Source organism: Actinomycetospora lutea (assembly GCF_028737205.1).
Lineage (GTDB): Bacteria > Actinomycetota > Actinomycetes > Mycobacteriales > Pseudonocardiaceae > Actinomycetospora > Actinomycetospora lutea.
Map to the genome: position 1 here is coordinate 112,391 of NZ_JAQZAL010000016.1, position 47,951 is coordinate 160,341.

42 protein-coding genes (1 of these 42 cut by a window edge) are annotated in these 47,951 nt (G+C 75.1%); 20 read left to right on the forward strand and 22 right to left on the reverse strand.

From position 1 onward, the window contains the following. Positions 1-4,786, reverse strand: partial view of a non-ribosomal peptide synthetase gene (locus PHK61_RS18560; RefSeq protein ID WP_274282498.1) — the 5' portion only. Its footprint begins 2,219 nt before the window's first position; 4,786 of the gene's 7,005 nt are visible here — the first part of the coding sequence; it begins with the start codon at positions 4,784-4,786; its stop codon lies beyond the left edge, outside the window. A 219-nt stretch (positions 4,787-5,005) separates the two neighbouring features. On the opposite strand from PHK61_RS18560, the gene PHK61_RS18565 reads away from it, so the two are divergent. Genes PHK61_RS18565 through PHK61_RS18595 form a run of 6 tightly spaced genes read left to right on the forward strand, consistent with a single transcriptional unit; the run spans position 5,006 to position 10,451 of the window. Continuing rightward, positions 5,006-6,019: an ABC transporter substrate-binding protein gene (locus PHK61_RS18565; protein WP_274282499.1), complete on the forward strand. Its 1,014-nt coding sequence runs from the start codon at positions 5,006-5,008 to the stop codon at positions 6,017-6,019. Positions 6,020-6,036: 17 nt separating this feature from the next. After that, positions 6,037-6,975: a methionyl-tRNA formyltransferase gene (locus tag PHK61_RS18570; protein WP_274282500.1), complete on the forward strand. Its 939-nt coding sequence runs from the start codon at positions 6,037-6,039 to the stop codon at positions 6,973-6,975. Further along, on the forward strand, positions 6,972-8,021 hold the full coding sequence (locus tag PHK61_RS18575) for a FecCD family ABC transporter permease (protein ID WP_274282501.1): 1,050 nt from the start codon (positions 6,972-6,974) through the stop codon (positions 8,019-8,021). Before PHK61_RS18570 ends, PHK61_RS18575 begins: the two co-directional genes overlap by 4 nt. Continuing rightward, positions 8,018-9,085, forward strand: coding sequence for a FecCD family ABC transporter permease (locus PHK61_RS18580; RefSeq protein ID WP_274282502.1), 1,068 nt, complete (start codon positions 8,018-8,020; stop codon positions 9,083-9,085). Before PHK61_RS18575 ends, PHK61_RS18580 begins: the two co-directional genes overlap by 4 nt. Positions 9,086-9,088: 3 nt before the next feature. Further along, positions 9,089-10,192: an ATP-binding cassette domain-containing protein gene (locus PHK61_RS18585; RefSeq protein WP_337993975.1), complete on the forward strand. Its 1,104-nt coding sequence runs from the start codon at positions 9,089-9,091 to the stop codon at positions 10,190-10,192. 4 nt (positions 10,193-10,196) lie between these two features. Beyond that, a complete protein-coding gene (locus tag PHK61_RS18595) occupies positions 10,197-10,451 on the forward strand; it encodes an MbtH family protein (RefSeq protein ID WP_274282503.1) in 255 nt (84 codons plus the stop codon). 405 nt (positions 10,452-10,856) lie between these two features. Here the strand turns inward: PHK61_RS18595 and PHK61_RS18600 are convergent, their stop codons facing one another. Genes PHK61_RS18600 through PHK61_RS18620 form a run of 5 tightly spaced genes read right to left on the reverse strand, consistent with a single transcriptional unit; the run spans position 10,857 to position 16,776 of the window. After that, positions 10,857-11,528, reverse strand: a complete 672-nt coding sequence (locus PHK61_RS18600) for an isochorismatase family protein (RefSeq protein WP_274282504.1) — start codon at positions 11,526-11,528, stop codon at positions 10,857-10,859. Beyond that, the gene (locus tag PHK61_RS18605) at positions 11,525-13,222 is read right to left on the reverse strand and encodes a (2,3-dihydroxybenzoyl)adenylate synthase (protein WP_274282505.1); all 1,698 of its coding nucleotides are present in this window, start codon (positions 13,220-13,222) and stop codon (positions 11,525-11,527) included. Before PHK61_RS18605 ends, PHK61_RS18600 begins: the two co-directional genes overlap by 4 nt. A gap of 53 nt (positions 13,223-13,275) precedes the next feature. Beyond that, positions 13,276-14,520, reverse strand: coding sequence for an isochorismate synthase (locus tag PHK61_RS18610; RefSeq protein WP_274282506.1), 1,245 nt, complete (start codon positions 14,518-14,520; stop codon positions 13,276-13,278). Positions 14,521-14,566: 46 nt separating this feature from the next. Then, positions 14,567-15,343, reverse strand: coding sequence for an SDR family oxidoreductase (locus PHK61_RS18615; protein WP_274282507.1), 777 nt, complete (start codon positions 15,341-15,343; stop codon positions 14,567-14,569). Continuing rightward, a complete protein-coding gene (locus PHK61_RS18620; protein WP_274282508.1) occupies positions 15,340-16,776 on the reverse strand; it encodes a lysine N(6)-hydroxylase/L-ornithine N(5)-oxygenase family protein in 1,437 nt (478 codons plus the stop codon). The genes PHK61_RS18615 and PHK61_RS18620 overlap by 4 nt, the downstream gene beginning before the upstream one ends. 280 nt (positions 16,777-17,056) lie before the next feature. On the opposite strand from PHK61_RS18620, the gene PHK61_RS18625 reads away from it, so the two are divergent. From PHK61_RS18625 to PHK61_RS18640, 4 genes are read left to right on the forward strand one after another with little or no spacing between them, the layout of a single operon-like run. After that, positions 17,057-18,619 (forward strand): ABC transporter ATP-binding protein, encoded by a 1,563-nt coding sequence (locus PHK61_RS18625; RefSeq protein WP_337993976.1) that lies wholly within the window; start codon positions 17,057-17,059, stop codon positions 18,617-18,619. Continuing rightward, the gene (locus PHK61_RS18630) at positions 18,616-19,821 is read left to right on the forward strand and encodes an ABC transporter transmembrane domain-containing protein (RefSeq protein ID WP_274282509.1); all 1,206 of its coding nucleotides are present in this window, start codon (positions 18,616-18,618) and stop codon (positions 19,819-19,821) included. The genes PHK61_RS18625 and PHK61_RS18630 overlap by 4 nt, the downstream gene beginning before the upstream one ends. A 17-nt stretch (positions 19,822-19,838) precedes the next feature. Continuing rightward, the gene (locus PHK61_RS18635) at positions 19,839-20,408 is read left to right on the forward strand and encodes a TetR/AcrR family transcriptional regulator (RefSeq protein ID WP_274282510.1); all 570 of its coding nucleotides are present in this window, start codon (positions 19,839-19,841) and stop codon (positions 20,406-20,408) included. Between the two features lie 40 nt (positions 20,409-20,448). Beyond that, a complete protein-coding gene (locus PHK61_RS18640; RefSeq protein ID WP_274282511.1) occupies positions 20,449-21,357 on the forward strand; it encodes a pyridoxamine 5'-phosphate oxidase family protein in 909 nt (302 codons plus the stop codon). 119 nt (positions 21,358-21,476) lie between these two features. On the opposite strand, the gene PHK61_RS18645 is transcribed toward PHK61_RS18640, so the two are convergent. The 3 genes from PHK61_RS18645 to PHK61_RS18655 all read right to left on the reverse strand — a co-directional run bounded on the left by PHK61_RS18645 (position 21,477) and on the right by PHK61_RS18655 (position 24,404). Continuing rightward, positions 21,477-22,259 carry a class I SAM-dependent methyltransferase gene (locus PHK61_RS18645; protein ID WP_274282512.1) on the reverse strand — a complete coding sequence of 261 codons (783 nt, stop codon included), beginning with the start codon at positions 22,257-22,259 and terminating at the stop codon, positions 21,477-21,479. Further along, a complete protein-coding gene (locus PHK61_RS18650) occupies positions 22,256-23,005 on the reverse strand; it encodes a winged helix-turn-helix transcriptional regulator (protein ID WP_274282513.1) in 750 nt (249 codons plus the stop codon). Before PHK61_RS18650 ends, PHK61_RS18645 begins: the two co-directional genes overlap by 4 nt. A 253-nt stretch (positions 23,006-23,258) precedes the next feature. Beyond that, positions 23,259-24,404, reverse strand: coding sequence for a hypothetical protein (locus PHK61_RS18655; protein ID WP_274282514.1), 1,146 nt, complete (start codon positions 24,402-24,404; stop codon positions 23,259-23,261). Between the two features lie 611 nt (positions 24,405-25,015). Between PHK61_RS18655 and PHK61_RS18660 the strand changes: the two genes are divergently transcribed. Next, the gene (locus tag PHK61_RS18660; RefSeq protein ID WP_274282515.1) at positions 25,016-26,164 is read left to right on the forward strand and encodes a DNA sulfur modification protein DndB; all 1,149 of its coding nucleotides are present in this window, start codon (positions 25,016-25,018) and stop codon (positions 26,162-26,164) included. Positions 26,165-26,297: 133 nt separating this feature from the next. Here the strand turns inward: PHK61_RS18660 and PHK61_RS18665 are convergent, their stop codons facing one another. From PHK61_RS18665 to PHK61_RS18685, 5 genes are all read right to left on the reverse strand, one after another. Next, a complete protein-coding gene (locus tag PHK61_RS18665) occupies positions 26,298-26,621 on the reverse strand; it encodes a hypothetical protein (RefSeq protein WP_274282516.1) in 324 nt (107 codons plus the stop codon). Continuing rightward, positions 26,618-26,971, reverse strand: coding sequence for a hypothetical protein (locus tag PHK61_RS18670; RefSeq protein ID WP_274282517.1), 354 nt, complete (start codon positions 26,969-26,971; stop codon positions 26,618-26,620). Before PHK61_RS18670 ends, PHK61_RS18665 begins: the two co-directional genes overlap by 4 nt. A gap of 161 nt (positions 26,972-27,132) precedes the next feature. Then, on the reverse strand, positions 27,133-27,564 hold the full coding sequence (locus tag PHK61_RS18675; protein ID WP_274282518.1) for a hypothetical protein: 432 nt from the start codon (positions 27,562-27,564) through the stop codon (positions 27,133-27,135). Between the two features lie 342 nt (positions 27,565-27,906). Then, entirely contained in the window at positions 27,907-28,818 is a 912-nt protein-coding gene (locus PHK61_RS18680; RefSeq protein WP_274282519.1) for a phage major capsid protein, read from the reverse strand. A 541-nt stretch (positions 28,819-29,359) separates the two neighbouring features. Continuing rightward, positions 29,360-30,874, reverse strand: a complete 1,515-nt coding sequence (locus PHK61_RS18685; protein WP_274282520.1) for an AAA family ATPase — start codon at positions 30,872-30,874, stop codon at positions 29,360-29,362. A gap of 443 nt (positions 30,875-31,317) precedes the next feature. Between PHK61_RS18685 and PHK61_RS18690 the strand changes: the two genes are divergently transcribed. Beyond that, positions 31,318-31,806, forward strand: a complete 489-nt coding sequence (locus tag PHK61_RS18690) for a hypothetical protein (protein ID WP_274282521.1) — start codon at positions 31,318-31,320, stop codon at positions 31,804-31,806. Positions 31,807-31,915: 109 nt separating this feature from the next. Here PHK61_RS18690 and PHK61_RS18695 read toward each other — a convergent pair whose 3' ends face one another. Then, on the reverse strand, positions 31,916-32,827 hold the full coding sequence (locus PHK61_RS18695; protein WP_274282522.1) for a tyrosine-type recombinase/integrase: 912 nt from the start codon (positions 32,825-32,827) through the stop codon (positions 31,916-31,918). A 62-nt stretch (positions 32,828-32,889) separates the two neighbouring features. Here PHK61_RS18695 and PHK61_RS18700 point away from each other — a divergent pair, with 62 nt between their 5' ends. Next, complete coding sequence (locus PHK61_RS18700; RefSeq protein ID WP_274282523.1) at positions 32,890-33,684, forward strand: class I SAM-dependent methyltransferase; 795 nt, start codon at positions 32,890-32,892, stop codon at positions 33,682-33,684. Here the strand turns inward: PHK61_RS18700 and PHK61_RS18705 are convergent. Further along, positions 33,662-33,847, reverse strand: coding sequence for a hypothetical protein (locus PHK61_RS18705; protein ID WP_274282524.1), 186 nt, complete (start codon positions 33,845-33,847; stop codon positions 33,662-33,664). The two genes, PHK61_RS18700 and PHK61_RS18705, sit on opposite strands and share 23 nt — an antisense overlap. A 186-nt stretch (positions 33,848-34,033) precedes the next feature. Between PHK61_RS18705 and PHK61_RS18710 the strand changes: the two genes are divergently transcribed. Together PHK61_RS18710 and PHK61_RS18715 are read left to right on the forward strand one after the other, a co-directional pair. Continuing rightward, positions 34,034-35,590 (forward strand): 1,4-alpha-glucan branching protein domain-containing protein, encoded by a 1,557-nt coding sequence (locus tag PHK61_RS18710; protein ID WP_274282525.1) that lies wholly within the window; start codon positions 34,034-34,036, stop codon positions 35,588-35,590. 22 nt (positions 35,591-35,612) lie between these two features. Further along, positions 35,613-36,842: a glycosyltransferase family 4 protein gene (locus PHK61_RS18715; RefSeq protein ID WP_274282526.1), complete on the forward strand. Its 1,230-nt coding sequence runs from the start codon at positions 35,613-35,615 to the stop codon at positions 36,840-36,842. Positions 36,843-36,887: 45 nt separating this feature from the next. On the opposite strand, the gene PHK61_RS18720 is transcribed toward PHK61_RS18715, so the two are convergent. After that, positions 36,888-37,634 carry an acyltransferase gene (locus PHK61_RS18720; protein ID WP_274282527.1) on the reverse strand — a complete coding sequence of 249 codons (747 nt, stop codon included), beginning with the start codon at positions 37,632-37,634 and terminating at the stop codon, positions 36,888-36,890. A gap of 23 nt (positions 37,635-37,657) precedes the next feature. Between PHK61_RS18720 and PHK61_RS18725 the strand changes: the two genes are divergently transcribed. The 3 genes from PHK61_RS18725 to PHK61_RS18735 are packed head-to-tail and all read left to right on the forward strand — an operon-like array spanning position 37,658 to position 40,070. Further along, a complete protein-coding gene (locus PHK61_RS18725) occupies positions 37,658-38,518 on the forward strand; it encodes a ribokinase (protein WP_274282528.1) in 861 nt (286 codons plus the stop codon). After that, positions 38,515-39,507 (forward strand): nucleoside hydrolase, encoded by a 993-nt coding sequence (locus tag PHK61_RS18730; RefSeq protein ID WP_274282529.1) that lies wholly within the window; start codon positions 38,515-38,517, stop codon positions 39,505-39,507. The genes PHK61_RS18725 and PHK61_RS18730 overlap by 4 nt, the downstream gene beginning before the upstream one ends. Before the next feature lie 8 nt (positions 39,508-39,515). Beyond that, complete coding sequence (locus tag PHK61_RS18735; RefSeq protein ID WP_274282530.1) at positions 39,516-40,070, forward strand: DUF5709 domain-containing protein; 555 nt, start codon at positions 39,516-39,518, stop codon at positions 40,068-40,070. A 45-nt stretch (positions 40,071-40,115) separates the two neighbouring features. Here the strand turns inward: PHK61_RS18735 and PHK61_RS18740 are convergent, their stop codons facing one another. From PHK61_RS18740 to PHK61_RS18760, 5 genes are read right to left on the reverse strand one after another with little or no spacing between them, the layout of a single operon-like run. Further along, positions 40,116-40,454, reverse strand: coding sequence for a TraR/DksA C4-type zinc finger protein (locus tag PHK61_RS18740; RefSeq protein ID WP_274282531.1), 339 nt, complete (start codon positions 40,452-40,454; stop codon positions 40,116-40,118). A 15-nt stretch (positions 40,455-40,469) separates the two neighbouring features. Beyond that, entirely contained in the window at positions 40,470-41,648 is a 1,179-nt protein-coding gene (locus PHK61_RS18745) for a THUMP-like domain-containing protein (protein WP_274282532.1), read from the reverse strand. Next, complete coding sequence (locus PHK61_RS18750) at positions 41,649-42,590, reverse strand: class I SAM-dependent methyltransferase (RefSeq protein WP_274282533.1); 942 nt, start codon at positions 42,588-42,590, stop codon at positions 41,649-41,651. Further along, positions 42,587-43,366 (reverse strand): enoyl-CoA hydratase/isomerase family protein, encoded by a 780-nt coding sequence (locus tag PHK61_RS18755; RefSeq protein ID WP_274282534.1) that lies wholly within the window; start codon positions 43,364-43,366, stop codon positions 42,587-42,589. The genes PHK61_RS18750 and PHK61_RS18755 overlap by 4 nt, the downstream gene beginning before the upstream one ends. Before the next feature lie 40 nt (positions 43,367-43,406). Beyond that, the gene (locus PHK61_RS18760; RefSeq protein ID WP_274282540.1) at positions 43,407-44,213 is read right to left on the reverse strand and encodes an ABC transporter ATP-binding protein; all 807 of its coding nucleotides are present in this window, start codon (positions 44,211-44,213) and stop codon (positions 43,407-43,409) included. A 133-nt stretch (positions 44,214-44,346) separates the two neighbouring features. On the opposite strand from PHK61_RS18760, the gene glgX reads away from it, so the two are divergent. Both glgX and PHK61_RS18770 read left to right on the forward strand, forming a co-directional pair. Next, complete coding sequence (glgX, locus tag PHK61_RS18765; protein WP_274282535.1) at positions 44,347-46,398, forward strand: glycogen debranching protein GlgX; 2,052 nt, start codon at positions 44,347-44,349, stop codon at positions 46,396-46,398. Between the two features lie 85 nt (positions 46,399-46,483). Continuing rightward, complete coding sequence (locus tag PHK61_RS18770) at positions 46,484-47,578, forward strand: IS110 family RNA-guided transposase (protein ID WP_274282536.1); 1,095 nt, start codon at positions 46,484-46,486, stop codon at positions 47,576-47,578. Positions 47,579-47,951: the final 373 nt, after the last annotated feature.

The window sequence follows — 47,951 nt, forward strand, 5'->3', positions numbered from 1 at the left end:
ACTCGAGGCGCTCGCGGGGGTGGTCGGGGTCCATCGGCACGTAGACCGCGCCGGCCTTGAAGATCCCGAACACGGCCACGACCATCTCCACGTCGCGGCGCAGCAGCACCGCGACGGGCTGCTCGGGCCGCACGCCGCGGGCGAGCAGGGCGTGCGCGAGACGGTCGGCGCGCCGGTCGAGCTCGGCGTAGGTCAGCACACGGTCGCGGCACTCCACCGCGGCCTGGTCGGGCCGGCGGCGGACCTGGGCGGCGAACTCCTCGAGGCAGCCGGCGCGCACGCGGTGGCGCGCGACGTGCTCGGTCCCGGCCGCCAGCACCGCGGCCTCCTGCTCCGGCTCGAGCAGGCGCAGCCGCGACACCGCCCGGTCGGGGTGGTCGACCATGTCGCGCAGCAGGGTGCGCAGCCGCTCGCCGATGTCGCGCACGGCGGCGTCGTCGAACGCCGAGGGCTGGTAGCCGAAGCGCAGGACGATGCGCTGCTCGGGCAGCACCACGATGTTCAGCGGGTAGTGGGTGCCGTCGTCGGTGTCCACGCCGTCCAGCTGCACGCCCGGCGCCAGCGTGACGCCGGTGCGCGCCGACATCGGCAGGTTCTCGGTGACGACCAGGGTGTCGAACAGGTCGCCCACCCCGACCGCCCGCTGCACCTCGGCGAGCCCGGCGTGGTGGTGGTCGGTCATGGCGACCGACTGCTCGTGCATGGCCGCGAGCACCTGCTCGGCGGTGTCGCGGTCGCGGTGGGTCAGGCGCACGACGACGGTGTTGCCGAGCTGGCCGATCATCGTCTCGATGCCGTCGACCTGCCCGGAGCGCCCCGAGACCGGGGTACCGAACAGCACGTCGTGGCGGCCGGTGAGCCGCGCGAGCAGCAGGCCCCAGGCGGTCTGCACGACCGTGGCCAGCGTGATCCCGCGCGCCCGGGCGAAGGCCCGCACGTCGTCGCTGAGCGCGCCGTCGAGCTCGAGCTGCCGGCGCGCGGGCCGCTCCAGGCCCGCGTTCCTCGCGGCGGGCGCGAGCCGTGTGCCCTCGTCGATGCCGGCCAGCTGCCGGCGCCACGCCGCGAGCGACGCGGCGCGGTCCTGGCGGGCGAGCCAGCGCAGGTAGTCGGTGACCGGGGCCGGGACGGGCGCCGGGGTGCCGCCACCGAGCTCGTCGTAGATCGCGAACAGCGTCCGGCACACCAGCGGCATCGACCAGCCGTCGAGCAGCGCGTGGTGGTTGGTGATCACGAGCCGGTGGTCCGCGGCGCCGAGCGTGAGCAGGACGAAGCGGATCAGCGGCGGGCGGGCCGGGTGCCAGGGGCGGTCCATCTCGGCGCGCGCCGCGGCGGCGACGGCCTGCTCGGCGTCGTCGCGGCCGGCCACGTCGACGTGTGCCCAGCCGAGCTCCACCTCCTCGGGCACGACCTGCACGACCTCGCCGGTGGCGGCGGTGGTCAGGGCGCTGCGCAGGGCGGGGCTGCGGCGCAGGAGCTCGGCGGCGGCGGCCTCGAGGCGCGCCGGGTCGATCTCACCGGTGAGGTGGTGCACGCCCTGCACGAGGTAGACCTCGGCGTCGGTGTCCTGCCGGGCGAGGCTGTGCACGGTGAGCCCGGCCTGCAGCGCCGTCGCCGGGAGGGCCTCGCGGATCGGGCCGTCGAAGTCGACGGCGGCCGGGTCGACGGTGACGTCCGGGAGCGCCTCGTGCTCCGTGCTGCGCCGCGCCAGCGTCGCCAGCGACGCCAGGTCCGGCGCCGCGAGCAGCTCGCGCGGGCGCAGCTCGAGCCCGTGCGCGCGCAGCCGCGAGCACACGGCGATCGCGGTGATGCTGTCGCCGCCGAGCCCCACGAAGTCGTCCTCCACCGCGACCCGCTCGAGGTCCAGGACGTCGGCGAGGACGCTGGCGAGCGCCTTCTCCGACGGGGTCTCCGCAGCGCGGCCGGAGCGGGCGCCGGCCGACGCCGGGAGCGCGCGGCGGTCGAGCTTCCCGCTGGTCGTGGTGGGCAGCTCGTCGAGCACCACCACCGCGGAGGGCACCATGTGCTCGGGCACCCGGGCGGCGAGGGCGCGCCGGACCCCGTCGGGCGTCACGGAGCCCACCTCGGGGCCGACCACGTAGCCGACCAGCTGCGGGCGGCCGGTGTCGGTGCGGACCAGGGCGGCCGCCGCGCGCACCCCGGGCAGGTCGGCGAGCTGCCCCTCGACCTCGCCGATCTCGATGCGATAGCCGCGGATCTTGACCTGGCCGTCGCCGCGGCCGAGGTAGTCGAGCCCGCGGCCCGGGACCCAGCGGGCGAGGTCGCCCGTGCGGTACATGCGCTCGCCGGGCGCGCCGTAGGGGTCGGCGAGGAACCGCTCGGCGGTCGTGCCCGGGTGGCCCAGGTAGCCCCGCGCCAGGTGCGGGCCGGCGAGGTAGAGCTCGCCGACCGCGCCGTGCGGCACGGGCTGGAGGGCGACGTCGAGCAGGTACACCCGCGTGCCGGGCAGCCCGGTCCCGATGGTCGGGACGCCGGGCGTGAGCGGGGCGGCGGTGGCGTCGACGGAGGCCTCGGTCGGCCCGTAGACGTTGCGCGCGGGCACGCCGGCGTCGACGACGCGCGCCCACAGCGCGGGCGGGGTGGCCTCGCCGCCGAGGATCAGCAGCGCCGGCGGGTGCGCGCCGGTGAGCAGGCCCGAGTCGATCAGCTGCGTCGCCATCGAGGGCGTCGTGTCCACGACGTCGATCCCGTCGGCGCCGAAGGTCGCGAGCAGCTCCTCGGCGTCCCTGGTGAGGTCGGCGTCGTAGAGGTGCAGCTCGTGGCCGTGGAGCAGCCAGAGCAGCTGGTCGATCGAGGCGTCGAAGGCGAACGAGTAGGTGTGCGCGACGCGCAGGACACCGCGGCCGGCCAGCTCGGGCGCCGTCGCCGGGTGGTGCGCCAGCAGCCCGGACAGGCCCCCGGCGCGCACGAGCACGCCCTTGGGCCGGCCGGTCGAGCCGGAGGTGTAGATGACGTAGGCGAGCCGCTCGGGGGCGAGCGAGCGGTCGGCGGGCGGCGTCGCGGGGTGGGCGTCCGCCTCGGCGCGCAGCGCGTCGACGTCGACGGCCGCCTCGAGGGCCGATCCCGTGGCGACGACCAGCGCGGGCCGCGCGTCGGCGATCAGCTCGCGCAACCGCGCGGTGGGGTGCGCGAGGTCCAGCGGCAGGTAGGCGGCGCCGGCGTCGAGCGCCGCGAGGAGGGTGACGACGAGGTCGACCGAGCGCGGCAGGGCGACGGCCACCACGTCGTCGGTGCCGATCCCGCGCGCCCGCAGGGCCCGCGCGGTGCGGTGCACCCGGGCCGCCAGCTCGGCGGCGGTGAGCCGCTCGGCGCCGCAGACCAGGGCGGTGCGGTCCCCCCGCTCGGCGAGGCGGTCGATCGCCGTCGTCACGTCGTCGGGCGCCCCCGCCGCCGGGCCGGTCCAGTCCGCCAGCAGCTGCGCGCGCTCGTCGGCGCTGGTCAGCGCGACCGCGCCGACCGCCGGCGCCGCGGGCGCGGTCAGCGCGTCGACCACCCGCAGCAGCGAGTGCGCGCGCCACTCGACGCCGCGCTGGTCGGTGAGGCGGTCGTCGACCTCGAAGCCGAGGCGCAGCCCGCCGTCGGCGGTGGGCGTCGCGGTGAGCTCGTAGTCCTGGGGCGGGCCGCCGGCGACGTTGCGCATGACGCCGGTGGAGCCCGCGAAGTCGATCGTGTAGTCGAAGGCCTTGAGGTTGATCCCGCCCAGCAGCATCCCGCCGAGCCCGGGAACGCCCAGCTCGCGGGGCAGGTCGGCGCCCCGGAAGCGCTGGTGGGAGCGCATCTCCTTCATCCGCTCGGCCACCCGCGCGCTCAGCGCGTCGAGCCCGTCGTCGCCGCGCACCTCCACGCGCAGCGGCAGCAGGTTGACCGCCATCGCCGGCGTGCGCAGGGCGGCCTTGCCGACGCGGCACATCAGGGGCATGCCGATCACCACGTCGGACTCGCCGTGCGCCCGGTGCAGGAAGGCGGCGAAGCAGGCGATGAGGACGTCCGCCCAGGTCGTCGCCGAGCGCTCGCCCGCCGCCTTGAGTCGCGCGACGGTCGCGGGCGGGACGACGACGGACGCCGCCACCGTGGCCTGCGGGGCACCGGACGCGGTGCGCGCGGCGCCGGTGGGCTCGGGCAGCGGGGTGAGGCGGTCGCGCCAGTAGGCCCGGTCGCGCTCGAAGCGCTCGCCCGCGCGGTACTCCTGGTCGGCCGTGACGAGGTCGGCGATCGCCCCGAACCCGGGCGCGGGCGGCTCGGTGCCGCGGACCAGCGCGGTGTAGTGGGCGGCGGCCCGCCGGGCCATCATCGCGGCGGAGTAGCCGTCGATGATCACGTGGTGGTAGAGCTGCACCCACCAGACCGCACGGTCGGAGAGACGCAGCAGCGTCTGGCTGTCCAGGCGGCGGTCGACCAGGCCCCGGCAGGCCTCGGCGGCCCGCGTGCGGATGGCGGCCACCGCGGCGTGCGCGGCCGCGACGGGGTCGGCCTCCGCGCGCAGGTCGACGACCTCGGGTGGCGCCGGCGGCTCGTCGGTCAGCGTCTGGCGCGGCCCGTCCGGGGTGTCGTGGAAGCGCAGGTGCAGGGTCTCGGCCTCGTCGGCGGTGCGCCGCACCGACTCGGCGAGCGCGCCCACGTCGAGCGTCCGCTCGCCGTCGATCTCGACCACGTCGCCGACGAGGTAGTGCGGCGAGTCCGGCTCCAGCCACTGCGCGTTCCAGATGCCGAGCTGCGCGCCGGTCAGCTCCAGCAGCTCGGTCCGTGGGGCCTGAACAGCGGTGCTCAACGCGTCCTCCCGGGATGGTTAGGCATGCCTAACTCACCATTCCGGGCACGCCCCACGCAAGCGCGTCCGTCCGTTGTCCGGGTCACTCCGGGTGTCGACCTCGCCACGCCGGGCGATCTCCCGGCTGGTGCGGTGATGCAAGCCTGTCCTAACCTCCGGGCCGACACGCCACGCACCCGACCCTCGTCGGGTGGACGAGAGGGAGGACCCGTGGGCCCTGTGGGCAGCGCTGTGGGCAGGGACGCCGCGGCCGTCCGACGACCGACGCTGCGGGCCCTGCTCGCCGGCCTGGCGGCGCTGCTGGTGCTGGCCGGCTGCGGCGGTGGCGGCGAGTCGGGCGGGGGCGGCGGGGGCGGCGCGACCCGCACCGTCGAGTCCGAGCGCGGCCCCGTGCAGGTCCCGGTGGCCCCGCAGCGGATCGCCGTGCTCTCGGGCGGGCTCGCGGGCGACCTGTTCACCCTCCAGGCCCCGGTCGTGGCGGCCGACCCCCGCGTGCTGGGCGTGAAGAACGACGCCTCCGGCTTCCCGCCCAGCTGGTCCGGCCAGGCCCAGCAGCAGGGCACGCAGCGGCTCGCGAGCGAGGGCGCCGGCCTGTCCATCGAGCAGGTCGCCGCCGCCCGGCCCGACCTCATCATCGGCGGCGGCCAGGGCTTCACCGCCGCGCAGGCCGCGAACGCCTACCCGCAGCTGCAGCAGATCGCCCCGACGGTGCTGCTGCCCGCCTTCACGCAGTGGCAGGACCAGCTGACGCGCATCGCCGACGTCGTCGGGCGCTCGGACCGCGTCCCCGGCCTGATGCAGGCCTACCAGGACCGGGCCGCCCAGGTCCGCGGCGCGCTGCGCGTGCCGCCGCAGCCGACGGTGTTCCTCTACAAGGCCCGCGACGGCAAGTCCTACGTGATCACGCCGACCGCCGCGCTGCCCGCGATCGCCCGCGATCTCGGCTTCACGCCCGACGACGTCCTCACCAAGGCGAACAACCCGCCGCTGTTCGGCACCGGCGACTCGTTCGAGGTCAGCCCGGAGCTGCTGCCGCGGGTGGCCGACGCCCCGACCGCCGTCTACGTCCCGATCGGTACGCAGCCGCTCGCGGAGATCCAGGCCGACCCGGTGTACGCCCGGCTTCCCGCCTTCAGCAGCGGGCAGGTCGACGAGGTGCCCTCCACGAGCTTCCGCCCGGACTACCAGGGCGCGATGAGCACGCTCGACACGTTCGCGACCCAGTTCCGCTGAGCCCGAGGAGCGCCCCCGTGCGGATCGTCCTGTTCGGCTACCAGAAGTGGGGCGCGCGGCTGCTCGCCGCGCTGCTCGAGTCCCGCCACGAGGTGGTGCTGACCGTCAGCCACCCCGAGGAGGGCGAGTGGGCGCCCGCGATCTTCGAGGAGTCGATGGGCGACCTGGCCCGCGAGCACGGCATCCCCGTCGTCTACCGCGAGAAGGCCGTCGACGACGAGCTCGTCAAGACGATCGAGGGCTCCGGCGCCGAGATCGGGCTGGCCTGCAACTGGCGGACGTGGATCAGCCCCGCGGTGTTCTCGGCGCCGGCCCGCGGCACCGTGAACACCCACGACTCGCTGCTGCCGAAGTACGCCGGCTTCTCCCCGCTGAACTGGGCCCTGATCAACGGGGAGAGCCAGGTCGGGATCACCGCGCACTGGATGGACGCCGACCTCGACCGCGGCGACATCATCACCCAGCGCACGGTGCCGGTGACGCCGACCGACACCACCGAGGACCTGTTCCACCGCACCGTCGAGCTGTTCGGGCCGCTCTCGCTCGACGCGTTCGACCGCATCGAGCACGGCCCGCACGACTGGCTGCGCCAGGACCCGGAGCACGCGTCGTTCTTCCACAAGCGCGCCGACCCCGACAACCGGATCCACTGGGACCGGTCGGCGCGGGACCTCGTCAACCTCGTCCGCGCCCAGACCGGGCCCTACCCGAACGCCTGGTGCCTGCACGAGGGCCGGCGGCTGCGGGTGCTCGAGGCGTCGGTGTCGGCGCAGAAGGCCGGCGGCACGCACGGGCGGGTGTTCGCGCGCGAGGGCCGCGGCGTGATCGTCGTCGCCGGCCCCGAGTCGTGGCGCGGCGGGCAGCACGGCCTGGTGCTGCAGCGGGTCCTCGACGCCGACGGCACCGAGCACGTCGCCGGCGACTATTTCCGGCGGATGGGCGACTACCTCGAATGACCGCCGCGACCGCCCCCTCCGAGGAGGACCGCAGGTCCCCACCCCTGTTCACCGGGCCCGCCCGCGTGGCGGGCCTGGTGGTGGCGGCGGTCCTGCTGGTCGTGGCGGTCCTGCTGTCGCTGGCGGTGGGGGCGCTGCCGGTGTCCCCGCTCCAGGTCGTGACGGCGTTCACCGACTATTCCGGCACCGACGCGCACGTCGCGGTCCGCGAGCTGCGGCTCCCCCGCACGCTGATCGGGATCGCGGTCGGCGCCGCGCTCGCCGCGGCGGGGACGGTGATCCAGGGCGTCACCCGCAACCCGCTCGCCGACCCCGGCATCCTCGGCATCGAGGCCGGGGCGGCGTTCGCGGTGGTGACGGCGATCTACGTCCTGGGCATCTCCACGGTGGGCGGCTACTCCTGGTTCGCGCTGGCCGGCGCGGCCGTCGCCGCCGTCGTCGTGTACGCGCTCGGGGCCTCGGGGCGGGCGGCCTCGAGCCCGGTGACGCTCGCGCTCGCGGGCGCCGCGGTGGCCGCGCTGCTCATCGCGCTGACCTCGGCCCTCGCGCTGCTGGACTCCGGCACCCTCGACGCGTTCCGGTTCTGGGTGGTCGGCTCGCTCGCCGGGCGCGACCTCGCGATGCTGGCCGGCGCGGCCCCGTTCCTCGGCGTGGGCCTGCTGTTCGCGCTCGCGTCCGGGCGCGCGCTCAACGCGCTGGCGCTCGGCGAGGACGTGGCCCGCTCGCTGGGCCAGCGGGTCGCGCTGAACCGGGTGCTCGCGGCGCTCGCGGTCGTCGGCTGCGCCGGCGGGGCCGTGGCCATCGCCGGCCCGATCGGCTTCGTCGGGCTGGTCGTCCCGCACGCCGCCCGGGCGCTCGTCGGCCCGGACTACCGGTGGCTGCTGCCCTCCGCGATGCTGCTCGGCCCGATCCTGCTGCTGGTCGCCGACGTGCTCGGCCGCGTCCTCGTGTCGCCGGGCGAGCTGCAGGTCGGGATCGTCATGGCCGTGATCGGCGCGCCGGTGTTCATCTGGCTCGTGCGCCGGGGACGGCTGGTGGCGCTGTGAGCGCTCCGCCCACCGGCGCGCCGACCCGCCCGCGCCGCGTCCCCGTCCGGACCTCGGGGTTCTCGCGGCTGCTCGACCTGCGCCTGCTCGCGGTGTGCGCCGGCGCGCTCGTCGTCGGGGTGGTCGCGGCCGCGCTGTCGGTGAGCCTCGGGGAGTTCCCGATCCCGCTGGGCGACGTCGCCGCCACCCTCGTCGGGCAGGGCACGCGCAGCGACGAGTTCATCATCGTGGGGCTCCGGCTGCCGCGGGCGCTGGTCGGGCTGGGCTGCGGGACGGCGCTCGGCATCTCGGGGCTGGTGTTCCAGACGCTGGTGCGCAACCCGCTGGCGGCGCCGGACATCATCGGCGTCACCGGCGGCGCGAGCCTCACGGGTGTCGCGATCCTCATCCTCGGCGCGCCGGCCGCGCTGCTGCCCGTCGGCGCGTTCGTCGGCGCCGTCGCGTCGGCGACGCTGGTGTACGCGCTGGCCTGGCGCGGCGGGCTCTCGCCGTACCGCCTGGTGCTGATCGGCATCGCGCTGGCCGCGGCGTTCTCGGCCGGCACGTCGTACCTGCTGGTCGTGGGCGAGCTGATCGACGTGCAGCGCGCCGCGGTGTGGCTCGTCGGCAGCCTCAACGGCGTGACGTGGGAGGAGTTCTGGCCGCTGCTGGTCGGGCTCGTGCTCCTGCTGCCCGCGACGGCCCTCCTCGCGCGGGGCCTGGACGCGCTGGCGCTGGGCGAGGAGTCCGCCGTGGCGCTCGGCATCCGCGTGCAGCGCGCCCGTCTCGGGCTCGTGGTCGTGGCCGCGGCGCTCGCGGCGTTCGCCGTGGCCGCGGCCGGGCCGATCGGGTTCGTCGCGTTCATCGCCCCGCACATCGCCCGGCGCCTGTCCGGGCTGACCGGAGCCGCCGCGCTCCCCGCGGCCGCGCTCGTCGGGGGCGTGCTGGTGATGGTCTGCGACCTCGTCGCCCGGCTCGTCCTGGCCCCGATCGAGCTGCCGGTCGGCACCGTGACCGCCGTCGTCGGCGCGCCCTTCTTCCTGTACCTGCTCCACCGCGCGAACCGTCCCGTGGGAGGGGGCTGACCCGTGAGCCTGCACGCCCGTGACCTGACCCTGGGCTACGGCGGGGACCCGGTCGTCGCCGACCTCTCCCTCGCGCTGCCCGCGGGCGAGATCACGGCGATCGTCGGCGCCAACGCCTGCGGCAAGTCGACGCTGCTGCGCGGGCTCGCCCGCCTGCTCGCTCCCCGGTCCGGGGCGGTGCTGCTCGACGGGACCGAGCTCGCGAAGCTCGGCACCCGCGAGGTCGCCCGGCGCCTCGGCCTGCTGCCGCAGTCGCCCGCGGCACCCGAGGGGCTGACCGTGGAGGACCTCGTCGCCCGCGGCCGCTACCCGCACCAGTCCTGGCTGCAGCAGTTCTCCCGCGACGACCAGGACCACATCGAGTGGGCCCTCGAGGTCACCGACACGGTCGGGCTGCGCCGCCGCGCGCTCGACCAGCTGTCCGGCGGTCAGCGCCAGCGGGCCTGGATTGCGATGGCCCTGGCCCAGGACACCGAGATCCTGCTGCTCGACGAGCCCACCACGTTCCTCGACATGGCCCACCAGGTCGAGGTGCTCGACCTGCTCGCCGACCTCAACCGCGAGCAGGGCCGCACCGTCGTCATGGTGCTGCACGACCTCAACCAGGCCTGCCGCTACGCCGACCACCTGGTCGCCATGCACCGGGGGCGCATCCACGTGCAGGGCCCGCCCGCCGAGGTCGTCGACGCGGAGATGGTCAAGGCCGTCTTCGGGCTCGACGTGCGGATCGTCGCCGACCCCGAGGAGCACACGCCCCTGTGCGTGCCCGCGCGGCGGCGCCGCCGGCGCTCGGAGGCGGCGGTCGGCGAGCACGATCCCTCGCCCCGGACCCGACCTGACCAGCCCCCTGCACCGACGGAAGGACCAGCCATGGCGGCAGTGATCCTCGATCGCGACCGGCTCCGGGCCGACATCGCGGCGGCCCTCGGCGAGGCGCCCGAGGACGTCGGCGACGACGACGACCTCATGGATCTCGGCCTCGACTCGATCCGGCTCATGAGCCTCGTCGAGCAGTGGCGCGCCGAGACCGGCTCCGAGATCGGCTTCGTCGACCTCGCCGAGGAACCCACTGTCGCGGCCTGGAGCCGCCTGTTCAACGGAGCGTGACCCGATGCCCAATCCGTTCGACGACAGCGACGGCCGCTTCCTCGTGCTCGTGAACGACGAGGGCCAGCACAGCCTCTGGCCCGTCTTCGCCGAGGTCCCGGCGGGGTGGACGGTGGTGCTGGGCGCCGAGGCCCCGGGCGGCGGGACGGACGGCGAGCCGGGCGTCGACCGTGCCGCCGCGCTCGCCTACGTGGAGCAGCACTGGACCGACATGCGTCCCCGCAGCCTCGTGGAGAGCATGGAGCGCGCGGGGCGCTGACCCCTGACGCGGCGGTTACCGGCTGGTATCGCTCGCCTGGCGAGGGATACCAGCCAGTAGCGCTCGGGGCGGGGGTCGTGGCCCTGGCGGCATTGCCGTGGCGTCGCGCCGGGGCTCGTGGAGATCACGAGCATCACGCGCCCCGTAGAGCGTCGCGACCCGGCGGGCGATCAGCGAGGAGCCGTACGCGTCCGTCACCACCTGCTGGTAGCGGTGGAACCAGACGTGGTGCCCTCGTCGAGGCGCAGCAGGGCGGGGGAGGACCGCGGGCCCTCGTGCAGTTCCGAGGGGGCCCTGGGCCTCCTCGATCCACGTGTGCGCCGCCGGTGGTGTGGATCGGGGTGGCGGGGTCGAGGTGGTGGGCGAACCAGATGCCCTCCTGCGCCCCGGTGAGGGGCAGGTCGGTCACGCCGGTGCGCGGCGGGCGACGCGGTCGAACGCTCCGAGCACGCCGGCGGTCGGGAGCACGACCCCGCAGCGCTGCGCGGTCCACGTCAGGGCCTGCTCGTGGTGGTCGCGGGAGAAGTCGGCGACCGCGTCGGCCACGAGGAACGGCTGCACGTCGCGCATGAACGCCTCGACGGCGGTGACCATGCACCCGATGTGCGCGTAGATCCCGGTGATCAGCAGCTGGTCACGGCCCGCGTCGGCGAGCAGGTCGTGCAGCGAGCTGCGCTGGAAGGCGCTGTAGCGCCACTTGGTCAGGACCTCGTCGCCGGCCGCGGGCGCGAGCTCGTCGACGATCGACACGACCCCGGGGTCCTCGAGGTAGGCGGCAGCCGGCCCACGTCCCCAGAAGTCGTCGAGCAGGCCGCGGTCGGCGGGCGGCTGCTCGCCGGGCTGCGCGGTGTAGACGACCGGGACGCCCAGCGACCGGGCCCGGGCGGTCAGCGTGGCGATGTTCGCGACGCAGACGCTCACCGGCTCCTCGTCCCGCGCGAACGGGGCGAGGAAGTAGCGCTGCATGTCGTGGACGAGCAGGACCGCGCGCTCGGGGTCGGGCGACCAGTCGGGGCGGCTGGCCGGCAGCTCGTCCGCGTGCGGCATCGGGTAGGGCGCGATCGACGGGATGCTCACGGGTGGGTCTCCTCTGCCTGCTCGGCCTGGCTCGACGTGGCGCGCGCGGCGAGCGCGGTCCGCAGCGCCCGGCGGCTGGTCTTGCCCACCCCGGTGACGGGGAAGGCGTCGACGACCTCCACGGTGTCCGGCACCTTGTAGGCGGCCACCCCGCGCTCGCGCACGAAGCGGCGCAGGGCGTTCGGGCGCGGCGCGTCCCGGTCGGGCACCGGGATGACGTAGGCGTGGGTGCACTCGCCCAGGAACTCGTCCGGGACGCCGACGATCGCCGCGTCGACGACGTCGGGGTGGGCGAGCAGGTGGTTCTCGACCTCCTCCGCGGCGATCTTCTCGCCGCCCCGGTTGATCTGTTCCTTGACCCGGCCGGTGACGACGATGTCGCCGCGCTCGGTGATCCGGACCAGGTCGCCGGTGCGGTAGAAGCCGTCGGCGGTGAACGCCTCGGCGTTTTGCTCCGCGGCGCGGTAGTAGCCGCGGATCGTGTAGGGCCCGCGGGTGAGCAGGGCCCCGACCTCGCCGCGGGGCACCTCGCGCTCGTCGGGGTCCGCGGGGTCGACCACCCGGATCTCGTCGTCCGGCGAGATCGGACTGCCCTGGGTCTCCTCGACGACGTCGTCGGGGTCGTCGTCGCGGGTGTAGTTGACGAGGCCCTCGGCCATGCCGAACACCTGCTGCAGGCGCGCCCCCAGCGCCGCCGGGATGCGGCGGGCGAGCTCGGCGGCGCACTTGGCCCCGCCGACCTGCAGCATCGCGAGGCTGGAGAGGTCCCTCGTCGACGACGAGGCCGCCTGCACCCACGCCGCCGCCAGCGGCGGGACCACGGCGGCCAGCGTGACCCGTTCCGCCTCGATCAGCGCGAAGCAGGTGTCGGCGTCGGGTGCGGGCGCGAGCACCGAGGTCCCGCCGGCGTGGACCACGCCCAGCAGGCCCGGCGAGCTCATCGTGAAGTTGTGGGCGGCCGGCAGGGCCGCGAGGTACACGGTGTCGCGCGACAGGCCGCAGATCTCCGCGCTGGCCCGGACGCTGTAGAGGTAGTCGTCGTGGGTGCGCGGGATCAGCTTGGGCAGCCCCGTCGTGCCGCCCGAGAGCTGCAGGAACGCGACCGACGACGGATCGGCGTCGTCGCCGGGCAGCACGTCGGGCGGGGTGCGGCGCAGCGAGGCGAGCGTGACGGCACGGTCGGGGAGCTCGCCGCCGCCCGCGACCACCACGTGGCGCACGCTCGGCACCGCGGCGGCCACCTCGGCGGCCGCCGCCGCGTGGTCGAACCGGTCGTGCCGGGCCACCGTGACGATCGCGACCGCCTCGGCGTGCTCGGCGAAGTAGCGGATCTCGCTGCCGCGGTGGGCGGGCAGCGCGAACACGGGCAGCGCGCCGAGCCGGAACAGCGCGAAGACCGTCTCCAGGTACTCGGGGACGTTCGGGAGCCACACCACGACCCGGTCGCCGGGTGCCACCCCGCGCTCGGCGAGGCCGGCGGCCAGGCCGCGGGCGCGCGCGTCGAGCTCGGCGTAGGTCCAGCGCTGCGCGCCCGACGGGCCGGTGCCGACGACGGCCGTGCGGTCGCCGTGGTCGGCGACGGCACGGTCGAGCAGCGCCGGGAAGGTCTGCCCTGTCCAGTACCCCGCCGCGCGGTAGCGCTCGGCGAACGCGGCCGGGTAGGGCACGACGTCCTCGGCGAGCGACCCGCTCACGGTGCTGGTCGGTGCCAGCTCCCCTATCGCCGTGCTCCCGTGAACGCTCCGTGTCACGGTGTCGCCTCCAGGCCCAGCGCCGCGAGCAGCGTGCGGAACTTGGCGGCGGTCTCGGCGAGCTCGGCCTCCGGCCGCGAGCCCTCGACGACGCCCGCCCCCGCGTAGACGCGCACCGCGCGACCGGCGACCTCGGCGCAGCGGATGGTCACCGCCCACTCCCCGTCCCCGGCGGCGTCGCACCACCCGACCAGGCCCGTGTAGAAGCCGCGCGGGAACTCCTCGAGCTCCTCGATCGCCGCGCGCGCGGCGTCGGTCGGCTCGCCGCACACCGCGGGCGTCGGGTGCAGCGCCTCGGCGAGCTGCAGCGAGGTCGGCGCGGGGTCGCGCAGCCGGCCCTCGATGCGGGTGCCCAGGTGCCACAGCGACGCGGTGCGGGTGACGCTCGGCGAGGACGGGACGTCGAGCGACGCGCAGTACGGCGCGAGGCGCTCGGCGACCCGGTCGACGACCAGGGCGTGCTCGCGCAGGTCCTTCGTCGACCGGGCGAGCTCCTCGCCGCGGCGCGCGTCCTCCTCGGGGTCGGGGCTGCGCGGTGCGGTGCCGGCGAGCGGGTGGGACACGACGACGTCGCCGCGGCGGGCGGCGAGCAGCTCGGGGCTGTTGCCCACGAGCGTGCGCGGCCCGGGGCCCCGGGTGGTCCCGTGCGGGTCGGTGACGTCGGCGGCGAACACGTACCCCGAGGGGTTGCGGACGGCGAGGCGCTCGAGCACCGCGGCGACGTCGAGCGGCTCCGGCGCGGTCATCGTCGCGGCGCGCGCGAGCACGACCTTCTCGACGTCGCCGTCGGCGATCATCTCCAGCGCCCGCGCCACGGCGGCGGCGTAGCGCGGCGGGGGCGGCTCGGCGCGGAAGTCCCAGCGCGTGCCGACCGACGCCGGGGCCGACGGCGGCGCCACCAGCGGCGGGACCGGCGGCGCGTCACCCTCCTCGCGGGCCACCGTCGGCGCGCGGTGGACGTGGGCGGGCACGACGAGCCGGGCCGTGCCGGGCGCGAACCCGATCGCGCCCACCACCAGCGGGTCCGGGTGGCCCGCCGCGCGCTCGGCGGCGAGCGTCGCGGCGGCCATCGCGCCGACCGACCCCGGGGAGGCCGCCGGCACGCGCGTGCGCACCCCGGTGGTCCGCAGCGTCAGCTCGCGGGTGGAGAACAGGAAGGCGCCGGGTCCGGAACCCAGCCCGGGCGGGACGTCCACCGACACGTCGGGATCCGGACCGGCGCTGGTCGGGGTGCTGGTCATGGGGGTCCTCTCACACGGCGGGCGCAGGGTGGGGCGCGAGACGAGCTCAGGGACCGAGCGAGGCCCCGCCGTCGACGTAGACGGTCTGCAGGGTCACGTGGCGGGCGGCGTCGGAGGCGAGGAACGCGACGACCTCGGCGACGTCCTGCGGCGCGGCGATCCGGCCCAGCGGGATGCCGAGCTTGAACGTCTCCGCCGAGCCGCGGACCAGGGCGGCGTGGTCGGCGGGGAGGTCGCCCATCGCGTCCAGCATCCCGGTGTCGGTCGACCCCGGGCACACGACGTTGGCCCGCACGCCCTGCCCGGCGAGCTCGAGGCCCAGGCAGCGCGTGACGGCCACGGCGGCGGCCTTGGACGCGGCGTAGGCCGCCATCCCCGTGCGCGGCACGCCCGCGGCGTTCGACGCGACCGTGACCACCGACCCGCCGCCGCGCTCGGCGAGGCGGGCACCGACGGCGCGGCAGGCGTGCATCACGCCGGTCGCGTTGACGTCGAGGCAGTGGCGCCAGTCGGCGTCGTCGATCTCCGTGACCGCCGCGACGTGCAGCACGCCGGCCACGTTCACCAGCGTCCGCAGCGGCCCGAGGGCGTCCTCCGCCGCGGCGACGGCCTTCTCCACCGCCCCGGGGTCGGTGACGTCGCCCGGCACGGCCACGGCGGTGGCGCCGCGGTCGCGCAGGGCGTCGGCGGCGGCCCCGGTGGCGTCGGGGTCGCGGTCGAGCAGGGCCACCGGCGCACCCGCGTCGGCCAGTCGCCGGCACACCGCGGCCCCGATGCCCCCGGCGGCGCCGGTGACGAACGCCGGTCCGGTCACCGGGCTCATTCGGTGATCACTCCCGGGTCGCCCCAACCGGACCCGAGCGTCGCGGGCTCCCCGATCTCGGCGTGGGCGACCGCGAGGTCGGGCTCGGGGCGGCGGTGGCCGAGCACCGAGTCGAGGATCTCGGCCGCGCGCACCGCCGTGGTCGACAGCAGCGTCGAGCTGATGCCGTGGGTGTGCTCGGTGGGTCCCTGCAGGTAGACCCCCGCCCGCAGCGGGTGGACGGTGTGGAGCCGGTAGTCGCGCTCGACCAGGAGCTCGCCGTCCTCGGCGCGGCGGCACCAGGCGCCGACGTCACCGAGCAGCCCGCTGGGGTCGATCGGGCGGTAGCCGGTGGCGTAGACGACGATGTCGGTGCCGATCGCGTGCACCTGCCCGGTGGGCAGGAACTCCACCTCGAGGGCGAACTCGCCGGTCGCCGACCGTGCCCCCGGCACGCCCGCGACGCGGCTCGCGCCGTGCACGTGCAGGCGCTGCTCCCCGGCCACCTTCTCCTGGTAGGCGCGGGTGTAGAGGTCCTGGATCAGCTCCGGGTCGACCACCGAGTAGTTCGTGTTCGCGTGGTAGTCCATGAGCATCTGCTTGACCTCGCCGGGCGCGGCGTAGAAGTGGTCCACCGCCTCGGGATCGAAGATCCTGTTGGCGAACGAGGTGTCGTCGGCCGGGCTGTACCCGTAGCGCGAGAACACCGAGTGCACCGCGGCCGCGTCCTCGCGGTCGTGCAGGTGGGCCGTGGCCTCGGCCGCGCTCTGACCGGCGCCGACGACGACGTAGCGGCGGCTGCGGGGCGGGGCGGGCGCGAGCTCGGCGAGCCGGAACAGCAGCTCGCTGTTGTGCCAGACCCGCTCGCAGCGCTGGACACCCGGGGGCAGCCAGGGCACCAGGCCGGTCGCCAGGACCAGGTTGCGCGTGCGCACCACCCGCGTGCCGTCGCCCTGCGCGTCGCGCAGCACCACGTCGAGCTCGTCGACGGTGCCGTCCGGGCCGGTCACGGGCTGCACCGAGACCGCACGCGTCCCGTACGCCACGAGGTGGCGCACATCGGCCGCGCACCACTCGAGGTAGTCGTGGAACTCCACCCGCGACGGGAACATCGTCTTGGTGTTGATGAAGTCCGCGAGCCGGCCCTGGCCCTGCAGGTAGTTGAGGAACGACCGCGGGCTCGTCGGGTCCCGCATCGTGACGAGGTCCTTGAGGAACGACACCTGCATCGTCGCGTTCGCCAGCAGCATGCCGCGGTGCCAGCCGAACGCCGCCTGCTGCTCCACGAACGACGCCACCACCCGGTCCTGGGCCGGAACCCGCTCGTTGTGCTCCTGCACCGCCAGCGCCAGCGCCAGGTTCGAGGGGCCGAACCCCACGCCCAGCACGTCGAGGACGGCGTCCGGCCCCGCTCCCCTACGGTGGGGGTCCGGCCACCCCGGCTCGCGACTCATCGCACTCCTCGCCTCGCCCGTAAGATGCAAGATCGTTAGGAAACCCTAACCTAACTCGCCCGGATCAGGCGACGCGACTGTCATAACGGCCACATCACGTGATCAAGCGGTCACGGGACGCCGTGAGAACCTGACCGCCGTGACCGCCCCGTGACCACACCGATCACCGGCCCGGCCCTGCTGCGCGACGCGGTCCGCGACCAGCGCGGCCCCGTCGCCGCCGCGGCGGTGTTCTTCGTGGGCCACCAGTCCTGCGAGGCCCTCGTCCCGGTGCTGGTCGGTGTCGTGGTGGACCGCGCGATCGCCGCCGGCGACCCCCATCGCGCTCCTCGGCTGGCTCGCCGTGCTCGGCCTCGACTTCCTCGTGCTCTCCTTCTCCTACCGCTGGGGCGCCCGCCGCGCCTGGCTCGCCGACGTCCGGGCCGACCAGCGGCTGCGTCTGCTCGTGGCCGGCCAGCTCCTCGACCCGCGCGGCGGCGCCGAGGCGGGCCGGCTGCCCGGCGAGCTGGCCACCGTCGCGGTCGCCGACGCGAAGCGGGTCGGGGTCGTGAACTTCGCCGTGCCGCTGGGGCTCGCGGCGCTGGCCGCCATGGTCGTCGCCGCGGTCGCGCTGCTGCGGACCTCGGTGCCGCTCGGCCTGCTGATCCTGCTCGGGACGCCGCCGCTGCTGCTGGTCGTGCACTTCCTGGGCGTCCCGCTGCAGCGGCGCAGCGGCCCGGAGCAGGAGCGGGCGGCGCGCGCCTCCGGGGTCGCGGCCGACCTCGTCGACGGCGTGCGCGTGCTCAAGGGCCTCGGCGTGGTGCCGGCCGCGGTCGCCCGCTACCGGCGGGCCAGCCGCGACGCGCTCGGCGCGACGCTCGGGGCCACCCGCGTCCAGGCCGGCTACCAGGGTGCGGTGCTCGCGGCGAACGGGCTCTTCCTCGCCCTCGTCGCGCTGGTCGGCGGGCGCCTCGCCGCCGACGGGCGGATCAGCGTCGGCGGGCTGGTCGCGGCGGTCGGCCTCGCCCAGTTCCTCGTCACCCCGCTGCAGATGCTGGGCTGGGTCAACGCCCGCGTCGCGCAGGCCCGGGCGTCGGCGGCGCGCATCGCCGCGCTGCTCGCCACCGGCCCCGCGATCGGCGACGGCGACCCCGGCACGCCGCCCGTCCCCGCCCGGCCCGGCCTCGCCGTGCACGACCTGCACCACGGCACCCTGCGTGGGATCGACCTCGACGTGGCGGCCGGGGAGACCGTCGGGGTGGTCGCCGCCGACCCCGCGGACGCCGCGGCGCTCGTGGCGTGCGTGGCCCGGGAGGTGGACCCGGACCGCGGCACGGTGACCGTCGAGGGGCAGCCGCTGGCCGCGCACCCGCCGCGGGTCGCCCGCACCGCGGTCGTCGTCGCGGCGCACGGGTCCGCGCTGTTCTCGGGCACGCTGCGGGCCAACGTCGCCGCCGCCGCGCGGAACGGGTCGGTGGTCCCGGCGATGGCCGCCGCGCAGGCCGACCAGGTCCCCGAGGTGCTGCCCGGCGGCGTCGACACCGTGCTCACCGAGCAGGGCCGCTCCCTCTCGGGCGGCCAGCGCCAGCGGGTCGCGCTGGCGCGCGCGCTGGCCGCCGACGCGCCGGTGCTCGTGCTGCACGACCCCACGACCGCCATCGACGCCGTCACCGAGGTCCGGATCGCCGAGGGCCTCGCGGCGGTGCGGGCCGGGCGCACGACCCTGCTGCTCGCGACGAGCCCCGCGCTGCTCGGGGTCGCGGACCGGGTGGTGCTGCTCGTCGACGGCCGGGTCGCGGCGACCGGCACGCACGCCGCGCTCCTCGACACCGACGCGGCCTATCGAGCGGTGGTGACGGGGTGACGGACGCGGACCGCCGGGGAGCCGGACCGCCGGGGCGGGAGCTGCTCCCCGTCGCCGGGGCCCGCGCCGTCCGGATCGCGCTCGGGCGGCTGCTGCGCGGTCGCCGCGGCGTCCTCGCCGTCGGGCTCGGGGCGCTCGTGGCCAGCGCGGTCGCCGGCGTGCTGGTCCCGCCGCTGCTCGGGCAGATCGTCGACGTCGTGGTGGACCGCCGCGGGGCGGACGCGGTCACCGGCCCCGTGCTCGGCCTCGCCGGCGCCGCGCTCGCCCAGGGGCTGCTCGCCGTCGTCGGGATGGCCGCCGTCGCCCGCGCCGGCGAGGAGGTGCTCGCCGACCTGCGCGAGGCGTTCGTCGCGCGCGCCCTCGGGCTGCCGCTCGCGCGCCTCGAGCGCGCCGGCGCGGGCGACCTGACCTCGCGCGTCACCGCCGACCTCGCCCTGGTCGGCGAGGCGGTGCGCCAGGCCGTGCCCGACATGGCGCGCGGCGCGCTGGTGATCGTGCTGAGCCTCGGCGGGCTCGCCGTGCTCGACCCGCGCTTCCTGCTCGCGGCGCTGGTGGCCGTGCCGGTCCAGGTGCTCACCGCCCGCTGGTACGTGCGCCGGTCGAGCCCGCTCTACCGCGAGCAGCGCGAGGTCGGCGGCGCCCAGCAGCAACAGCTGCTCGACACCGCCGGCGGCATCGCCACCGTCCGCGCGCTCGACCTGCACGACGACCACACCGAGCGGGTCCGCTCGCGGGCGCAGGACGTGGTCGACCTCGCGCTGCGGGTCGTGCGCCTGCAGACCGGGTTCTTCGGGCGGCTCAACCTCGCCGAGTACCTGGGGGTCGCCGCCGTGCTCGCGGCCGGCTTCGCTCTGGTCGGCGCGGACGCCGCCACGGTGGGCGGGCACACCCCGACCGCCGCGCAGGCCCAGCAGCTCGCCCTCGCGCGGCTCGTGCTCGCCGACCCCGCGGTCGCCGTGCTCGACGAGGCCACCGCGGAGGCCGGCAGCGCCGGCGCGCGGGTGCTCGAGGCCGCGGCCGACCGGGCGCTGCGCGGGCGCACCGCCCTGGTCGTCGCGCACCGCCTCACCCAGGCCGCGGCGGCCGACGCGATCGCCGTGCTCGACGCCGGTGTGCTCGTCGAGCACGGCACGCACGAGGAGCTGCTGGCCGCGGACGGGCGCTACGCCGAGCTGTGGGCCGCGGCGCGTCTTGACCGATGATTCGGTAACCTCGGGGCATGCCGCGACCGCCGTCCGTCGACGAGGACCAGCTGGGCGACCTGATCGCCGCGGTGTTCCGCGCCAAGGGGTACGAGGGGACGGGGATCGGCGACCTCGCGACGGCCTCCGGGCTGCAGCGCGCGAGCCTCTACCACCGCTTCCCCGACGGCAAGGAACAGATGGCGCAGGTCGCCCTCACCCACGTCGGGCGGCGCTTCGCGGCGATCCTCGCGCCGATGCGCGACGACCCCGACGTCGCGCGCGGCATCGCCGAGACGGCCCGCGGGCTCGGGGAGTTCTACGGGTTCGGCGCGCTGTCCTGCGTGCTCGACACCATGACCCTGGCCGGGGCCCCCGCCCCGCTGCGCGACCGGGCGCGGTCGCTCGCGACCGCCTGGCTCGACGCGATGACCGACGCCGCGCGGCGCGCAGGCCACCGGCCCGAGGCGGCGGTGCGCGCCGCGCGCGACGCGTTCGTGCGCGTCGAGGGCGCGCTCGTCCTCGGCCGGGTCACCGGCGACACCGGGGTCTTCGCCGAGACCGTCGCGCTCCTGCCGAGCCTGCTCGTGCCGGAGGACCGGGCGTAGCCGGGCTTGTTCTTTACCGGTCGTTCGGTAATATCCGGGCATGGCCGACCTCCGGGACCCCACCGCGTTCCACGACGGCGAGCTGGCCGCACAACGGGAGGCCGGGCTCTCCGAGCAGGCCGCGCGGGTCCGCCCGATCATCGCGCGCTCGATCCCCCGCGGGGCGAGCGAGTTCCTGGGCCGCCAACGGCTGCTCGTGCTGGGCGCCGCCGACCACGACGGGCGGATGTGGGCCACCGCCCTGCACGGGCCCGAGGGGTTCCTGAGCGCCGCCGACCCGACCGCGCTGCGCGTGGGCGCGGCGGTGCCGGCGAGCGACCCGCTCGCCGACGCCCTGCGCGGTCCGGCCGACGTCGGCACCCTGGCCATCGACCTCGCGACGCGGAAGCGGCTGCGGATCAACGGCCGCTGGCGGCCCGTCGACGGGGGTGGCGAGGTCGCCGTGGAGCAGGCGTACGGCAACTGCCCCAAGCACATCCAGGCCCGCGCCCGACCGGACGGGGCCCCCGCGACGCCCGCGCCGTCGGCGACCCGGGGCGAGGCCCTCGATGCGGACGCGGTGCGCCTGGTCGAGGCCGCCGACACCTTCTTCGTCGCCACGGCCGCGGCCGGCGGTGCGGACGTGTCCCACCGCGGCGGCGACCCCGGCGTCGTCCGCGTCGTGTCGCCGACCGAGCTCACCTGGCCCGACTACGTCGGCAACGCGATGATGATGACCCTCGGGAACCTGCGCCTCGACCCGGCGGCGGGCCTGCTCTTCCCGGACTGGCGGACCGGCGCGACCCTCCAGCTCACCGGGACGGCCGAGGTGCGCCCGGCCCCGGTCGAGGAGGTGCACGGGCCCGCCACCGGCCGGGAAACGGTCTTCCGCGTCACCGGGACGGTGTGGACGGCGAACGCCTTCCCGACCGGGTGGTCGGAGCCCGTGTCCTCCCGCTTCAACCACTAGACCGGGGTGCTGCCGACCCGCGCGCGAGCTCCCGGGGGTGTGCGAGCGATGCGGCATCGCTGGCATGTGACGCCAGGATCGCCACATGCTCGCTGGCGCGACACGCCGACGGCGGCCCCCTACCGGCTCACGCCGCCGTGGGGCCGGCGGGCCGTCGTGCACCACAGGCCCCGGGGCCCGCGCTCGTGGTGGACGACGTCCTGTCCCGCCGCCGCGAGCCGGTCGCGCACGCGCTCCGGCGCCAGGCGCAGCTTGGGGTAGCTGCTCGCGTGCATGACCCAGCCATCCCGGGTGCGGACGTGGACGATGTCGTGCACCTCCACCACGTCGGGGCGGGCGACGTCGAGGAAGCACGTCAGGATCTTGTCCTCGTCGCTGCGGACGGGGACGAACCGGTCGGTGCCGCGCAGGTCGACGGTGAGGTCGCGGTAGGTCAGCACGACCGTCCCGCCGGGCCGCAGCGCGCGGGTCACGCCGGCGAACAGCGCGTCCACGGCGGCCGGCGAGGCGAGGTGCAGCAGGGTGTCGCCCATGCACACGACCACCGCCACGGACCCCGGGGCCAGCTCCTCGACCGCCGTGACGGCGTCGGTCTCCCGGGTCCGCACGGCGGGCCGGCCGGCGGCGTGTGCCCGCAGCTCGGCGAGCAGGGTGGGGTCGGGGTCGACGCCGAGGACGTCCGCGTAGCCGAGGTCGGCGAGCGCGAGGGTCTGTGCGCCCGACCCGCAGCCCAGGTCCACGGCGGTGCCGTCGCGGGGCGGGGGCAGGAGCGGGGCGAGCAGGTCCCGCTGACCGGCCGCCGTGCGCTCGATGTCGCCGCCGAGCATCCACGTGTACTGCGCGGCGAGCAGACGGTCGTAGTGGCCGGTGACCCGGGGCTCGGTGGTGCTGTCGGTGGTCATGCCTCCACGGTCGGGGCCGCGGAACGGTCGTCACCAGTCCGGGAATCGGACTGGTGCGGCTGGTCGGCCTCCTCGGCGAGCCGGGCGATCGTGGCGTGCCAGGGCGTCGCCGGGTCGAACCAGCGGGGGAACTCCGTCGCGATCGACCGCGGCCCGGCGATCGTGATCGTGCCGTCGGCGAGGGCGTCGGGGAACCGGCGTCGGCCGATGAACCACCGCTGCAGCTCGGCGGTGTCGCCGGTGACGACCACGTCGACCGCGTGCCCCGGGTCGTGGCTGCAGGCCGTGGAGCCCGCCGCCTCGAGCAGCAGCCACTGCCGCGCCTCGGGACGCCGGCAGCGCAGCTCGACGACGGTGCGGTCCGGCGGCAGGCGCGCGGCGCGGACCTTCTCCGACATCCGGAACGCCAGCATCGCCGGGTCGAGCTGCTCGGGTGCGGGGTCGGCGAACAGGCGCCGCACCGACCACTCGCCGAGCGCCATCAGCACCGGCTCGAGTTCCCGGCCCGCCTCGGTGAGGGAGTACGCGACGGCGCGCCCGCTGCCGTGCCCCGTCCGCGTGACGAGCCCGGCCCGCTCGAGCCGGCGGAGCCGTCCGGCGAGCATCGAGCGCGAGCAGCGCGGCAGGCAGCGGTGCAGGTCGTTGAACCCGCGCGGTGGTCCCAGGAGATCCCGGACGATCAGCAGGTTCCACCGCTCGGCGACGATCTCCGCCGCCGTCTCGATCGGGCAGTACTGCGTCAGCACCCGGCCAGCATCGCCGTGCCCGGTCCTCGATCGCCAGGGTCCCGCGCCCTGACAGGGTGCTCACCGTGGACGACGTCGCGACCCCGCTGCCCCTCACCGGCGAGCGCACCGTGCCCGGGCTGGACGTCGAGAACTACTGGTTCCAGGTCACCTGAGCATTGTGCGGAGCAGCGTCGCCGCAGGTGGCCAGGAAGCGCTATGCGCGCAGTTTCCGTGGCAGATGAGGAAGGCGCCCGATGACGGGTTGGCTGCATCAGTCGGGCGCGCCGCCAGCCGGGTAGGCGCAGCGCACGCACCTCCCGTTGATAAGCCGATCGGACCCTAGGCCACCCGGGACGCCAGGTCGATCGCAGCGCTCGCATCTGCCGGCGACCCGAGGCTCAGGGATCAACGACGGGTCGACTCCGTACGCGCAGGGCGCGCTGGTACCACGATTGTCCTGGTGCCTGGGCCCGCCAACGAGGAGCGGCTCCAACTCGTCCACGTACTTCCGGTGGTCGACGGCGTCGAGCATGACGATGCCCTGCCTGGAGTGCGCGTCAACGCGGAGGAGCTGGCGCACAGGGGCGAGCTCGGCGACCCGGTCCACCGTCAGGCCGGGATAGGGCTCCCACCGGGGGTGCCACCCCCCGCAGTGCCGTCCTCTACGACCAGGCGTGGGACAGGCGTCGAAGTTGAGCGGTCGGCACTTCTCGACGCGCATCTTGCGGGGGCCGCCGATGACCGTCCACGAGTTCCGGGGCGTCCGCGAGCGCGGCAGCTCCTGGGTCTCCACGTGGGTGACCTTGTAGGCCCACGCGTTGTGCGGGCGGTCGGCGGACCACACGAGCGGGACACCGACGTTGCCTGCCTTCTTGTCGCGGCCGAGGACCTGGCGCTCGGTGAGCGTGCTGTGTTGCACCTCGACGCCGACGACCAGGCCGTCTGGGCCGGTGATCGCGACGTCGAGACGGTTCCCGCTCGGGAGGCGTACCTCCTGGTCGGTGGTGTAGCCGGCATCGTCGCCGGCCCGTTGCCAGTAGTCCTGCTGCCACCGGTGCTGGTCAGTCATCTCGTGGACGATGTGGTCCTCGAGCCCCCACTTCTGCCGAACCGAGGGATGGTGGCAGATGACCCACATCCCGTTGCGCTTCTGCAGGTAGACCCAGGCCCCGTGGACCCGCCCGTCGATCGGGTCACGCTTGGCGGCCAGGCGTGGATTGTCGTCGTGCTCTCGGCACTCAAGCACGCCCTCGCCGCACTTCTGCCACAGCTCGCTGATGATCGCCAGGGAGTCAGCGTCGGCCGACGGACTGATCTCGATGTCCCGCCTGTGGGGGATGCTCGTCGCGCGGATGGCCACGGCATCATTGTGGACCCGAGGCCCGACATCGCCGCGCTCCGCGATCACCTCGCCCATCGTCCGAAGCGTCTTGGCCTCGATCGCGGGAGCTACGCACTCGCAAGCCCGACGGGCATGACGAGCCAGAACAGCAGCCAGCCGCCGCACTGAACCCACCCAATGATCAAACCGGTGGCGGGAGACCGTGCCCCCCACGCAGGCCACGCCTCGACTCCGGGAGGGCCATCCGCCCGCGGGTGACGCCCCGGCGCGCCGATCGAGGGCCCACGCGGCGTCGTGGCCGCGGGTGGCGTGCCAGCCCTCCGGGACCCGGAGGTGTCGGGCCCGTCGGCGCGCAGCACGCGTCCGGTCGGCGCGCAGCACCCGCCAGGGCGCGGACCGGCCGACGTGGTTCGACAAGTGCTGCAGGTCGCCGGCTACGACCCCACTGGCGGGCCTGGTCGACGACGCGCGCTGGTGACCGCCGGCAAGGGTGTAACGGGGAGCCCCGAGATGGCCTGAGGCACCCCCGGGGTAGTGCACGCGGAGGCTCGGGGTGATATAAAGAAGAAGCCCGGGGCACACCGGCCCCGGGCTCCCACTGAGTGGCCACGCATCGCGACCAGCTCGACCTCGCACCTCGAGTCTAGCGATGCGTGTCCCCTCGCCCAACACGAGAAAGACACGACATGCGACAGACGATCACCGCCATGCAGACCGGCGGGCTCGACCAGCCCAAGGTCTTCGTCGGCAACTACCAGCAGGTCCGGATGCTGACCGTGCCGGTCACCGAGCTGGTCGGGCGCAAGCCGTCCCCCCAGTTCGCCCACCAGGTCGGCCGCATCTCCGGCCTTCACGGCATGATCCAGCGGGACTTCAAGGGCGCGAAGCGTGTCAACGCCACGCGGGACCTGCCGGACTACGTCAACCAGAACCTGATGCCCGACGGCACGTGGATCGGGCCGGTGTGGAAGTTCGACATCTGGCTGCCCGCCCCGCTCATCGCCGGCGAGGAGCTCATCGCGGGCGTCCAGGAGTACGACGTCGACCCCTTCAACATGGGCTTCCTGCTCGACGGTGAGAGCCGCTGCTACGCCCTCGAGTCGATGTACCTGGCCGAGCAGGACGAGAAGCGCCTGCGCGCGCTGCTCGAGGTCCCCCTGGTCATCCAGGTCTACGACGGGCTCGACGCCGACCGGGCGGCCCAGCACTTCGCCGACCTCAACGGCCAGGGCGTCGGGATCACCCCGAACCTGACGCTGAGCCACGACATCCGCGACCCGTGGACCAAGGTGGCCCGGCGGGTGTTCAACGACCTGGACATCCCGCTCGAGCACGAGGCCCGCCAGGTCCGTCGGGCCAGCGACAAGGTCCTCACCATGCTGGGCGCCCGGACCATGGTCGCCGCCGTGGCCCGCGGGGTCAGCGCGGTCTCCTACGGCGCCGGGCCCATCCCCGGCGACGTGGAGGGTCAGCGGGTCGACTTCGACCGGCTCTACTCCGCGGCCGTGGCCTGGCTCGGCTACGTCTTCGAGACGTTCGGGCGCGAGGCCTTCCGGGACCCCACTCTGGTGCTGCGGGCCATGCCGATGATCGCCGCGATCGGGGCGCTCGGCCGGCCCTACTACACCGGCGACTCCCCCGGGCAGGTCCGCGCCCGCGCGATCCTGCAGGAGATCACCGACTGGTCCGGTGGCCCCCGGTGGAACGGCATCGCGGGCAAGTACAACGAGGGCACCGGCCGGTTCAGCGTCGGCTCCGGCAAGGAGACCGGCTACGCTGCGTACCGGGCCCTCACCGACCCGCAGGACGCCGGCTACCGCGCCCTGCGCGTCTGACCGGCCGACACCAGAGGGGCCTCATCCCAGCCGGGGTGGGGCCCCTCGTCGCGCCGTTGGGACCACACCGGGTCGACACCAGCCACAGCCTGTCCGGTGACGACGTCGACCGACGACCTCGAGCCACTGCTCGTCAGCCTCCGGCGGCGTGCTTGTCGTACGCGCTGAGCACCTCGGCCCACGCATCACGGTCGGCGTCGTCGTGGGTGTAGGCCACCGCGTCGTGCCGGTCCACGCCCTGCTCCTCAAGCCACGCCGTGCGCGCCCGGCGCCACCGGATGTGGGCGGTCCACGCCTGCCCGAACATGTCGTCGTGGTGGTGCATGAGGTCCGACTCGCGCAGGTAGTTCTCCGCGCCCTGCGGGGCCGGCCACCACTCCCGGACCAGGAACCGACAGAGCTCGAGGGGCGCGCTCGCGAACGTGACGTCACGCGGCCGGTCGTCGGGCGCCCTCACGACGGGACCGGGCCGATCCGACCGACACCCGACCGGTAGGTCCGCCGACCCTGGTGGGCGCTACGGTGGCCGCCACGGGTCTGCGGACGGACGCCGTCGCGGTCCGGCACCCTTAGCCCGGCGACGAGCTTGCCCAACAGGGCCTCGCACTGCCGAATCTCGGTCAGCGCCGGGTGAGCCTTCGGGCCGTCCCGGCCATCGGCCAGGAACCCCTGGTCGGCGACGAGGGCCTCGAGCGCCTCGATCCGGTCGGCGACTGCCACGACGCGACGGAGCATCTCGATCTCGTGCGCGTCGAGCTGCCAGACGCCGGCGACCGCGTCCCACCACCGACGCCCCGTTAGGCCCATGTCGGGCGGAGCGGGGCCGTTGTCAGGGGCCAAGATGATCTACCCCCTCGTTCGATCCAGGGTGGTCGTACCGGCGACACCAGCACCTCCCGGTGCGGCGCGGGGGTGGGGGCCGGGGGATCCCGCCACGGTCTCCGCCTTCCCCGCAGCCACGGTGACGATCACGACCGCTCCCATCCGAAACCTTCGTAGCCGGCGAGGGCCCAGCCGAGCGCGGCGCGCAGACGCGAGGCGGTGGCGTACCCGAACGACCAGTCATCGAGCTGGAACGCAGGACCGCGGGGTCCCGGCCCGCGCTCGTGCGTCAGCTTGAACGGGTCCAGGCGCTGCTCACCGAGGCTGACGACGCGATCTATCTCCCAGACGTCCACGCCGTCCCCCGTGCGGTCCGGGGGCTTGCGGGGGGTCGTGTGGCGACCGAGGGCCCAGCCCAGCGCGGCGTGCAAGCGCCGGGCGGTGGCGGCCCCGAACGACCGGTCATCGAGCCAGAACGTGAGCTCCTGCGACATGCCGTCGACGGTCAGCTCGAACGCATCCAGATCCCACACGTACTGGCCGTTCTGCCTGCGGTCCGGGTTGCCCTGCGCGCTCACGACTCACCAACCAGCTCGTCGCGGAGGGTCACGGCGAGAACCCGGACATCGGCGACGGTGGCGCCGGACCCCGTGCTGCCCTTGCGAACTCCGTCGGTCGCCAGGACGCGAGATCGTCCCCGTCGTCGAGCAGGCGCAGCACTACCCGGGCGCACCCGGTCCGGCGAGGGGTCGGCGAGGTGCTTGGCGAACCGCTCCCAGGCGTCGACCCCGCCCGGCTCGGCCGTGGGTGCCGCGTCCATCGGGATCAAAACAAGATCGCGTTTGGTGATCAGCTCTCCACCCCCCGTATCGAGCCGACAACGTCATACAAGTGAAACAGCCCATGCCAAGCAACTGGGGTCAGGCAGCTGGGCCGATAGTGGCCACCGGGACGTCGGCCACCCCCGCCGAGTTCACCGGCTCGGCCAGGACGTGACCGATGCGCAGCACACACCGCATGGCGGTGCAGTCCTCTTGCAGAAGGTTGGTCGCGATCGTGCCGTCCGGGTTCTGCACGATGCCGGAGTTGAACATCTCGAACGAGAGATCATGGCGGATGCCGTAGAGCACGCTTTGCCAGTCCGCGACGATCGCCGTGGCCACGGCGGCGTCCCAGTAGGTGGGGTCCACCCGGATCGGCAGGCCGGCCACCGACAGCGGGTAGGTCGACCCCACCGGGTTCGCGGTCAGGCTCTGCGTGCGCTCGCGGCTTGCGGCGTACTGCCAGCCCGGCCGGACCACCGCGGCCGTCGGCGCGTGCTCCGTCACAGATACCTGCTCGGCGGCCTCCAGCAGATCAGCGGCGCTGTCCGCGGACGGGGTGACCACCTGGGTGGCCGTGGTCGCCGCGGCGACCATGCCGGCCCCGAAGCTAGCCGGCGCCCCGGCCCCGAACATCACGGCCATGTCCACCCGGCGAGCGAACGCGCGGGAGATCAGCGGACGGACCGCGGCCCAGATATCCCACTCGGAGTCCTCCAGCACGCTGTCCGGGATGATCACGATCGCGGCCAGCTCCTCGGCAGTGAGGGTCACTGACTCCCAGGTCGCTGCCGTGACGGCCTTGCGGGCCGGCGCCCCCGTCTCGCCGGTCAGCCACGACGCGTCGGGTACCGAGGTGAGCACCGGGACGCTGCTGTCCCGGGTCGACACCGGCACCTGCCGGCCCAGGCTCATCACGGTGGACTCGGTGCGGACCTCGCCCAGGATCGCCTGCGCGATCTGCTGAGGGATGTCACCGGCGGCGCCGATGCGGTCGATCACTGTGGCCATGTCTGCGGTACCTCATCCGGGCAGCGGGGCGAGCAGGAGCTACACGACGAGATCGGCGGCCACGACGTCAGGCTCTCCACCGCGTCGCGGGCCTGCGGGCCCATCGCGACGATGTCGGAGCACCGCAACAGCAACGTGGCCGGCCCGGCGTCGTCGCAGCACCCCAGCTCGAAGCACTGGGCCGCGACCGCGTGCCAACCGTCGAAGTCGTCGGCGTCGTCGTCCTCGTCACCGCCCGCGGGGGGCGTGGCCGGGCCAGGCCCGTGGTGGACAACGTGCTCCCCTGGCCCCGGCTCGGGGCCTGTTTGACCGGCGCCCCGTAGCGGGTCGGCACCGTCGTCCTCGGACCAGTGTCCCTCACCGCCGATCTCGGCGCGACCACGACCAGGGTCCGGCGGCAGGGCCGCGGGAGACCGGCCAGGGGGTCGACCTCGTGCACCTGGCACAGCTCGGGGGCCGGCGGCGCCCTCGTCGGTGGGCACCAGCTCGGAGCAACGCACCAGGGCGCAGCGGGCCGGCTGGGGCCGGCGGGCCGGCGGGTTCACTTCTCGTCCTCGTCGAGCCCGTCGCCGGCCGGGTAGGCGCACGACCGGCACCGACCCATGACCAGGACGGCGCAAGGCTGCCCACAGCGCTCGCACACAGACTCCGGTAGGGACAGCTCGAGCGAAGGGGACAGCGAACGGGACAGCTCCTTACGGCCCTGACCTGGGGAAGGGACAGTCGGGACCGTGGGGACAACGGTGTACGTGCCGCGCTTGCCGCGCGTGAGCTGTCCGTCGTCGGCCATACGCCCGGCGGTCCGCTTGACCAGCTCGTAGGACAGGCCCGTGGCGGCGGCGATGGCCTTAGGCCCTTGCCCCGGATGCTCGCGAAGGTGGGCGAGGATGGCCGCGCGGGTGTCGGACACCAGGTGCTCGAGCGCAGGCCCCTCGAGCAGGGACCACGTGCCGTGCTCCGCGCTGAACGAGAGCGCTAGCTCTTGCTCGTCGACGTCGCGGCCGACGACGTGCAGGGTGCCGTCGGCCTGGCCTCGAGCCCGCTGTAGCACCATCACTCCGTCTGCCCCACCGGCGAGGCCCTGTGTGCCACTCAGTAGATCCAGGAAGTCGTCCGCCGCGGCCTTCCTCGTGTGATGGACCACGACGACGGCCACGCCGTAGTCGTCGGCCAGGCGCTTGGCGCGGGACATCACCCTGTAGTCGGCGTCGTAGGCGCTGCCTCGAGGATCGGTGCGACCACGGACGCGGGCGAGGACGTCGATGACGACCAACCGGCGGTCGGGGTGCGCCTCGAGCCACTCGGCGATGCGCTCGTCGCCGCCAGCGTCCAGCGGCTCGCACTGGATGGAGAACGTGAGCCGGCCCCGCGGGAGCGGGGCACCGGCGAGGACCTTGCCCAGCCGGTCGCGCAGCCGGCGGTCGGTGTCCTCGAGCGCGAGGTAGAGGACGTCGCCGGCCTCGGTGATGTCGATGGCGCCGAGGGCCTTCCCGCCGCTCGCGACGGCGACGGCCAAGCCCATGCTCAACCAGCTCTTGCCGACCTTTGGCGGGCCCGCGAGCATCGTGACGCCTTCGGGCACGATGCCAGGCACCGCCCATCGCGGCGGCGCGAACGTCATCCTCATCAGCTCTTCGGCCGTGAACGACGTAGGGCGCGCGGGGCGCCTGCTGGTGGGGACACCCTCGGTGTCCCGACTGTCCCGACTGTCATGTTCGCGCTGGTCAGGCGCATATTCCGATGATCGCACGACTGTCCCGACCGCTGTCCCCTTCGCTGGGCGGCTGTCCCTTCGCGGGCTCGTCGACACCACCGGCGTCGGCCACGGCGGGGTGGCGGTGACCTGGTTCTCACGGTGCCCGTCCACCAGGGCCTCGAGCGCCTCGTGCGCGAGGTCCCGCGGCGGGCCGGGGCGATGCCGGTAGAACTCCGGCGGTGGGTTCGCGATCAAAGCCCCGGCGCGCTCAGCGAAGGCGGCGTCCTCTTTGGCGCGGACGACCTCGGCATACGTTGCCGCGCGCACCCCCTCATGACCTCGAGCCTCGAGCCACGCCACGACGCCCTCCTCCGCTGTGGGCTTCTCGGTCGGCGCCCTCATGCGCCCGTGCGTCGACGTCGTGCCTGCGCGGACCTGAGAGCCATCGAGAGGAAGTGCGCCCGGCGAGCGGCTTCGACCTGGGTAGCGCGTTCCTGAGGTGACAGCGTGCCGTCGGGGTCGACCTCGCGTTCCCACTTGGCCTCCAGCCCGGCGCGGGCCGGAGCCGTCGCAGCGCTCCGATCGTGAGTGCTCGCCCTCGCCCAGCGACGGTTGGCCGCGATCCGAGCTCGCAGCCTCCGCTCGGCCCCGCTAGCGTCTAACTCATGAGACTTGTGCGTCATGGCCGAGCAGCCTGGCCCTGCGGCGAGGAGCGCACAAGTGATGACTCTTACACGCCACAGGGAGGAGCCGTGAGAGCCGTGAATCGGGCGGCCGGTGAGGCCGCCGCTAGGTTGGCCGCCGTGCGCGACGACGACCCCTCCCTGCGTCGTGTCCGAACTACGCCCGAGTTGGGGGACGGGAGCTGGTACGTGGTCGACGGCCTGGCCGGTGACGTGGAGGTGTTCGTTCGGATGGGTCTGGACACCCGCCACCGCTCCGTCGTCCAGGAGGTCGTCGTCCGGAGCAACCATCGCGTGGCATCCGACCAGGTGCAGCGGCTCCCGCTCGCGACGTTGGAGCGGTTGGCGAACCGTCCGCTTGACGGAGAACAGCTCAGAGACATGCTTGTCAGCACCGGTCCCGTGTTGCGGGATGATCCGGAGGAGAGTGCGGAGGCGTTCGCGGACCGAGTGGCGAGGCGCTACGCGCTGCACGCCGCACTCACCAGATCACCGGCGAAGGCCATGGCCGACGAGTCCGAGGTGCCGGTGAGCAGGGTCCACAGGTGGGTCAGAGAGGCTCGCCGCCTGGGGAAGCTGGCACCAGGTCGGCAGGGGACCGCGGGCTAAGAAGTAGAAGTCGCCGGGCTCGAAATGGGGTTTGCATCCTCCGCGGCCCGAGGGGCGGCGACCGTGCTTTGGGGAGAGAAGCCGAACGCCTTCTCGCTTCTGCGGTGGGTCAGACGCGGTCGCCGCGAGCCATCCGCCGCGCGGCGTCGCGGGCGCGCTCGTCGGCGGCGCTCGCTCCGTAACGGCGGACCATGACCGGCGAGCGCCATCCGGCGAGCTTCTCTACGTCGCCCTCGTTGGCGCCGTTGGCGAGCAGGTCGTGCGCCCAGGTGTGCCGGAACTTGTGGGGGTTGATCGGTGCCATGCCGACCGCGGCGCAGCGCCGGGCGAGCATCTCGGCTACGCCGCCGCCGGAGAGCCGCCACCCGCCCACGACGCCCGGGCGCTGGGTGAGCAGCAGCGGCGCGGAGGCCGCCGCCGGGTGCTTGGCCCGCGCCCGCAAGTACTTCCGCAGCGCCAGCGCGGTCTTCGCCCCGAACGGCACGATCCGCGGCCGGGAGCCCTTGGTCCGGTAGAGGGTGACCTGCTGGGCGCGCAGGTCGACATCGTCGAGGTTGATCCCGGCCAGCTCGCCGCGGCGGCACCCGGTGTCGAGCAGCAGGCGCATCGCCGCGGTGTCGCGGCGTTCCAGGAAGCCGGGGCCGTCGGTGGCGCGCAGCAGCCGGGTCAAATCCTCGTCGTGGATCACCGGCACGACGTGCTCCTCGGCCTCGGGCAGGGCGATGCCGGCGGCGGGATTGACCTCGATGACGCCCTCGGCCGCGAGGTAGCCCAGCAGCAGCCGCACGGCGATCAGCCGGACCCGCCGGGTGGCCTTCGACCGGCCGGCGTCGGCGAGGTGGCGCATCCACTCGTGGATGTGGCGGGTGGTGATCTGGTGGGGCTCGGTCAGCTTCGGGTGGGCCTCGGCGAGCCACGCGGTGAACTGGTCGGCGCCGCGGCGATAGACCGTACGGGTCTCCTCGGAGACCTCGGTCAGGGTCAGCATCCACTCATCGACGAGATCGGCCAGCGCGTCCACGGTGCTAAGTTATCACCACACGGAGCGCTGTACGAAACTACCGAAGGCTAGGGCGGTCACCAATGCTCGACATCGGCCCAGCTCAGACGTCTGATCTGCCCCTCACCGGCGAGCGCACGGTGCCGGGGCTGGACGTCGAGAACTACTGGTTCCGGCGCCACGAGGCCGTCTACCGGGCGCTGGCGCCCGCGTGCGCCGGAGCGGTCGTGCTCGACGCGGGGGTCGGCGAGGGCTACGGGGCCGCCCTCCTCGCGACGACCGCGAGGACCGTCGTCGCCCTCGAGCTCGACCCCGCCGTCGCCGCCCACGTCGCCGCCCGGTACCCGCAGGTGCCGACCGTGCGGGCCGACCTCCAGGCGTTCCCCGTCGCCGACGCGTCCGTCGACGCCGTCGTGACCCTGCAGGTGATCGAGCACCTGTGGGACCAGCCCGGCTTCCTCGCCGAGTGCGCCCGCGTCCTGCGCCCGGGCGGGCGGCTGCACTGCGCCACGCCCAACCGCCTGACGTTCTCCCCCGGCGCCGGCCCCGGCGACCGCCCGCTCAACCCGTTCCACACCCGCGAGCTCACCGGCGCCGAGCTGGCGTCCCTGATCACCGACGCCGGCCTGGAGGTCGAGGCCCTGACCGGGCTGCACCACGGGCCGGGGCTGCGAGAGCTCGACGCCCGCCACGGCGGCTCGGTGATCGACGCCCAGATCGCGCTGGCGCTCTCCGGGGAGGCCTGGCCCGACGGGCTGGCCGCCGACGTGGCGGCGGTGACCGCCGACGACTTCGACCTGCGCGCCGACGAGGCCGACGGCGCCGACGATGTGGACGCCTCGCTGGACCTGCTGGTCAGCGCCGTCCGGCGAGCGTGAGCACGGGGTCGGCCACCGACTCGGGCAGCGCCTGGCGCATCGCGCCCGCCGCCGCCTCGGTGACGACCACGTCGCCGGTGTCGCCGCCGCCCGAGCAGGAGGTGCCGCCGGCGGTCAGCTCGCCGCCGCCGCCCGTGCACTGGTCGGCGGTGGTGACGGGCACGCCCGGGACGGGCGAGGGGCCAGCGAGGACTCCGGCGAGGATGCGCGGCTCACAGGATCCCTCTCGACGTCGAGGAGTGGTTCGCTCGGGTCAACGAGAGGAGGACGGCGACGTGATGCCTCGTCACCGTTCCGGGGGCGCGCCCGTGACAGACTCCGACGCCGGGCGCCGACGAGAGGAGCGTGCTTGAGCAGGGAACCGGTGGGCACGTTCTGCCTCGTCCTGCACTCGCACCTGCCCTGGCTGCTGCGCCACGGGGCCTGGCCCGTCGGCGAGGACTGGCTCTACCAGGCCTGGGCGCACTCCTACCTGCCCGTCGTCGAGACCCTCGAGCGCCTCGCCGCGCGCGGGCACCGGGACCTGCTGACGCTGGGCGTCACACCGGTCCTCGCCGCCCAGCTCGACCACCCCGCGGCCCTGCGCGCGATGCACACGTGGCTCGCCGACTGGCAGCTGCGCGCGCACGAGGCCCACGTCCTCCAGCCGGCCCTGGCCACCCGCGAGCACCGCGCCGCCGCTCACGCCCTCGAGGTCTTCGAGCGCGACTGGCGCCACGGCGGCTCGCCCGTGCTGCGCCGACTGGCCGACGACGACGTCGTGGAGCTGCTCGGCGGGCCCGCGACCCACCCGTTCGCCCCGCTGCTGCCCGGCCGCGTGCGCCGCTTCCTCCTCGACGCCGGGCTGCGCGACGCCGCGCTGCGCCTGGGCCGGCGCCCGGCGGGCATCTGGGCGCCCGAGTGCGGCTACGCCCCCGGTCTGGAGCAGGACTACGCGGCGGCGGGCGTGCAGCGCTTCCTCGTCGACGGCCCGGCGCTGCGCGGCGCCACCGCGGCGGCCCACCCCGTCGAGGGCACCGACGTCGTCGCCTTCGCCCGCGACCTCGAGGTGACCTACCGCGTGTGGTCGCCGCGCGCGGGCTACCCGGGCGCGGCGGACTACCGCGACTTCCACACCTACGACCACACCACCGGCCTCAAGCCCGCGCGGGTCACCGGGCGCCGCGTCGCCACCGCGGACAAGAAGCCCTACGACCCCCCGCGCGCGGCGGCCGCCGTGGCGCGGGACGCGGCGGACTTCGTGGCCACCGTGCGACGGCGTCTGGAGACGCTGCGCGATCGCCGCGGCCGACCCGGCCTCGTCGTCAGCGCGTTCGACACCGAGCTGTTCGGTCACTGGTGGCACGAGGGCCCGGCGTGGCTCGAGGCCGTGCTGACCGCGCTGCCGGAGGCCGGGGTGCGGGTGACCACCCTGCGCGGCGCGGTCGCGGCGGGGCACGTCGAGGAGCCGGTGGTGCTGCCGGCGTCGTCGTGGGGGTCGGGCAAGGACTGGCGGGTGTGGGACGGGCTCGCGGTGCGCGACATGGTGGCCGACAACGAGGACGTGGCGCGCCGGCTGCTCGCCGCCGTCGACGGGGCCGCGCCGACCGCGGGCCGTGACGCCACCCTCGACGCGCTCGCCACGCAGGCGGCGCTGGCCCTGTCCAGCGACTGGGCGTTCATGGTCACCAAGGAGTCCGCCGTCCACTACGCCCGGCGCCGCGCGGCGCAGCACCGCGACCGGGTCCGCGAGCTCACCGACCTGCTGCCCGCGGGCCGCCACGCCGAGGCCGCCGCCCGCGCCGCGGCCTTCACCGCGCAGGACGACGCCTTCGGGCGCCTCGACGCCCGCGCGCTGCGGCGGGGCCGGTCGGGTGACCGCCGCCGCACCACCCCTACCTACTCGGGAGTAGGGTCGCTCGCCTAGCGGCCGGAGGGAGGGAGAAGGCGTGCGCGTGCTGATGCTCTCCTGGGAGTACCCGCCGGTGGTCGTCGGCGGGCTCGGACGCCACGTGCACGCGCTGGCCACCGCCCTCGCCGACGCCGGCCACGACGTCGTCGTCGTCGCGCGCCAGCCCACCGGCACCGACGCGCACACCCACCCGACCACGCTGGAGCGCCACGACGGGGTGCGCGTCCTGCGCGTCGCCGAGGACCCGCCGCACCTGGAGTTCGTCCGCGACCTCGTCGCGTGGACCCTGGGCCTCGGGCACGCGATGCTGCGCGCCGCGGGCACGCTGCTGCGCGGCTGGAGCCCCGACGTCGTGCACGCCCACGACTGGCTCGTCGCGCACGCCGCGATCACCGTCGCCGACCTGACCGGGGGGCCGCTGGTGGCGACGCTGCACGCCACCGAAGCGGGCCGGCACGGCGGCTGGCTCTCGCAGACGCTCAACCAGCAGGTGCACTCCGTGGAGTGGTGGCTCGCCCGCCGCGCCGACGCCGTCATCACCTGCTCCGAGGCGATGCGCACGGAAGTCTCGGGGCTCTTCGACCTCGACCCCGACGACGTCACCGTCGTCCACAACGGGATCGACCCGGCGAGCTGGCTGCGCACCGCCGAGCGCCGCCCCGGCCCGCCGACCCTGCTCTACCTCGGGCGCCTCGAGTGGGAGAAGGGCGTGCACGACCTCGTCGCCGCGCTGCCCGCGATCCGCCGCGCCCACCCCGGCACGAAGCTGGACGTGGCGGGGACCGGTTCGTGCTCGGACTGGCTCGCCGAGCGGGCCCGCGTCGCCCGCGTCCGGCGGTCGGTCCGGCTGCTCGGCCACGTCGACGACGCCGTCCTGCGCGACCTGCTGGCCCGCACCGACGCCGCGGTGCTCCCCAGCCGCTACGAGCCCTTCGGGATCACCGCCCTCGAGGCGGCGGCCGCGGGCGCGCCGCTGGTCGCGTCGCGGGCCGGCGGGCTGGGCGAGGTGGTGGTCGACGGCGTCACCGGCCTGTCCTTCGACCCCGGCGACGTGCCCGGCCTGGCGCGGGCCGTGATCCGCTGCCTCGACGACCCGGCGGCCGCGCGCGCCCGCGCCGACGCCGCCCGCGCGCGCCTGCACACCGACTTCGCCTGGCCGGCGATCGCCGACCGCACCGCCGAGGTCTACGCCACCGCCCGCCCCGCTCCCCCGCGCGACCTCGGCCGCCCCAAGATCCCGACCGGCAACGTCTTCGGGCTCACCTGACCGGCCCCTGTGAGCGAAATTCGGGGCCATAGCCCCGAATTTCGCTCACGTAGGAGGGCGCGCGGGCTCCCCCGCCGAGGTGCCGGGCGCGCCGTCGGAGCCCACCGCCTGCCCCGCCGCCAGCGCGGTCTTGCGCGCGATGTCGGCGAGGGCCTCGCGCTCGGCCGCGGCCGCCTCGTAGTCGGCCATCCGGTCGCGGACGACGCGCGCCGGCGCGCCCACGGCCACCGACCAGTCCGGCACGTCGCCCCGCACCACCGCGTGCGCGCCGAGCACGCAGCCCCGCCCCACCCGCGCCCCGCGCAGCACCGTCACCTTCGTGCCGATCCACGTCTCCGGCCCCACGCGCACCGGCGACTTGACGATGCCCTGGTCCTTGATCGGCAGGTGGACGTCGGTGTAGCGGTGGTCGAAGTCGCACACGTAGATCCAGTCGGAGAGCAGGGTCGCCTCGCCGAACTCGATGTCCAGGTAGCAGTTGACCGTGTTCTCGTTGCCGAACACCGACTTGTCCCCGATGCGCAGCGACCCCTCGTGGCAGCGCAGGCGGGTGTGGTCGCCGATGTGCACGAACCGGCCGATCTCCAGGCGCCCGAACCCCTCCCGCGCCTCGAGCTGCACGCCCTTGCCCAGGAACACCAGCCCGTGCAGCACGATGTGCGGCTGGCGCAACCGGACCTTGAGCATCCGCCAGTAGCGGACCAGGTAGAACGGCGACCACGCGCGGTGGCGCACGATCCAGCGCAGCGAGGCCCAGGTGAGCAGTCGCGGCTGGCGCGGATCCGACCTCACGGTGACGACCCTACGATCGCCCGATGTCCCCGCCCGGCCCGAGGGTCCCGCCGACCGTGACCGTCGTCGGGAGCGTCAACCTCGACCTGGTCGCCCGGGTCGAGCGCCTCCCGGCGCCCGGGGAGACGCTGACCGCCCGCGGCGTCACGCGCGTGCCCGGCGGCAAGGGCGCCAACCAGGCCCTCGCGGCGGCCCGTCTCGGCGCCCGGGTCAGCCTGCACGCCGCCGTCGGCGACGACCCCCTCGCCGGCGAGGCCCTCACGCTCCTGCGCGCGGGCGGGGTCGACCTGCGCCACATCCGGATCGCGGCCGAGGCACCCACGGGCACCGCGATGATCCAGGTCGACGACGACGGCGAGACCACGATCGTCATCGACGCCGGCGCCAACGCCACCCTGGCGGTCGCCCCCGAGGACCTCGACGCCGACGTCGTGCTCACCGTGCTCGAGGTGCCCGACGAGGCGGTCGCGACCGCCATGGCCGCGCCGGGCTTCACCGTGCTGAACGCCGCCCCGGTCCGGCCGGTCGCCGGCGACGTGCTCGCGGGCGTCGACCTGCTCTGTGTCAACGCCGGCGAGTTCGGCGCCCTCGCCGCGCACGCCGACCTCGACGACCTCGTCGCCGTCGCGATCACCCACGGGGCCGCGGGCGCCGAGCTGCGCCGGCGCGGCCGGGTGGTCGCGACCGTCGAGCCGCCCCCGGTGGACGCCGTCGACGGCACCGCGGCCGGCGACGCCTTCACCGCGGCGCTCGCGCTCGCGCTGGCCACGGGCGTCGAGGACGAGCCCGCCCTGCGGCGCGCCTGCCGGGCCGGCGCCCTCGCCGCCACCCGCCCCGGCGCCCAGCCCTCGCTCCCGACCCGACAGGAGGTCGACGTCCCGTGACGCCGCTGATCGTCGACACCGACCCGGGTGTCGACGACGCCTACGCGCTCGCCCTCGCCGCCCGCGCCCCCGAGGTCGACCTGCGCGCCGTCACCGCGGTGTTCGGCAACGTCGACCTGCCGACCACGACGACGAACGCCCGTCGCCTGCTCGGGCTGCTCGGGCGCGGCGACGTCCCGCTCGGGGTCGGCGCCGAGCGCCCGCTGATCCACCCGACGACGCGGCGGGCGGCCGACGTGCACGGCGACGACGGGCTCGGCGGGGTCGCCGAGCGCTTCGCCCCGCTCGGTCCGGAGCCCGTGGGGCGCGCGCTCGACCTGATCGCGGACGTGCTGCAGACGTCGGACGAGCCCGTCGTCCTCGCCGCCATCGGCCCGCTGACCGACGTCGCGCTCCTGCTCGCCACCCGCCCGGACCTCGCCGAGCGCATCGGGCGGCTCGTCGTCATGGGCGGCTCGATCGGCATCGGCGGCAACGTCAGCGCGGGCGCGGAGTTCAACGTCTGGTCGGACCCCGAGGCCGCCCGCCGGGTGCTCGTCGAGGAGCGGGTGCCGACGACGCTGGTCCCGCTCGACCTCACGCACGTGGTGACCGTCGACCAGGTGTGGCTCGCGGACCTCGCCGCCTCCGGCCCCGTCGGCGACGCCCTGGCCGCGACCCGTCATGTGTACGGGCGCGGCGAAGCGATCGGGAGACGGAGCGGAGCAGAGCTCGACCCACGGGACGGCGTCGACCGCGTGCCGATCCACGACGCGGTCGCGCTGCTCGAGGCCGTCGCGCCCGGCACGCTGGCGACGATCCCGCTCGAGCTCGAGGTCGACACCTCGCTCGGCCCGGCGCGCGGCACCGTGCTCGCCGACCGCCGCGGGCGCGCCCCGGGGGGCCGGACCGTCGACGTCGCCGTGCCCGAGGGCACCGACGTCGACGGCGTGCGGGACGCGCTGGCACGCCGGTTGCGCGACGACATGGTGTCCGCGCCCCGCGGGTAGCCGCCGGGATGACCGAGCCCGAGCACAGCGACGAGGTCCCCGAAGAGCCCGACCTGGGCGCGAGCGTCCAGCTGGAGTCCGGCGAGACGCTGGACGGCCGGCCGGGTACCGACGGCCTCGACGCCGGCGTCGTGGCCCCGAACCGGCCGTTCGGCCTCGACGACCCCGACACCACGCCCGAGGGCCAGCGCGAGCGCGAGACGATCGACGACCGCCTCGCCCGCGAGATCCCCGACGACAGCGGCGGCGCGGCCACCGCACCCGGCCCCGAGCTCTCCGAGGGCGAGATCGCGTCCGAGGCGGGTCAGGCCCGCACCGGGCGCCTCACGGCCGCCGAGCCCGACCCCGACCAGGTGCCGGGGCGCTCCCTCGCGGCCGACGACGCCGGCCTCGCGGGCGGTGCCGCCTCGGCGGAGGAGGCCGCCGTCCACGACATCGCCGAGGACGACATCGCCGACCTCGACGAGGCCGGGCAGGCCATCGGCCGCGACCCCGACGAGCAGCTGGAGGGCCCGGAGGTGCGCCTGGACGGCGACGTCGATCCGGCGGGCCACCGGCGCTGACCTCGAGCCGGCCGCGGCCCCGGCGCCGGGGGCCGCGGCCGGGTCCTAGCGGCCCGCGTGCTCCCGGCACGTGTCGGCCTGGGCCCGGGCCTCGAGACGCTCGTCGTCGATCTGCTGCCCGCACACCCGGCAGCGGCCCCAGGTCCCGGCCTCGATCCGCTCCAGCGCCGCGTCGATCTCGGCGATCTGGCGCGCGCTCTCGTCGGCGAGCCCCTGGCGCTCCATGGTCTCCTCGACCTCGGAGCCGTAGTCGCCGGGGTGCTGGCCGAGCGCGCCCTCCTGCGCCGGGGCCACGGCCGGCTCGTGCTCCCGGGACCAGGCGCCCATCTCGCGCAGGCGCTCGCGCTCCTCGGTCAGCGCGCGGCGGGCCTTCTCGGCGTCCATCGGGGTACGGCCTCCTCAGATCGGATCGGAGGTCGCGGATACCCGCTCGGCCGCTGCGTCCCACACCGCCTCGCACACGTAGGCCTCGGGGCCGGTCGCGAGGCGGGCGAGCACGACGGTGGCCTCCTGCGACCCGGCGAGCTTGAGCCGGGGCCGCAGGGCGTTCGGGTCGACGTCGAGGCCGCGCACGAGGATCTCGACGCGGCCGACGGCGCGTCGCCGCAGCGTCGCGCGCAGCGTCTTCTCGGTGTAGCGGCCGTGCTCGAGCACGCGGAACGCGCGCACATCGGGCGGCGGGGCGTCGCCGGAGAGGTAGGCGAGGTGCTCGTCGAGGCGCCAGAGCCCGTGGCGCGCCCCGTACTGGCGGACCAGCCCGGCCCGGACGACCGCGCCGTCGGGGTCGACGATCCACTCCCCGCTCAGCGCGACGGGGCACGTGTCGTCCTCGGCGTCGGTGACCTCGAACCCCGCCCCGCGGGTCGACAGCACCGTGGCACGCCGGCGGGTCGTCGCGAGGCCCGCGGACCACAGCGCCGCCTCGCGCACGCGGCCGTCGAGGCTGACGAGCTCGACCTCGGCGGCCCAGGGCGCGAGGGCGGGATCGAGCCCCGGGGCCGTGGACACCACGAGATCGTGGGGCGTGGCCGCGAGCTCGTCCAGGGGCGGGGCGAAGTCGGCGGGGCGCCAGGTGCGCCGGCCCGAGGCGGTGCGGCGGGCGGGGTCGGCGACGAGCACCGTGTCCCGCGACGGCGGCGCCAGGGCGTCCGCGCGCACCAGGGGGACGCCGGGCACGTTGACGCGGGCCATGGCCAGGCGCACCGGGTCGAGGTCGGAGCCCAGGAGCCGCCGCGCCACGCCCCGCAGCGCGTGCAGCTCGGCGCCGACCGAGCAGGTCACGTCGTGCACGTCGCGGCCCGCGAGCCGGGCGGCGCGGTGCGCGGCGACCGGGGCGGCGGTCGCCTGCTCGGCAGCGTCGGCGGTGAGCAGCCAGCCGTCGGGGACCCGCCCGCGGGTCCGGTCCTGCAGCAGCGCGGTCTCGAGGACGGGCGCGGCCCGCTCGCCGAGCCGCTCCCGCAGCGTCTGCACCGCCTTCAGTCGGTCCCCGCCGAGCAGCGGGACCGCCCCCGCGACGGCGTCGCGCCCGGCCTCGGAGGCCAGGTACGCGACGTCGGCGAGGGTGAAGGCGTACGCCACCTAGACGCGGACGGGATCCGGGGGCCGCACGCCCGTGACCAGTGCGTTGTAGAACAGCGAGCGCGGGAGCACCCGCGCGAGCCGCTCGTCGAGCCACGACAGCCGCTGCCACGTGCGGTAGGCGAACATCGCCCAGCCCGTGCCCAGGCGCTCCGGGGGCACCGCGGCCTCGAAGGTGCGCACCGGCCAGCCGAACACCGCGGCCGTGAGCTCCTCGGTGACGACGCGGACGTCCACCGCGCCCGCGGCGTGGGCGAAGCGCTCGAGACGATCGGGGTCGAAGACGTGCTGGTCGACCACCGACTCGAGCGCCGCCGCCCGCGACGACTCGTCGAGCTCGGCCGGCGGGCGCAGCCACGACGCCGGCGCGAACCGGGTCGTCGCCCACCACGTCGCCTGCCCGAGCTTGCGCGCGTAGAGGTCGCCCAGGCGCGTCGGCTCGCCCGCGAACACGAACCGCCCGCCCGGCTGGAGCACCCGGAGGATCTCGCGGAACGCCGCGTCGAGGTCGGGGATGTGGTGCAGCACGGCGTGCCCGACCACCAGGTCGACCGACTTGTCGGGCACCGGGATCGTCTCGGCGTCGGCCACGCGGCCCTCGACGTCCAGGCCGAGGTTCGCCGCGTTGCGCGTCGCGACCGCGACCATGCCCGGCGAGAGGTCGGTGACCGTGCCGCGCCGCGCGATCCCGCCCTGCAGGAGGTTGAGCAGGAAGAACCCGGTGCCGCAGCCCAGCTCGAGGGCGTGGTCGTACGTCTCGGAGCCGGGGTTCACGGCCCAGAACCGGTCCACCGCGAACGTCGTGCAGCGCTCGTCGAACGAGATCGACCACTTCTCGTCGTAGGAGTCGGACTCCCAGTCGTGGTACAGGACGTTGGCGAGCTTGGGGTCGTCGCGTGCGGCGTCGACCTCGGCCTGCGTCGGGCTCCCCACAGCCGTCACCGGCCCAGGAACTGGGCCTTGCCGGGCCCGTTCTCGGCGAACGAGCGCATGCCGATCGTCTGGTCCTCGGTGCCGAACAGCGCCGCGAACACCTCGGACTCGAACGCGAGCCCGTCGCGCAGGTCCATGTCCATGCCGCGGTCGATGGCGTGCTTGGCCGCCGCGAGGGCGCGCGTGGGGCCGTTCGCGAACTGCTCGGCCCAGGCGCGGGCGCGGGTGTAGACCTCGTCCGGCGCGACGACCTCGTCGACCAGGCCCATCTCCAGGGCCTCGGCGGCCTTGACGAAGCGCCCGGTGAAGATCACGTCCTTGGCCTTCGCCGGCCCGACGAGCCGCGTGAGGCGCTGGGTGCCGCCGCCGCCGGGGATGATCCCGAGCAGGATCTCCGGCTGGCCGACCGTCGCGTTGTCGCCGGCGATGCGCCGGTCGCACGACAGCGCGACCTCGAAGCCGCCGCCCAACGCGTAGCCGGTGATCGCCGCCACCGTCGGCTTCGGGATCTCGGAGACCGCTCCGAAGCCGCGCGAGAGCTGGTGGGTCCGTGCGGCCATGTCGGAATAGGTCATGGCGGCCATCTCCTTGACGTCCGCGCCGGCCGCGAGCGTCTTCTCCCCGCCGTAGACGACGACCGCCCGCACGTCGGCGCGGCTGGTCGCCTCCGCGGAGACCTCGACCAGCTCGTCCTGCAGCTGGCGGTTGATCGCGTTCATCGGGGGGCGGTCCAGGCGGATGGTGCCCACCCCGCCGTCCACCTCGAGCCGCACGAACTCCGTCACCGACGAGCCTCCTCAGGTCTGGTCACTGCGCGCCGCGACCCTAACGCCGGAACGCGGTGAAGCGTCGCCGCCTGCTCGTGAGCTCGAGCGGCTGGTCGAAGGTCGCCGACAGGTTCTCCGACGTCATCACGTCGTCCAGCAGCCCCTGGGCGACCACGCGCCCCTCGCGCATCAGCATCGCGTGCGAGCAGTTCGGCGGGATCTCCTCGACGTGGTGGGTGACCATGACCGTCGCCGGACCGTCCGGGTCGGCGGCGAGCTCGGAGATCAGCTCGATGAGGTCCTCGCGGGCGCCGAGGTCCAGGCCGGCGGCCGGCTCGTCGAGCAGCAGCAGCTCGGGGTCGGTCATCAGGGCGCGGGCCAGCAGCACGCGCTGGCGCTCGCCGGTCGACAGGGTCCCGTAGCGCCGGCCGGAGAGGCCGTCGACGCCCATCATCGCCAGCAGGCCGGACGCGCGGCGGTCGTCGGTCTCGTCGTAGCGCTCGCGCCAGGTGCCGAGCACGCCGTACCCGGCGCTGCGCACCACGTCGAACGCCGTCTCGTCGGGCGGCACGCGGCCCGCGAGGCTCGCCGAGGCCAGCCCGATGCGCGGGCGCAGCTCGAAGACGTCGACGCGCCCGAGGCGCTCGCCGAGCAGGTCGACGGTGCCCGTCGTGGGGTGCATCTCGGCGGCGGCCAGCTTGAGCAGCGTGGTCTTCCCCGCGCCGTTGGGGCCGATGACCACCCAGCGCTCGTCGAGCTCGACGGTCCAGTCCAGGTCGGCGAGCAGATCGGAGCCGCCGCGGCGCACGCCGACACCGTCGAGAAGGATCACGGTGTCGGGGTCGGCCGTGCGGGGGTCCGGGATCCAGGGTCCGGCTCCCCTATCGGCGTGCTCCCCTGACAGCTTCGCGTCCGGCTGCGTCACGGCCGCCATCCTGACGGATCACAGTCGCCGACGGGCGACGGCCCGCCCCGCGATCGGGCACGATCTCGCTCCGATGCCCATCTCCGCTCCCCGCCCCGGCGCCCATCTCGACGGCGACGTGCTCCGCGTCACCGTCCCGGCCGCGTCGAGCGCCGAGGCCGTGGAGCTCTGCCTCCTCGAGGCCAGCGGCGAGCGGCGCATCGAGCTGCGCCGCTCGGGCGACTGGTGGTCGGGACAGGCCGACGGCGTGCACGCCGGGGACGCCTACGGGCTGCGCGTGCACGGGCCCTGGGACCCGGGCCGCGGCGTGCGCACGAACCCCGCGAAGCTGCTGGTCGACCCGTGGACCCGCCGTGTCGAGGGCTCGGTCACCTCACTCGCGACGGCGCGCGCGTTCGCCGGTAGCGACCCGTTCTCGGGCGCTCGCGACGACCGCGACTCCGCGGGCGTCGTGCCCCACGGGATCGTCACCGCCGACCTCGACCCCGCGCCGACCTCACGGCCGGCCGTGCCGTGGGCGGACACCGTGATCTACGAGACGCACGTGCGCGACCTCACGAAGCTGCACCCGGACGTGCCCGAGCACCTGCGCGGGACCTACGCCGGCGTCGCCCACCCGGCCGTCGTCGACCACCTCGTCGCCCTGGGCGTCACGACCGTCGAGCTGCTCCCGGTGTTCGCCCACACCTCCGAGCCGTCGCTGCTGGCCCGCGGCCGCACGAACCACTGGGGCTACTCGACCCTGGCCTACCTCGCCCCGCACCCGGGCTACGCGTCGTCGCCGGGCCGCGAGGAGCAGGAGTTCCGCGCGATGGTGGCGACCCTGCACGCGGCCGGGCTCGAGGTCGTGCTCGACGTCGTGTTCAACCACACCTGCGAGGGCGCCGCCGACGGCCCGTCGCTGTCGTGGCGCGGGCTCGACGCCGCCGGCTGGTACGCCCTCGACGCCCGCGGCCGCGACGTCGACGTCACCGGCTGCGGCAACACGCTCGACGCCGCCTCGCCGCTGGTGCGCGCGCTCGTCGTGGACTCGCTGCGGCACTGGGTGGCGACGATGGGCGTCGACGGTTTCCGCTTCGACCTCGCCTCGACCCTCGGCCGCCCGCGCGGCGGCGCCTTCGACCCGACGACGCCGCTGCTCGGCGAGATCGCCGACGACCCGGTGCTCGCGCAGGTCAAGCTCATCGCCGAGCCGTGGGACGCGACCGGTGAGGGCTACCAGGTCGGCGGGTTCCCCGCCCCGTGGGCGGAGTGGAACGGGCGCTTCCGCGACGGCGTACGTGACTTCTGGCGCGGCCACGGTCCGCTCTCGGAGATCGTCACGCGGTTCGCGGGCTCCTCGGACCTCTACTGGCCCGCGCGCACCCCGGCCGCCTCGGTCAACTTCGTCACCGCGCACGACGGCTTCACCCTCGCCGACCTCGTGTCCTACGAGCACAAGCACAACGAGGCCAACGGCGAGCAGGGCCGCGACGGCACCGACGACAACCGCTCGTGGAACCACGGCGCCGAGGGGCCGACCTCCGACCCGGCGATCCTGGCGCTGCGGGCGCGGCAGGCGCGCAACCTGCTCACCACGCTGCTGCTCTCGGCGGGCACCCCGATGCTGCTCGGCGGCGACGAGCTCGGCCACACGCAGCACGGCAACAACAACGTCTACAGCCTCGACGACGAGACCTCGTGGCGGTCGTGGACGGCGCTGTCCTCACCGGGCCTGGTCGACTTCGTCGCGCGCGCCCTCGCCCTGCGCCGCGCCACCCCGGCGCTGCGCCGCACCGACTTCTTCTACGGCCGCGAGGACACCGACCCCGACGGCGCCACCCCGGACGTCGCCTGGCTGCACCCCGGCGGCGACGAGCTCGCCGAGCCCGACTTCCACCACGACGGGCGGACCCTGGTGGTGCGCGTCGACGGGGACCCGGCGCTGCTGCTCGTCCTGCACGCCGGCGGCGCGCCCGTCGACGTCCTGCTGCCCGCCGCGTTCGGCGACACCGCCTGGGCGCCGGTGCTCGACGCGGGCACCGCCACCGGCGCCCCGCCGAGCACCGACCCGCTGCCCGCCGGGACCGTGCTGCCGGTCCCGGCGCACACGGCCCTCGTGCTGCGGGCGACCCCGCGCGGCTAGACCGTATGGAGGCCGGCGCCTCCGCTCGTAAGTTGGCGCGGGTCACCGTCGCTGGTGGCGGTGCCGCATTTACGGGGAGGCGCCGGTGCCTGGCAAGGGTAGTTGGGTCGGGTTGGACGTTCACGCGCGTTCGGTGGTGGGCTGCGCGATCGACGAGTCGACCGCTGAGATCCGGACCGCGCGGATCGGAGCGCGGACCGAGCAGATCGTGGACTGGGTCAGAGCCCAGCCCGGCCCGGTGGTGGCCTGTTACGAGGCCGGGCCCACGGGGTTCGGGCTGGCCAGAGCGCTGAGCGCCGCCGGGGTGCATTGCGATGTGGTGGCGCCCTCGAAGCTGGAACGCCCGGCCGGGGACAGGGTCAAGACCGACCGCCGCGACGCGGAGCGGCTCGCCCGGCTGCTGCGCATCGGTGAGGTTCCGGGGGTGCGGGTGCCCACCGAGGCCGAGGAGGCCGCCCGGGACTTGGTGCGGGCCCGCGAGGACTGTCGGTCGGACCTGATGCGCGCGCGCCATCGGCTCTCGAAGCTGCTGCTGCGCCAGGGCCTGATCTGGGACCGCTGCGCCTGGACCGGCGCGCACGAGGACTGGCTGCGCAGCCATCGCTTCGACCGGCGCGGGTTGCAGCTGGCCTTCGACGAGGCCCTCGACACGGTGTTCACCGTGCATGCCCGCCGCGACCGCCTCGACGTCGCGATCGCGGAGATGGCTTCGGCGGACTCGGCGTTGGCCGGGCCGGTGGGGCGGCTGCGCTGTTTACGTGGGGTCTCGACGCTGACCGCGGTCGGGTTGTGTGTCGAGGTCGCCGACTGGCACCGCTTCACCGGCTCGACGATCGGCTCCTACTTGGGGCTGGTGCCCTCGGAGTTCTCCTCCGGGGCCCGTCGGGTCCAGGGCGGGATCACCAAGACCGGCAACAGCCATGCTCGCCGGCTGTTGGTCGAGGCGGCTTGGCATCACCGCCGCCCGCTGCGCACCAACCGGGAACGGGCCCGGCGCGCCGACGGGCAGCCCGCGACAGTGCGGGCTCGCGCGGAGGCTGGCAACCGGCGTCTGCACCAGCGCTGGTGCCGCCTCGAGCAGCGCAACAAGCGCCCGACGGTCTCGGTGGTCGCGGTCGCCCGCGAGCTCGCCGGATGGTGCTGGAGCCTGGCGGTGCTCGACGACCAACACGCAGCCTGAGCTCGGCCACCCACAAGCCCCGGCGGGCGCCGGGTGCGGACGCAGGCAGCGCGAGGAGCGACCCGCGATACAGCTATGAGCAGCTCGGTCCCGGCGCCGCCGGGACGGGGCGACGCTCGCCCCTAGATTCGCGGAACGCTCCCGACGAACACCCGGTCATGCGGTAACCAACCCGCGCATATCAGTCTGACCGCGCGTCGCCGCCGACACGCCTCCACCCACCCGGCCCCGCCGGACCTATAACACCCTGACCAGCTCCGATGCGCCACATCGAGGCTCGAACAACCCTGCTCACTTGACAGGACTGCACTCCATATCAGCTGTCGTGACCCGAGACGTTGTGTGCGGCGGCGTGTCGGGTTGATCGAGGGAG

Coding starts and splice junctions, on each gene's coding strand:
- PHK61_RS18575 (WP_274282501.1), top strand. CDS start 6,972: ATGACCGCCGCGACCGCCCCCTCCGAGGAGGACCGCAGGTCCCCACCC.
- glgX (WP_274282535.1), top strand. CDS start 44,347: ATGCCCATCTCCGCTCCCCGCCCCGGCGCCCATCTCGACGGCGACGTG.
- PHK61_RS18595 (WP_274282503.1), top strand. CDS start 10,197: ATGCCCAATCCGTTCGACGACAGCGACGGCCGCTTCCTCGTGCTCGTG.
- PHK61_RS18680 (WP_274282519.1), bottom strand. CDS start 28,818: ATGGCCACAGTGATCGACCGCATCGGCGCCGCCGGTGACATCCCTCAG.
- PHK61_RS18620 (WP_274282508.1), bottom strand. CDS start 16,776: ATGAGTCGCGAGCCGGGGTGGCCGGACCCCCACCGTAGGGGAGCGGGG.
- PHK61_RS18635 (WP_274282510.1), top strand. CDS start 19,839: ATGCCGCGACCGCCGTCCGTCGACGAGGACCAGCTGGGCGACCTGATC.
- PHK61_RS18700 (WP_274282523.1), top strand. CDS start 32,890: ATGCTCGACATCGGCCCAGCTCAGACGTCTGATCTGCCCCTCACCGGC.
- PHK61_RS18640 (WP_274282511.1), top strand. CDS start 20,449: ATGGCCGACCTCCGGGACCCCACCGCGTTCCACGACGGCGAGCTGGCC.
- PHK61_RS18645 (WP_274282512.1), bottom strand. CDS start 22,259: ATGACCACCGACAGCACCACCGAGCCCCGGGTCACCGGCCACTACGAC.
- PHK61_RS18735 (WP_274282530.1), top strand. CDS start 39,516: ATGACCGAGCCCGAGCACAGCGACGAGGTCCCCGAAGAGCCCGACCTG.
- PHK61_RS18670 (WP_274282517.1), bottom strand. CDS start 26,971: ATGGGCCTAACGGGGCGTCGGTGGTGGGACGCGGTCGCCGGCGTCTGG.
- PHK61_RS18655 (WP_274282514.1), bottom strand. CDS start 24,404: ATGGGCGAGGTGATCGCGGAGCGCGGCGATGTCGGGCCTCGGGTCCAC.
- PHK61_RS18610 (WP_274282506.1), bottom strand. CDS start 14,520: ATGACCAGCACCCCGACCAGCGCCGGTCCGGATCCCGACGTGTCGGTG.
- PHK61_RS18615 (WP_274282507.1), bottom strand. CDS start 15,343: ATGAGCCCGGTGACCGGACCGGCGTTCGTCACCGGCGCCGCCGGGGGC.
- PHK61_RS18740 (WP_274282531.1), bottom strand. CDS start 40,454: ATGGACGCCGAGAAGGCCCGCCGCGCGCTGACCGAGGAGCGCGAGCGC.
- PHK61_RS18725 (WP_274282528.1), top strand. CDS start 37,658: ATGTCCCCGCCCGGCCCGAGGGTCCCGCCGACCGTGACCGTCGTCGGG.
- PHK61_RS18660 (WP_274282515.1), top strand. CDS start 25,016: ATGCGACAGACGATCACCGCCATGCAGACCGGCGGGCTCGACCAGCCC.